Origin of the sequence: Thiothrix eikelboomii (genome assembly GCF_900167255.1) — a bacterium.
Classification (GTDB): Bacteria; Pseudomonadota; Gammaproteobacteria; order Thiotrichales; family Thiotrichaceae; genus Thiolinea; species Thiolinea eikelboomii.
Genome location: NZ_FUYB01000003.1, coordinates 115344 through 173014 on the forward strand (window position 1 = coordinate 115344; position 57671 = coordinate 173014).

Sequence of the window (57671 nt, forward strand, 5' to 3'; positions counted from 1 at the left end):
AAGCCAACAAGGGCGACTCGCCGATCCGTCTCCAGCGCATCATTCTGGATGCTCCCACGGCAGACGACAAAAAGATCAGCGTTGAAGTCAAACCCAACTACGCAACGATGCTGGGTAAAGAAACCCCTCCTAACCTCCCCTTATCAGGGGAGGAACAAGAAGGTGGCACCTCCAGTTCTCCCCCTGATAAGGGGGAGTTAGAGGGGGTTTCTTCTGCCGAACAAGAAACAATGTGGATAGTCGCCGAAGTCGCCGCCAACTATGCCGCCAACCGCGAATTCGTCCCCACCAGCAATGCCCTGCTCAAAGCCGACGTCCAACAAGCCATTGCCGCCGAAGTCCGCGAACGCCTGACACCCCAACAAGGCACACTCTTCACCGCTGACCATGCCGCCGACCTTGCCGCGATTGTTGCCAAAACCACCACCGTCATGGTGCAACAAACCATCGACATCCCGCGCATCCTAGTCAATCCAACGGGCGAAGTCGAAACCGGCTTCCACCCCTTCAAACTGGATGTGAGCGGCTTGCACCTGCAACCGGGCGAGCGCGAACTGGTCGGGCAGATGCTACGCACCCACGAACAATTCCACCTCAAAGCCGCCGCTGGCAAACAGGAAGAACGGCTGGAAGATTACATCGTATTCGCTCTGCTGGATTACGACGACATTGATTACTTCAGCCAGAAAGAAATCCTCTACGACCTCGCAGGGCAAATGGTGCAGCACCTGCGCTCTTACCTGTCCGAAGACGAAGCCCATAATGTGCTGAACAAAGACCGCAAACTGATTGCCCGCGAAATCCACGCGCAAATGCTCAAGCATTTCTGGGAAAAAGCCAGCGGTTATGAAGTGCAAGTCAGTCGTGGTTTCACCCCACTAAAAGCCTGCAACTTCACCGCCAATGCCAACCAGCCGCCGCGTTCCTACCGTGAAACCGTAACGGAAACGGGCAAGATCAAGCAACTGCTGTTTGGTGGTTTTGAGAAATGTTTGTACCCTTTACAGAAATTTGATTCCGACACGGAACGCCGTTTTGCGGTGCTACTGGAGCGTGACGCGCAAAAGTGGTTCAAGCCCGCCAAAGGGCAATTTCAGATTTACTACAAGTTGGGGACAGAACAGCCAGAATACGTGCCGGATTTTGTCGCTGAAACGGATAACGTGATTTTCATGGTGGAAACCAAGGCCAAAACCGATATGGAAGCACCTGACGTGCAAGCCAAGGCGGATGCGGCAAGACGCTGGTGCAGCCATGCCTCAGATTATGCGCGAGAGCAAGGCACGAAACCGTGGCGTTATTTGCTGATTCCGCACGATGAAGTACGTGAAGACCGCCAGCTAACCGACTTCCGACGGTTTCAGTAACGGTCATGCAAAAGTCAGGTATTTGGCGGCATTACACCGTCAAATACCGCTGAATCAGCCCATCATCCAGCCTGTGCATCTCCCCCTCCGCCACGCGCCGCCCGCGATCCAGAATACAAAACCGATCGCCCACTTTCCGCGCAAACGGCAGTTTCTGTTCCACCAGCAACACCGTCAGCCCAATGTCTTTGTTGAGCTTGCGGATAATGTCGCCGATTTCCGCCACAATATTCGGCTGAATGCCTTCGGTCGGTTCGTCGAGAATCAGCAATTTCGGGTCAAGCACCAACGCTCGCCCAATCGCCAACTGCTGTTGCTGCCCGCCGGACAAATCACCACCACGCCGCCCCAACATTTCCTTCAACACCGGAAACAGCTCGAAAATAAACGGCGGAATGCTGCGTACCTTGTCACGCCGCGCGGGTAAACCAATCAGCAAATTCTCTTCCACCGTCAGCAGCGGGAAAATCTGCCGCCCTTGTGGCACATAACCAATGCCGAGATTGGCACGTTTTTCCGCATCCACCCCCAGCAGGTTTTGCCTCTGATACTGCATCACGCCATCCCGCGCTTTGATCAAGCCCATAATGCACTGGAGCAAGGTGGTTTTGCCCACGCCATTGCGCCCCATCAGCACGGTGCATTGCCCCTCCGGGACGTGCATGTCCAGATCCCACAGCGTGTGGCTTTCGCCGTAATACTGGTTGAGTTGTTCGACTTTGAGCATTTATTCCCCCAGATACACTTCGATCACGCGCTGATCGTTTTGCACTTCATCCATTGTGCCTTCGGCTAACACGCTGCCTTGGTGCAGCACCGTGACTTTGTTGGCGATGGAACGCACAAAATCCATGTCGTGTTCTACCACTACGACCGAATGCTTGCCCGCGAGTGAGGTGAGCAATTCGGCAGTACGTTCCATTTCCTGATGCGTCATCCCCGCAACGGGTTCGTCAACCAGCAGCAAATACGGTTTTTGTACCAGCAACATACCGATTTCTAGCCATTGCTTTTGCCCGTGCGATAACGCGCCTGCTTGCTGGTGATAATGGTCGGTCAAGCCAATGGTGTGCAAGGTCTCATCAATCAAGGCGTGCTGTTCGCCGCTCAAACGGGCGCGGAGGCTGTACCACACGCTTTTATTGCCGTGCATGGCGAGTTCCAGATTTTCGGCGACGCTGTGCGACTCGAACACGGTGGGTTTCTGGAATTTGCGCCCGATACCCGCATTGGCAATTTCGGGTTCAGAGAGTTTCAGTAAATCCACGGTTTGACCGAACCACGCCTGTCCGCTGTTGGGGCGGGTTTTGCCGGTGATAATGTCCATCATGGTGGTTTTGCCTGCGCCGTTGGGGCCGATGATGCAACGCAATTCGCCGGAATCAATGTACAGCGTCAGGTTGTTAATCGCCTTGAAACCGTCGAAGCTAACGTTCAAATCTTCCAGATACAGAATCGCCTTGTGGCTGGCATCCGGTTGCCCCGCCTCAGTCTGGCGTAAATGTGCGCCTTCGCTCATGCTTGCGCCCTCCTGCTAAAATTTTGCAACCAGCGGTTTTCCTTGAGGTTTTTCACCAGCCCCGCCAAGCCTTGCGGCAAATACAGCGTGACCAGCACGAATAACGCACCCAACATGAAAATCCACGATTCCGGCATCAGCCCCGTGAACACCGTTTTGGCGTAATTGACCAGAATCGCGCCCAGCACCGCGCCGTAGAGCGTGGCACGCCCGCCAATCGCCACCCAAATCACGATTTCAATCGAGTTGAGCGGGGAAAATTCGCCGGGGTTAATAATGCCCACTTGCGGTACGTACAACGCCCCCGCAATCCCCGCCAGCATTGCCGACACGGTAAACACCCACACCTTGTAATGCTCGACACGGTAGCCAACAAAGCGCGTGCGGCTTTCTGCATCCCGAATAGCCACCACCACACGCCCCAGCTTGGAATTAATAATGTAACGGCACAGCAAATAGCCACCCGCCAACGCCAGACCGGACAGCACAAATAAGGTCACCCGCGTGCCATCGGCTTGCAAGCTGAAACCCAAAATATCCTTGAAATCAGTCAGACCGTTATTGCCACCAAACCCCATTTCATTGCGGAAAAATGCTAGCATCAAAGCGTAAGTCAGCGCTTGGGTAATGATCGACAAATACACCCCCGTCACCCGCGAACGGAATGCCAACCAGCCAAACACAAACGCCAGCAGCCCCGGCACGAGCAACACCATCAGCATGGCAAACCAGAACATATCAAAGCCCTGCCAAAACCACGGCAGTTCTTTCCAGCTCAAGAACACCATGAAATCCGGCAATTCCGGGTTGCCATACACGCCACGATCACCGATTTGGCGCATCAAATACATGCCCATCGCGTAACCACCGAGGGCAAAGAATGCCCCGTGTCCGAGGCTGAGGATTCCCAAATACCCCCACACCAAATCCACCGCCACGGCTAACAGGGCGTAGGTCAAATACTTGCCGAGCAACGTCACAAGGTAAGTCGGCATGTGCAGGAAACTACCTTCCGGCACGAGCAAATTCAGTACAGGGACAAGCACCAACACCAGCGCGAGTACCGCCAGCATGATTTGCCCGCCCCGATCATTTTGCAGAATACGTGTGATGAACATGACTTAATCCCCCGCTGCCCGACCTTTTTGCGGGAATAGCCCACGCGGTCGTTTCTGGATGAACAAAATAATGAAAACCAGCACTAGAATTTTGGCAAGCACTGCCCCCGCCCAAGGTTCAAGCACCTTGTTGACCACGCCCAGCGACAAACCTGCCACCAGCGTTCCCCACAAATTGCCGACCCCGCCGAACACCACCACCATGAACGAATCAATGATGTAAGCCTGCCCCAGATTCGGCCCCACGTTGGTCAACTGGCTGAGCGCCACACCTGCGACACCCGCAATGCCCGACCCCAAGCCGAAGGTGAGTGCATCGACCCGCGCCGAACGCACCCCCATTGCCCGCGCCATTGCCCGATTCTGTGACACCGCACGCACTTGCAACCCCAGATTGGTTTTACGCAATACAAAATACAGCAGCGCAAACACCATCAGGCAAAATAGCACGATATAAAGGCGGTTGTAGGTCAACGACAGTACGCTATTGATTTCCAGTGAACCTGACATCCACGACGGGTTGGAAACCGGCACGTTTTGCGGCGAAATCACCGTGCGCACCAGTTGTTGCAGAATCAGACTAATCCCAAACGTCGCCAGCAAAGTTTCCAGCGGTCGCCCGTACAAATGACGAATCACCGTTCGTTCGATCAAAATCCCCATTGCGCCCGACACAATAAACGCCGCAGGCACTGCCACAAACAGCGAGTAATCAATAAAGTTGGGCATGAGCTGCTGCACGATGTAAGTGGTATACGCCCCCAACATGATCAGCTCGCCGTGCGCCATATTGATCACGCCCATCACCCCAAAAGTAATCGCTAGGCCAATCGCCGCCAGTACCAGCACCGAACCCAGACTCAAGCCGAAAAACAGCGTTTCGACATGACCGTATAACGCTGCGGTATCTTCAATGGTTTTCAGCGCCGCTTGTGCGGCTTTGGCAACCTCGGCATCGCTATCGGTGGTCATGGTGGTCAAGCGATTGCGCACACCGGGGTGCAGGTTGCCTGCCAGTGATTCAATCGCTGTTAGCCGCACCGCTTTATCGGCAGCATTCAAATCCGCCATTGCCAAACCGAGTGACAGGGCTTCTTTAACGGCTGGATCAGTTTCCTTATCCAGCAAGCCGCGTAATTGTTCTGCCATTTCCGGCGTAACGGTTTCCAGCAAACCGTTGGCGGACTTGAGGCGTACTGCGGCATCGGGGTGGCTTAAACTGAGTTGCCCAATTGCGCCGCGCACGTATTTGCGCAAACTGTTGTTGGTGGGAATTTTGCGCAACTCATCGCCCGTGTTTCCGTCTTTAGCTATGACCAGCGTTCCTTGTACTTTGTCTTGATAGAGCTTGCCATCCAGCAAGGCTTGCAAATACGTCACAACGTCAGCATCACTGCTGGCAGCAAGCAAATCCACGGCTTCACGGGTTTTGTTGAAATCAGCCGCCTGAAACAAGGTGGCGGCTTGGGTGAGCGTTGCGCTTTGCTGCTCAGCGTGTAGCGGTGGGCAAAGCCACAACAACACGCTCAATAGCAACAGGTGGGTGAAATCATACGTTTTCAGCATACATGTACCTGAATACTGCTAAGAAACCCCTCCCCAACCCTCCCCTTATCAGGGAAGGGAGCAAAGAAGGGGTCATATCCCTCTTGTTCCTCCCCTGACAAGGGGAGGTTAGGAGGGGTTTCTTCATCTCTACTTATTCGTATTTCTGCCCAGAACACTTCTTGGTTTCGGTATTGAAGTTGCCGCACGGTTTGCCGTCGGTTTCTTTACCTGTCCAATCCGCGACGATGTTTTTGGAATCCGGCAGGAAGTCAGACCAAGCGTCGCCTGCGACTTCAGGGGTTTTGGAAACGACTTCAAACTGACCGTTTTCTTGGATTTCGCCAATCAGCACCGGTTTGGTCAAGTGGTGGTTAGGCAGCATTTTCGCCGTACCGCCAGTGAGGTTAGGCACTTCCTGACCGATCATGGCTTCAGCCACTTTGTCGGTGTCGGTGGATTTGGCTTGTTCAACCGCTTTTACCCACATTTTGAAGCCGATGACGTGCGCTTCCATTGGGTCGTTGGTGACGCGCTTGTCGTTCTTGGTGTATTCCTTCCACTGCTTGATGAAGTCTTTATTGCCGTCGTTTTCGACGCTCATGAAGTAGTTCCACGCCGCCAAGTGACCGACCAGTGGCTTGGTGTCGATACCGGAAAGTTCTTCTTCACCAACCGAGAACGCCACGACGGGGATGTCTTCCGCAGAAATGCCTTGGTTGCCCAGTTCTTTGTAGAACGGCACGTTAGCATCGCCATTGATGGTGGAAACCACGGCGGTTTTCTTGCCTTCGCCGCCGAATTTCTTGATGTCAGCGACGATGGACTGCCAGTCGGAATGACCGAATGGGGTGTAGTTGATCATGATGTCTTTTTCGTCGACACCTTTGGATTTCAAATACGCTTCCAGAATCTTGTTGGTGGTGCGCGGGTAAACGTAGTCCGTGCCTGCCAAGACCCAGCGTTTCACTTCGCCTTCTTTCATCAGGTAATCAACCGCAGGGATCGCTTGCTGGTTCGGCGCTGCACCGGTATAGAACACGTTTTTGGAAGATTCTTCACCTTCGTATTGCACCGGGTAGAACAATAAGCTGTTTTTTTCTTCAAACACTGGCAACACGGATTTGCGGGAAACCGATGTCCAGCAACCGAAGGTCGCGGCTACTTTGTCTTTTTCGATCAGGTCACGCGCTTTTTCCGCAAACAAAGGCCAGTTGGAAGCAGGGTCAACCACAACGGCTTCGAGTTGCTTGCCTAGTACGCCGCCTTTTTTGTTTTGCTCGTCGATCAGCATCAGCATGGTGTCTTTCAGCGTGGTTTCGCTGATCGCCATGGTGCCGGAGAGGGAATGCAGTACGCCTACTTTGATGGTGTCATCGGCAGCTACCACTAAATTAGATCCCCCTAAAGCAGCCAATAGACTCAGACTCAACAGTGTTTTATTCAGCACCTTAGGTAATGACATCGCTTATCTCCTAAAAATAAAAGTGATTTAACTCTGTCATTCAATAAGGCAAAAACTGTGCCAGCCGCTGATTGCAGCAAGTTGTCTTGTTTTGTTAAGAATTCAAGGATGTTTTATAGAGGTTTTACTGATTTTGGCGAGTTAACGGCAAGATAGTTAGGCAACTTAAGCACAGAGCTGCACCAAGATAGCGATCACCCGCTTTTAAATGGTGAATTCACCAGCATGAGGATTCATCAGCAGGGCTAGGACAAATAATCGGCACTTACGCAACAACCAGTAGCCACTGCGTAAGTGCTTGGCAAGTGACTAGACTAAGCTAGACTAAGACCTCCAGATCAGCTCCGGCACATAACTCACGCAAATTCTTATACCCTAATTTCGCATAAGTTAAAGGATGTGCCACGGCAGGATCTTGCTCAGCCTCGACGACTAACCAACCTGAATAATCAGCGGCTTTCAAACCTTGGAAAATCTTAGGATAATCGACACAACCATCCCCCGGTACCGTAAACACACCCGCTAACACTGAGTTCAAGAAACTACTATCCCGATTCAACATCTCATCTAAGACAGCACGGCGAATATCTTTACAATGCACATGATTAATCCGCTTCGCATGACGCTGTTGCACAGCAACAGGATCACCCCCTGCATAAGTTAAATGCCCAGTATCCAGCAATAAACCCACAGCCTCATGCGTATTCGCCATTAAATGATCAATATCAGCTTCAGTCTGTACCACCGTTCCCATGTGATGGTGATAAGCGATTTTTACACCCTGCGCTAGCGTATACTCAGCCACTTGATTCAATTTAGCACCCAACTCAGCCCATTGCTCAGCCGCTAACACCGGGCGTTTAGAAACCGGTGTATCCCGCTCACCATGCACACAGCCTGTCACCTCACAATAAACCATCGCGGTTGCACCTAAACTTTTCAACAAAGTTAAATGCCCTTGAATCGCCTCGATTTCCGCCTCTACACTACGCTCTAACAAGCGACCACTAAACCAACCTGATACCAACCGCAAACCTTGTGCCTCTAAAATCGGCCCCAACACCGCTGGATCACGCGGGAATTTATTGCCCAATTCAAACCCAGCATAACCCGCCTCTTTGCCCTCACTCAAACAAGTGTCCAACGAAGTCTCTGCCCCCAATTCAGGCATATCATCATTCGTCCAAGTCAGCGGATTAATCCCAATTCTTACGCTCATCTCATTAATTTCCTGAAAATTTTATTTAAAATATCTGATCGTCGCTGGCGGGTTTGTGGGAGTTTTCATAGAGCCACAGCCGCCTCAGTAAGGTTGCTTACGCTTAGCCTCAACATACTGCTGATGAGCAGCCTGCACTTGCTCACGCGGCGATACCTCCGGTACAGCCACATCCCACCAGCACCCACCCGCTGAAGTCATAAACGGATCAGTATCGAGGGCAATCACATACGACTGCACTGACTCACGCGCCCGCCCTAAAGCAGCCTCTAACTCACTAATACCCACGACCGACTCAGCCCTTGCCCCCAAAGCCCGAGCATGCGCCGCAAAATCAATCTTCGGTGCACCCGCCTCAACAGCTACACAATGCTCCAACAAATTATTAAACCCTGCACTGCCTGTCGCCTGCTGCAAACGATTAATACAGCCATAACCCCGATTATCCAACACCACTACGATCAATTTGCAGCCAAGCATCACACTGGTCGCCAGCTCAGAATTAAGCATCAAATACGAACCATCACCGACCACGACAATCACTTCGCGCTCTGGCTGTGCCATCTTCACCCCTAACCCCCCCGCAATCTCATAACCCATGCAGGAGAAACCATATTCAAGGTGATAACCATTCGCTTGATCAGTACGCCATAACTTATGCAATTCACCGGGTAAACCACCCGCTGCACAGACAACAATATCCGAAGCCTGCCCAGTACGCTTCACCGCCCCCAAGACTTGCGCATCAGAAGGTAACCCCGTGCGAGTGGGCGTGGATAACTCAGCAGCAGTGACTTGCTCATAATAAGCATTCCACTCTGCGATTGCGCTCTGCCCTTGAGCCAACCAAGTAGGATTTGCTTGCCAACCACTCAAACCCTCACTCAACTGCTGCAAACCGACCTTCGCATCTGCAATCAAACTGAGTGCGTTATGCTTAATCGCATCAAATTTAGCCACATTGAGCTGAATTAACTTTAACTCTGGATGAGCAAACACCGTGCGGGAGGCCGTGGTAAAATCTTGCAACCGTGTACCCATCGCCAATACCAGATCAGCCTCTTGTGCCAACTGATTGGCAGCACTACTACCTGTTACACCGATTGAGCCTACATAATTCGGATGATTCCAAGCCAAAGAGCCTTTCCCTGCTTGAGTTTCAGCGACCGGAAGATGATGAGCCTCCACAAAACTTTTCAGTTCAGTGGTGGCTTGTGCATACAAAATTCCACCACCGGCAATCACTAAAGGTCGCTTGGCTTGTTGGATTGCAGCGAGGGCTGCCTGCAATTCACGCGCATCAGCCGGTGGACGGCGTGGATAATGTACCCGTTCAGCCAACCAGCTCAGTGGATAATCATAGGCTTCAGCTTGTACATCTTGCGGCAAAGCCAAAGTCACAGGACCACAGTTTTCTGCATCGACTAGGGTTTGCATCGCAACTGGCAAACTCGTTATCAACTGCTCAGGGCGCGAGATACGATCAAAATAACGACTCACGGGGCGAAAGCAATCATTCGCACTGATCGTCGGATCACTAAAACATTCAATTTGTTGCAAGACAGGATCAGGGGTGCGATTTGCAAAAATATCCCCGGGCAACAGCAAGACTGGCAAACGATTTACATGCGCTAAAGCGGCGGCCGTCACCATATTAGTCGCACCAGGGCCAATCGACGTGGTACAAGCCATCATTCGCTGGCGGTTATTAGCTTTAGCATAGGCAATAGCTGCATGCGCCATGCCTTGCTCATTGTGAGCGCGCAAAGTCGGTAAAGTCGCGCGGTATTGATAGAGTGCCTCCCCCATACCCGCGACATTCCCATGCCCAAAAATCGCAAATACTCCTGCAAATAAAGGCAATTTTTGCCCATCGACCTCAGTATATTGCACACTTAAATACCGCACTAAAGCTTGTGCCATCGTTAAACGAAGGGTGCTCATGCTGCTAACTCCTGTGATGCAATCTGGGATGCACGACTCGCACGCCAAGCTGCAATCAATTGCACATAATTCTCGCCCACGCTTTGAATCAGTGCTTGGTCATCCAGTTGCTTCGCTAACCATGCATGGCTTGGCTCAGCAAATAAACTGCGCCCGACCGTAAAACCTTTGCAAATCGAATATTGGGCTGCGATTTGGAAGGAAGCGATTAAACTCTCAATACTCGCCCCCAAACCCAACATCACCACCCCATGACAATAGGGATCACGGGCAGGGATTAATTGGCTCAGTTTCTCCCAACTAGCAGCCGATTGGGGTGGCAATTTCCACCAATCAGGAAACACCTCAAGATTATATAAGCGCTCTAAAGCGAGCACTGCTAACTCATCATTTGGCGTACTCGACAGCGGCGGAATCAGCTCTAATAACAATTCATGCCCACTGGTTTGGCAGGCCGCGAATAACTCTTGAATTTGGCGTTCTTGCTGTAAGCGTAAACCTAGTTCATCATCGGTGTGATAAAACACCAAGCACTTCACAATATGCTCTAAAGGCCAGTTGATTAAGCGTGAACCAATCGAGCGCCCACCTTCCAATTCAATAGGGCGTGACGCGGGTAATTCGACTGGCCGCCCAATCCACCAATTGCGCCCCGTGACATCATTGAGTGCATCTTGTCCATAGGTATCATCAATCAACACCCCCCCGGATTGTGCGGCTAACTGTGTCTTTTGCATGGCATATTCGACCGACTTCACTAATAAGCGCTTGAGGGTTTTAATTCGGGCAGGGTCAGCCCCCACCGATACCGCCGCCTCATAGAGTTGCTTACGATGATCAAAGGCCAAGACACAAATATCGGGGCGGGAGGCGGGTTTGCGGGTCGTGACCCTATGTAATTGATTGAGTTTTCTGTCTTGATCCGGGTGTGGAATCGAAGCAGAATTTTTTAGGTAGTAAAATAACTCTGCTTCACTGGGAATAGCGGGTGCACAACCATGCCGCGACACCACCAAAGCCCCACAAGCATTCGCATAGGCGGTACAAGTTTCATACGACTCACCGCGTAGCCAACCGCGTAAAAAGCCCGACATAAAAGCATCACCTGCACCCAAGACATTGAGCACGTCAACACGCACCCCTTGATAGAGCTTAAACTGTTCACTGCTATTTGGAATTTCGCCATCAAGTACCGTACAACCGAGAGGGCCGAGTTTCAAAACCAGAGTGGCCTTGCTCAAAGCACGAATCTGTTTCAAGGCGGTAATAGTATCCGTACTACCACCAGCAATATGGATTTCCTCTTCCGTGCCGACAATCAAATCACAATCAGAAAGAAGCGTCTGGAGGTGTTGCGTCACGCCCAAGGAGGAGATAAAACGTGTCTCACCATCCCCCAGACTAGTTAAGCCCCAAAGCACGGGGCGATAGTCGATATCCACAATAATCTTAGTGCCTGCGGCTTTGGCGTATTCCATCGCAGTCTTACTTGCGCGATAGGTGGATTCGGTAGAGAAATGCGTACCTGTAATCAAGAGCGCTTGGCTGGATGCAATGAAAGCAGGATCAATATCCTCCGCACTCAATGCCATATCCGCACAATCGCTCCGGTAAAAAATCAGTGGGAAGGTTTCACGGTCTTTAATCCCTAAAATAACCAGACCCGTTAGGCGCTGTTTATCAGTAACCACTTGGGAAACATCCACACCTACACGGGCTAATTCTTCACGGACAAAGCGCCCCATGTGTTCATCGCCCACACGGGTAAGCATAGCCGAATTTAAGCCCAAGCGAGCGCAACCATAAGCAATATTCGCTGAAGATCCGCCTAAATACTTAGCAAAACTCCCCATATCTTCTAAACGGCTACCAATTTGCTGACCGTATAAATCGACGGCTGCACGGCCTAAACAAATCACATCGCGGATTTTCGTCGGTGTATTCATGGGTGCAGCATCCATTCATGAGCTGGGTGATTCTTAAAAACCCAGCGGCGCGTCGGACCCGCCATTACATTCAAATAATACGAATCATAACCATGCGCTGCTGCCACCGGATGATAACCACGCGGCACCAACACTACACAACGATCTTCCACCGCCATCGTTTCATCGAGATCTAGCTCATCGGTAAACACCCGTTGAAAGCAAAAACCTTGTGATGGGTTAAGCCGATGATAATAGGTTTCCTCTAAGAAGCTTTCGTGTGGAAGATTATCTGCATCATGCTTATGTGGCGGATAGCTGGACCAATTTCCGGCTGGAGTTTTGACCTCGACCACTAATAAGCTATCGGCTGGTTGATCTTGTGGCAGAATATTGCAGACATAGCGTGTATTACTGCCCTGCCCACGTTGCTCACGGCTCATAGTTTCGGGCTTAAGCCAGCGGGTGGGATGGTTGCCAAAACCCGGCGCGCTACAAACGGCCAACTCCACATCGGTATTGGCTTTCACCTGTACTGCTTCACCGTTTTTCACATACACTGCATGTGGGGCGAGATCTTCAAACACATCCATGCGCTCGCCCACCGTGTTAAACTGCTGCTCGCCTGCTTGAATATCGGCAAGCCCAGCTAATAGCACTAAACATAATTCTTGATCGGATGCGGGCAGGTCTAAGGTCTGCCCGGCTTGCAGGTCATAAGCAGCAAAACCCACATAGCGCCACTGCGCATTGTCAGGGGTAATATGCTGATAACGACCCGTCGCATCCGGTTGTGGGCGGCGTAATAGGCTCATGACTCAAACTCCTTAGAGATCGACAGGCTGACCTGTTTTTAAGGATTGCACAGCGGCATCGGCTAAACGCAAAGCCGCTAAACCATCTTCCTCACTGGTCGCTGGCTTAGAGCCTTGTTGCAGGGCTGCCACAAAATGTGTTAACTCAATACGATAGGCATCGGCATAACGCTCAAGGAAAAAGAATTGTGGCTTCGCACCCATGACCCCCTCCGCACCTGCAAACTTCACGGTGTTTTCAAGCTGATTGCCTGCTTGCAACATACCTTTTTCACCGAAAGCTTCAATGCGTTGGTCATAACCATAAGTGGCACGACGGCTATTAGTAATAATCGCAATCGCCCCACTCTGAGTGCTTAAAGTAACACTGGCCGTATCGACATCACCCGCCTCACCAATCGCGGGGTCGACTAATACGCTCCCAGTCGCATACAAGCGAGTGGGCTCTTCGCCGAGTAACCAGCGTGCCATATCAAAATCATGGATCATCATATCGCGGAACAAGCCACCCGATACTTTGATGTATTCAGCAGGGGGCGGTGAAGGATCGCGGCTAGTAATAATCAGGGTTTCGAGCTTGCCAATCACCCCTGCTTCCATTTGCTTTTTCAGATAAGCGAATTGGGGGTCAAAGCGGCGATTGAAACCGAGCATACAGGTAATGCCAGATGCTTGCACCGCAGCACTACAGGCCTCTGCACGCGCATAACTTAAGTCAATCGGCTTTTCGCAGAAGACAGGTTTGCCCACCGCTGCACAGCGTTCTAATAAAGGAGCGTGGGTATCTGTCGAACTAGCAATAATAAAAGCATCTACATTGGAGCTTGCAAACATCTCATCCAAACTAACGACTTTAGCAGCGAATTTATCGGCAATTTTTTCAGCCGCAGCGGGCAACACATCGACCACTTCAGTAATCCGTGCACCGGGGACGGCTTGTACCGCTAAAGCATGTACTTGCCCAATACGGCCTGCACCAATCAAACCAAAACGAACCTCTGCCATAACATCTCCTCTAAATTTTAGTGTTGGATATGGCAGAAGTATAAGCCAAAATAGAATAATTATTCCAGTTATTTTAAATTAAGAAATAAATTTTCTATTTTAGTCGTTAGCCAGCTTAGCCAGAGGTTTAGAACATCCTTTGCCTTGAGTTTGAGCGCTTACTATCAAGCTCCGCTGTACAAAAACAATGCACGATGGTACTAAATGGCTGATCAGGCTTCAGTAAACGTTTGAATTGCAGTACGTCGGCCTGCAGGGTGCTGAATTCAGCGGGCAACTGACTAGGAGCTAGCCATTCGGGTAAATAAGCCTGAATGTCGCTGAACAATTGTGCACCCCATAGTTTCTCAAGCAACCAACTGTATTCACTCTCGTCCGATTCGATATAACGAGCGGGCGTTTTTTCATCTAAATTAGCTAACTGCTTAGCGGTTGAGAGAGCGGCTTGCAACCCGCCTAAAGCATCTACTAAGCCACGATCGAGGGCTTGCCTTCCTGTCCAAACTCGCCCTTGTGCCACGGCATTCACTGCCTCTACACTCATATTGCGGGCTTGGCTGACATGCCCCAGAAAGTTTTTATAAGTAGCTTGGATATTAGCGGCCAACAGCCTTTCAAAACGTGGATCGAGTGGCTTGAGGGGATCACCGGCTGTTTTTAACCAAGTGGTCGCATAGCCCCCTTGATGCACCCCCAATTTATCCATCAAACCTTCGAGAGTTGGAAATAAGGTAATCACACCAATGGAACCAGTAATGGTTGCTGCATCGGCATAAATTTTGTCAGAGGCGGTCGCAATCCAATAGCCTCCTGAAGCGGCAACATCCCCCATCGACACGACAACAGGCTTCCCCGCCTCACGGGCAGCCGCTAATTCACGACGAATTAATTCTGAGCCAAATACTGCACCACCGGGGGAGTTAACTCGCAAGACAATCGCTTTAATCGTCTCATCTAAGCGCGCCTTGCGCACCAAAGCGGCTGTTGATTCACCACCGATCGTCTGGCGTGGTGCTGTACCATCAATAATCTCACCCTCAGCAACAATAATACCGACACCTGCGCCACTATTGATGGGTTGAGCGACATTGGCTAGATAAGCCTCATAATTAACTTGGCGGAAAGTGTGGTTGTCAGTATCTTCAGCCCCAGCTTGAATAAACTCATCGCGGACTTGTTGAATATCTTTTAAGCCTGTGACTAAGCCTTGATCTAAGGCCATTTTGGCCAAATCCCCACCTGCTGCTTCTAAAGGCTCGGGTAAGGCATTGATCAATTGCATGATTTTGCCCTTGGGTAGCTCACGCGCCGCTTCCAGCTCGCTGGTCACTAATGACCATAGATCATCCAATAAATAAGCCGAAGCCTCCAAGGTAGCCGTAGAAGGCGCTTTATCGGTAAATTGCTCCGCCATATTTTTATACGGGCCGGTACGCACCACATGCACCTTGACACCCGCTTTTTCTAGAGCTTCAGCATAGTAACTACTCTCCCCCCCCAAACCATCTAGCATCACGACACCTGCTGGATCAAGTAAGACTTCATTCGCTTGTGCTGCCAAGAAATATTGTGCTTGCGAATAGTGACTCCCCCAAGCAATCACGGGTTTGCCTGAGGCTTTGAACCCCTGCAAACCGGCAGCCACATCACGTAAAGAAGCCAAACCGCCGCCCGCAAAATCATCAAGCTTGAGTAAAATACGGGTAATATTCGGGTCGTCGGCCGCTGCTTTCAAAACCGCTAAAACATCACGTAATTGGACTTCGCTAGTCAATTCACCACTCGTTGCCAATGACAACAGTGAATCATCTGGGGTACTTTTTTCTTCGACCAGCTGACCTTTTAAGTCCAGAACTAAGGCAGTTTTATCCTTAAGGACTACCTGATCACTCGTGCAGGCTCTCAGCAATACAGATACGAGTGCCATTAAAACCACTAAAGTGAGTAGATTAAAGACCCACCGACGAATAGTAGTCAACCAACGCCCTAAACCACTAAAAAAACGCCCAAGTAACCCTTGGCGAGGGGGCTGCTCTATCTGAACCTGCATCTTTGGTTGTCCATCCATTGAAATAAACTTGGATTCTAGCCTAGCTTTAAGCCAGAAGCTCAGCAGATTTCGTTTATTTTTCGTCAAAATTTCAGGACAAAATGGTGCGATCCACGGAAACTAAGGGTCATGAAACCTCAATCCCTAGCCAGTTTGCGAGCGTTTGGGTGATTAGGTTAAGTGAAACAACGAGTGTCGTCAGTTCGGAGGGAAGCGATGAACATCTTGATCAAACTACCGATAATTGCTTTATTATTGATACCTTCAATAGGAGCCGCTGACCGCTTTATTCATCAAGCTTTGCCTGAGTTAATAGTCGATAGCCAGTATAGTGCTGAATATTATGCGGATAATAGTTGCAAGGCCAATAAAAAACCCAGATCCATCGGTTGCAAATTTACCTGCAAGCCCTGCCTTATTCCAGTTTGCAATAATGGTGTCTGGGAATTAGAACCACAAGACCCTCCTGATTCCTGCAATCCGCCTCGCATTCCAGTTCCTACCGAGAATATGACTTGCAAAATTAAAACCTATGAATTTTGCCCACCCTCATGTCATAGCTGCACACGTGAATAATCATTCAGAGGTTTAAATGGCCCACCCAAGCTTAAGAAATTTTATCCATAAGGAATTTATTATGAAAGCTCAATTATTATTGATTAGCTTGCTACTCAGTGGGTGTGAATTAGCTTTAGCCGAAAGCTATGTCAATCATCCTTTGCCGCTAGGTGGTCAATGGAATAAGGGTGCTGAACTCATCATCCAAAATGGCACTAACCTAACCGTTTATATTGATCATAAAAAACGCGGCCCATTTAATGGCTCTTATTATAAATATCATAATGGTGAACATTTAATTTCTGTAGATTTTACAGATGCACCGGGTTGTTGTACAGGTCGGATTGATATGAATGGGCGAATCATTCAATGGAGTAATAACTCTCAATGGACGAAGGATGAATTTAAACCTGATCCAGTTGTGCCACCACCGAGTTCCTCTAGAACTCCGCCTTCAAAAAGAACTTATCATGATGACAGGATTCAACTAAATGGCTATCGCTTGGATTGGTGCTTGCATCGTGGTACTCAATGTGGCAAACCGGCGGCTGACTCTTGGTGTGCAGCCATAAAAGGCATCTATCAATGGCGATCCGTTCAGTTTACACAAGCGCCGGATATAGGAAGAATCGCCCCTACTTATATTTTAGGCGATAAAACCCTTTGCCAAGCCCCTTCTTGTGACGGTTTTGCATCTATTACTTGTGAACCTGTTCCGGGGGTTTTCATTCATGACAATTAGTTTGATTAGTTTCCATTAAACTTGAAGAGGCTATTAATAATAAATAACCTATCTTCTATAAAAAATTTCCGAATAACTTTCTAATTTTTTTGGGAGCTTATTAATGTTTATTTCAAAATTTAAAAATAACCATTACTGGTTATTCTCTATACTAATTCTGTTATTTATCCTTGCAAGCAAGCCGAGTTTAGCTGCGACCACTGCCAGTAGTCAGTCATTATTTACGCTCAGCTCGACTCCTGATCTTAAGTCGACTGCTAAAGACCTTAGCACTATTCAAGCCGTGCCGATCAGTTTAAATACTCAGTTTTTAGCACAGTTTCCCTCAACAATGGCAGCTGTTAGTGCTAATAAACTCAGCAACTCACAATTAGCCGCCTTGGATTTTCAACTTAATCTATTTGGGCAAGTCTTGCCTGTTTCGGTGACGCGGCTCGAACCCGCTTCGGTAGGAAGTTTAGCTATTATTGGTAAGATCAAGGATGATCCTTTAAGTAGTGTTGTTTTGATTAAGCGTGGTGATATTTTACAAGGCAATATAATTTACAAACTAAGAACTTTCCAAATTCGCAGTTTGCCAAAAAAATTACAACGCACTATAGAGGGTAAGCAATTTAATCATATTTTACAAGAAACTGATCCTAGCAAACTCCCACCCGATCATCTTCCGGGTGAAATCCCAGACGAGTCTAGAGCGATTGATCATTTAAATGATAACCACGAATCCGCATTAAAAACAGCGAGCGATGATGGTTCTATTATTGATGTCCTAGTCATGTATACCAAAGCAGCGCGTGAAGAACTCGGCGAGGTCAATGATATGGAAGCCTTGATTGACCTTGCAATTATTGAAACCAATGAGGGTTATGCTAACTCGGATGTTAAGCATCGTTTACGCTTAATCCATCGGGCGGAAATTGATTATACCGTGGTGGATCGCACCTTAAGTAAGCCACTCAAAGAATTGGCTCGGACGAATGATGGCATTATGGATAATGTCCATAAACTCCGTGATGAATACAGAGCAGATTTAGTGACCTTATTAGTACGAGTCCCCCCTACACCAACTACCCAAAAAGCCGTCTGTGGACGCGGCTATCTTAACGTAGAGGCAAGCAAAGGTTTTTCAGTAACTGATTATCGCTGTGCCACCGGCCCTGGTAAATACACCTTTGCTCATGAGCTTGGGCATAACTTTGGCGCACAACATGATCGTGCCCAAATCATTAAGGGCGGTAACAATCCAGGGGCAGGCTATAACTTTGGCTATATTAATACCACAGAGGGCTGGCGTACTATGATGGCCTATAACGACAACATCAATTGCCCTTTGAAACTTTGTACACGACTCAATTATTGGTCTAACCCTAATATTCTTCACGATGATCAACCGATGGGTGTAGCTGATATTAATAATGGTGCTGATAATCATCGTCAACTTAATACCACTGCTCAACGGATAGCTAACTACCGAGTTTCACGCCCTGCCCCAACCTTAATCGCGCCTAAAGGCAATATTGCCAGCACCACACCGACTTATCAGTGGCAAGCTGTGCATTATGCCAATTGGTATCAATTAATTGTTAATGATCGTAGTGGCAAACGAATTGAAGCTTGGTATACCGCTACTAGTTTAGGTTGTGCTGAAGGCCAAGGTATTTGCAAGGTTACACCTAATATTAGCGTAGCTGGCTTTGGAACTTGGTGGGTAGAGGCGAATAACAATATCAATGGCTACTCCGCTTTAAGTGAGCCATTATCGTTTAATCTCGTAAGTCTACCCGAAGTCGTATCGCTATTAGCACCGGAAGGCGATTTAGGTTTAAATCGACCTAATTATCGTTGGCAAGCCTTAACTGATGTGGATAGTTATGAACTCAGTGTTAAAAATGCTTTAGGTCAAGTGTTAACACAGCGTTATAGCCCTGAGCAAGCTGCTTGCCTTGATAGCTTATTAGTTTGCTCAGTCACCCCTAATCTCACCCTAGCTAGTGCTAATTACTCTTGGAGTATTCGAGCAATTAATGCGGCGGGTATAGGAGCTTGGAGTCCGGCTAAGAACTTTACTGCATCTACACCAAGACCACCCCTTGCCGCTAATTTGCTAGCACCTATAGGTATAATTGCTAATAATAAGCCAGTTTTCACTTGGAAAACGGTAAAAGCAGCAACCCATTACCGTCTTAAAGTCGGTAATATTATTGATACCACCTTGTCGTTTGAAGCAGCAGGCTGCCCTCCAGAAAATACGACTCAAATCTGTCAATACACTAGCCCCTTTGCTATTCAAGATACCAATACGATTACTTGGTCGGTTCAAGCCTCGAATAGTGCGGGTGCAGGTGCACTTGCCAGTCAGACCTTCAAAATCCTAGGCGCTGGTAGTCCACCGACTGCACCACAATTAATCTGGCCAATTGGTGCTGTTGAAGCGAATTCATTTGAATGGTCGGATGTCAGTAATGCGGAACAATATAAACTTTGGGTTGCCAAAAAATCCACAGGTACAGTTCTCCTTGAAACCACTTATGATAAAAATCAATTAACCCATCATGCCAGTAGGAACTCATGGAGTATACCAAGTAGTGTAAGCTTCACTGAAGGCGAGGAATACCTTTGGAAAATGCAAGCTATTAACGCTAATGGAGCGAGTCCTTGGAGTCAGACAGCTAGCTTTAGCTTTGCACGTATTGAGTAAATCCAATCAACTATTTTATTAATTACTTAGTCGAGAATGGAGCGGACTGCGATCGAAGAGAACCACCTAGGCTCAACACTATTGGGCTATCGTTTCAGCGAGCATGGTATTGAATATCGTCTCAAGCTTAGACACCAAGCCCAAATTTCTTTGCAAAACCAGCTCATGCGCGCCCAAGCCTTGTTGAATACGTTGTTTCGCAGCAGTCAACAAGGCTGGGTACTCTGCAAATGCTTGTAACTTCAAACACTTGGCTAGGTTTTCAGCGACTACTATACACTGCCAAGCCAAGTTTAATTGCCCCTGCGCGGCTTTCGCTACCCCGATCCCTAACATAACCGCAATCTGCCCTTCCCGATCCCCCAAATGCAAATAATCAGTCATGCTGCTTTGTAATAACTCCAAAGCCGGCGCTATCTTTCCCTCATTTAACTCTAACCAACCTAAGGCACAAAGAGCCTGAGCACGATACAATAACACCCCTAATTGCTCAGTGAGTTGCACACTTTGCTGGAGATAAGCACGCGCGGCTGGCAGCTGTTGCAATTGAGCATTCACTCGCCCTAGATTAATCAGTGCATAAGGCATACTTAAGGTCAAACCCAGTTTTTGATTTAAACTAATGCACTCTTCAAATAAAGGAATCGCCTCATCATAGCGCCCAAGTTTGAATAAAGCATGCCCAACATTCACTAAATTAATCTGATAGCCCCCCTCATCACCCGCATCCATAAACAACCGCATACTCTGCTGACCGCAATCGACTGACTCTAAATAGCGCCCTTGTAAACGCCGCAAGATACTTAAGACAAATAAGCTTCTAGCAATTTCTACTTTTCCACCAAACTGAGCCGCTAATTGAGAGCCGATACTTAGATAGTGATCCGCCACGCTGTGCTTATCGAGCACCGCTGAAATACCCCCTGCCGCTAATAAAGCCATACCTTGCGCTAAACAAGGTGGAGTCTGCTGATGAAGGGCTAAAAAGCGCGCTAACCAGTGATCACCTTCCTGCCAATGATTGGCTAAAAACCAAAACATCCCCAAAGTACCCACCAGCTTTAAACCCAAATGGAGCAATTGAGGCGCTGATTGCTGTTTAGCCTCAGCACATAAGCGCAAACACTCCCTTAGATTATCGTGCTCTTGGGCTAATTGCTGGATACTCGCAAATTGTTGCCCCCCTAAAATAACCGCATCGGCCACCGTGGCTTTCGCAAGATAATATTCAACAAACCGTTGGGTTGTCGTTAAATGGCTGGCTTCAGCAAGATAGGAGTGACTGGCATAATGGCGCATCACTTCATGCAAAACATAGTGTCCGTTTGGCTGGCGATTCAAGATTGACTTATCAATCAAGCTGCCATAATCGGCTAAACCAGCACCCGTTAAAGCAGAGGCTGTCTCTCGGGTAAAGCCGCCCCGAAACAAAGCTAACATTTGCATAATCTGCTGCTCACGGGTACTGAGCATTTGCCAAGTTTGCTCCACCACTTGACTTAAGGCACTCACTGGAGTGGCAGCTGCTGAAGGATTCACTGCTTGTAAATGCTGAGTTAACTCCCTTAACACTTCCGCACAGGATAAATGCTTCAGCCAACTTGCCGCGATTTCAATCCCCAAGGGCATCCCATTGACTAAACGACAAATCTCCAAGATAAGGGCTTGATCGTCAACCGTCGGTGAAAACTGATAATGCACTCGCCGTGCTGCCTGCATAAATAAGGCAAACGCCGCACACCGAGGAGCAGCGGCTAATTGCTGAGCGACTTTTAAACCCTGCAAACGATATAACCACTCACCATACACTTGCAGTGGCTGGCGAGAAGTTGTCAGGATTTTTAACCCCGAACAACTCGCTAATAAGCACTCACACACGGCCGCTTCAGGCAATAAGTGTTCGATATTGTCTAAGACTAATAACACCCGCTTGCCTGCCAAAAAACGCTGTAATTGCTCAAGCGGTGGACGCTGCCCTTGCAAACTCACCTTAAGGACGTTAGCAATGGCACCAGGGATCAAGTCAGCACATTGCACAGCAGCTAATTCAATAAAATAACAGCCCTCAGGAAACTGCTGGACAACCGAGTTGACCACAGCCTTGGTTAATCTGGATTTTCCGACCCCACCTAAGCCGAGCAGGGTGATTAACCGACAACTAGGATCAAGGAGCATATGCTCCAAATCTTGTAATTCTTGAGCGCGCCCTAGCAGCGGTAATAGCCCCTCACTCGGCGACTGGGGAGCTTTAGCCTGCAGTGTCGAAGTGAGTAAGCTATACCCTCGCCGTGGCCAGGTTTTTAAAATCTGGTGCTTACTGTCCTGTAAGGCCTGACGAATCTCGGCAATACACTGCACTAACGAATCATCGGTGACATTTAATCCACGCCAAATCGAAGCAAATAACTCAGCCTTGGTCACCACTTGGTTAGCGTGCAAAGCAAGATAATGTAAAACCTTGAGTGATTGATGGCGTAAAGCACAGGTATTTCCCTGTGAATCCATCAAAATTTGTTGAGTTAAATCATAATGATAACAGCCGAGATCCAGCCTAGTAGAGTGTAAGCCTTCTACCATAAGTTCACCAAAAACACACCAATGCTTAGAGCATAGACTATGCCTAGAGGCCACTGCTAATTTTTAGTAGCTGTTTACTCGCCCGCTCATTTTGTGCTATAGGCCAGTCAGGTGTCTGGTTACAATCACGACTGCGAGCATGATCTCCAGCTATCTCTAACTTTGACCGCGACCAGGCGGAGCCTTATCTATGAAAAAACCAACCATTGCGCTCACTCTCACCCGCTACGGCTTAACAATTGCGATAGTCCTCGGCTTGGTGACTGGCTCGATCCAAATTATTCGGGATTATTCCGATGAAAAACTACGTAATGACAGTTTTATCCAAAAAATGCTGGTGCTAGCCTCTGCTGGAGCAGTACAAGCCGCTTTTCAAATTGACAAAACGCTAGCGGAAGAAGCCGCCCAGCCTCTGTTGGTCTATGATTTTATTACGGCAGTCACCATTATAGATGATCGGGGCATCCATATTGCCGACCTAGCACGCAAGCCACCCCCCAAAGCGATTGACCAGTTAACTGGGCTATTCACCGAATCCTACAAACTCTATGAAATCAAATTAATAGAATCAAAGACGGGTATTTATGTTGGCAAGCTCAGTGTTGAGGTGCGTAGCGGTATCCTGCTGGATGATTTCTATGACCGCTCCATTCATGTCATTATCACCGGTATTCTCAAAAACCTATTCTTGACAATCCTGCTGCTGTATCTATTCCATCTAGTATTATCCTTACCTTTAAGTATGTTGACTAAACGTCTAAATACGGTCGACCCACGCAAGCCAGAACCCTTCCGTTTGCCGCAGCGCATTGCACGCGCTAATAACGAAATCACCGAAGTAGCCTTATCCGCTAACCATATTTTGCGAGCTAGCCAAGACTATTTGCATGAATTGGAGAACTCACAAGCCTTGACTAAAAAAATGACCAATCAATTACGTCATTCAGAACGTTTATCGGCGATTAGCCAGTTAGTCGGTGGGGTTGCTCATGATTTCAATAATATTCTGGCAATCATCTTAGGGAGTTTAGAGTTATTGGAAAATCAAGCTTTAGATGAACGTGGCAAGCGACTGCTGACGATGGCACGTGATGCCACTGACAAAGGCAGTAAGTTGACTTCGCAATTACTGGCCTATTCGCGGAATCAACCGTTAGAACCCACCCCTATTCTGGCTAGCGAACTACTACCAAACATGGAGCAATTATTGCGGCGGGCTTTGGGTGAGCAATATGCCTTAGAATTTATTACGAGCAGCGGATTATGGCATTGCTTTGCCGACTCCCAACAATTGGAAACCGTCCTACTCAACCTAACCTTGAACGCCCGTGATGCGATGCCAAACGGCGGGAATCTAACCATTGAGGTACGTAATACTTGGCTCGATGTTGAGTATTGCGCCCAAGAAGGTGAGGTTGAGCCGGGGCAATATGTCTGTTTTGCAATCAGTGATAATGGGACGGGTATGAGCAAAAAAGTTATCGCCCATGCATTTGAACCCTATTTTTCGACCAAACCCGTCGGCAAAGGCTCAGGCTTGGGCTTGGCAATGGCTTATGGTTTTGTCAAACAGTCAGGCGGGCATATCAAAATCTATAGTGAAGAGGGTCAAGGTACGACGGTCAAACTCTATCTACCACGCTATAGTCAACTCGTTAAACCCAGCACCTTTTCTGAACCGACTGTGGTTCTTGTCCCCGACTTTGCGGGCTACTGTATTTTGGTGGTTGAAGATGACCCCTTAGTGTTGGAGGTCGTCAAAGCTCAACTGATGGAGATGCAGATTGAGGTGATCACCGCCACCGATGCTAAAACGGCGCTGACGGCGTTTCACCATACCCAAAAGCTAGATGCCGCCCTGATCGACATTGTGTTACCGGGTCATTTAAATGGCCGCCAGCTAGCCAATTTATTGGAAGCTGAACGCCCTCATTTTAGAATTGCCTTCATGTCCGGCTATACGGAGAATGCCATTATCCATAATGCGCGCTTAGATGAAGGTGTGATATTGTTACAGAAGCCATTTTCACGCAAAAATTTGGCTCTGGTTCTTAACCGCTTGTTGAAGAGAGGCAATGCTGACCTAGAACAGGTTCAAGCGGTACTGGATAAAAACTGAGGGACTTTACCGATGGAATCCTGTGTCCGCCTTCTTTTGGCTGTTGTAGTTATTTCATTAACTTGGGTCACCGCCTTAGTGCCTGTGGCAGCCGAAAGTCCTGCCCGCCCGCCCGATCCAAGCAAGTCTCAAGCACCCACCACTGAACCTCTGCAGGTACGCCTCACCCGCACCGAGGGTACAGATCTAGACAATGTGATCTATTTTGCTCTGTTAAAGCTAGCTTTAGAAAAAAGCCAACGACCTTTTGAGATTAAGATTACCGAAGTCCCGACCTCAACCCCCGCTATCCGCATGATTACTAACCCAGAATTGATCAATGTGGTTTGGATGGGTACAGCCCAAAAATTTGAAGAGCAATTATGGCCGGTGCGCATTCCGCTGTTACGTGGGCTAGTCGGATACAAGGTATTATTGATCAGAAAAGACATGCAGCCTCAATTCGATCGCATCAAAACCGTCCAAGACTTGGCGAGTTTAAAAGCTTTAGTTGGTTTAAGTTGGGTAGACACTGATATTTTTACCCACCACAAGCTACCCTATGTGACAGGGGAATATTCCAGCTTGATGCCGATGTTGACTTCAGAGCGTGGTGATTATTATCCACGCAGTATCTTTGAATTCAACCAAGAACTTGATCCAGAAAAATATCCAGCGATTACGCTTGAATCTAGCCTACTCCTGCACTATCCCTTAGCAATTTATTTCTTTGTCGCCCCCGGCAATCAAGCTTTGCATGAGGCTTTACAGGAGGGCTTAGAAAGAGCGCTGGCAGACTCCTCCTATAACCAATTGCTGGCTAGCCATCCGGTGACCCGTGACGTGTTCCAGACTTTGCAGTTGCGCAATCGCCGTTTGCTGACCTTGGAGCATCCTTTTCTAACCGACGAAACCCGTGCTGTGCTTGCCAAATACGGTCTCAACCCGCAAAATATTTCTAATATCAATGATCTAGGTACTAGCCATCATGCGCACTAAATCATTTCAATGGTTGCCCTTGCTGGTCGTTATCTCTGCCATTCTGTGGATAATGTGCTCAGCACGGGTGATGGCGAAGCGACCACCTGTACCTACTAACACCCTGCCCCAGCAACCGACTTTACAGGTAAGGGTCACTCAAGCTCAAGGTGTTGACCTAGATAAGATCATCTATTTTGCTTTACTGAAACTAGCCTTAGAAAAAAGTGGGCGCAGTTATGAGCTTAAGGCCATCTATGTCCCAGAAATACGCCCTGTCATGCGTATGCATACTAACCCTGATCTTATTAATGTGTTCTGGAAAGGCACCTCACCCGCATTTGAACAGGAGTTTTTGCCAGTTAGAATTCCCTTATTGCATGGTTTATTGGGTTATCGCGTGTTTCTAATCCGCAAAGACAGCCAAGCTCAGTTTGATCAGGTCAAGACGATCGCTGATCTTGCTCATTTCCACGCCTTACTCGGTCGAGATTGGATAGATACTGAGATCTACCGTGCCAACCATTTACCTGTGGTCGCCAGCTTCTACCCTAATCTCATCCCGATGTTGGCCGCTGGGCGGGGCGATTATTTTTCACGCAGCATCCTCGAAATCAATCAAGAATTGAATACCGATCAATACCCTGAAATTAGCATTGAACAATCACTCTTACTGTATTACCCCTTAGCGATGTATTTTTTTGTCGCCCCCGACAATCAGGCGCTACACGATGCTTTATACCAAGGTTTGGAAAAAGCTATCGCTGATGGTTCTTATGACAATCTACTGGCCACTCATCCCTCGACCCGTGACCTATTCAAGACGCTACATTTGAGCGAGCGGCGTTTACTCATGATTGAAAACCCACTCCTGAGTGAGGAAACCCGTGCTGTACTGGCGAAATACGTGAGTAATCCACAGGATATTTCCAGCCTACCGGGGATTGGAAATAATCATTAACTTAAGCGTAAAGGCCTCAAGCTAAGCTTGCTGATCACTATGAATGATAATTTTATTTTGCAGCCCGTCAAACCGCATCTGGGGCAAGTCAAGGTCTTAGCGGTCGATGATGAAAAAACCATTTTGCTGTTTCTGGAAACTATCCTGCACAGTGCAGGCTATCAAGTGATTTGTTGCAGTGACAGTTTAAAATGCCTTGAGCTGGCTCAACAAGAACGCCCTGATCTGATCCTATTGGATGTGATGATGCCCGATATGGATGGTTTTGAAGTCTGTAAACGACTTAAAGAGTTACCGACGATTAGTAAAATCCCCGTTATTTTCATTACCATCAAAGGTGAAGCGCAAGACAAGATTGCAGGCTTTAAATCCGGCGGTGTGGATTATATCACCAAACCTTTTGAAGCCGAGGTCTTGTTAGCACGTTTGCAAAAGCATATGGACATGTATTGGCTCAGATGTGCACTAGAGCAAGCCATTAAGTTGCAAACTGAAAAACTGAATAACATCAAACAAACTTTGTATGAGGCGAATAATTTCTTAATTGAGGATAAAGCACCTGGTGTTTTGAGTAATCTAGAAGAGGGTAGTATCCGGCTCAACCTCACTGGCATGTGCTTACAGATTAACGCAACCGCCTTACGGTTATTGGGTTATAGTCAGGATGATAATTTATTGGGCAATCACCTCAATCTTGATCCGCCTGATCTAGAACACGGTACGCTGGACTTATTGGGTAATCGTATCTCAACCCAGGAGGAGATTCTGCTACTAGATACGGTGTGGCATGATCGCAACGGTCAAGATTTTCCGGTCGAATTTCGGTCTAAGCTGCTGCTCAATAAGCGCGGTGAAACCAGTGTTCTCATCAATTTTAGTGACATCAGTCAGCGCAAACGCATCGAATCTAGACTCCATGCACTGGCTTATAAAGACTCCATGACTGGCCTTTCCAATCGCACACTGTTCATGATGCTTTTGCAACGGGAATTGGCGCAGCTCCATGCATCCAATCAGGCATTTGCCTTGCTGTTACTGGATGTTGACTATTTTAAACAAGTCAACGACGGTTATGGGCATATGATCGGCGATGAGTTACTGATCATGATGGCCAAACGTCTACTCACCACTGCGATTCCCAATGACAAAATTGCCCGCTTAGGGGGCGATGAATTTAGCCTGATTATTAATGGTTTCAAGGATAAAGAAGAACTCTTGACCTTAGTCGCTCAGCTTGCCAAAACACTCAATGAAACTTATTACTTCGAATCAGGTATCCATTTAAATGTGACCATCAGCATCGGGATAGGTATTTGCGATGACCGTACCCTCAGCGTCGAAGATCTGCTCGGTCGCACCGATCTTGCCTTGTATAAAGCCAAAGAAGATCGAGTCGGCCATTATTATCTGTATGATACAACGCTCTCACAAATACAAGGGCTAGAACTCGAACTCAAACAAAAATTTCCTGCCTTACTGGCGAATAATAGCCTGTTTGTGGAATATCAACCGCAATTCTCCACCCTGACCCAAGCCTACAACGGTGCTGAGGCCTTAATTCGCTGGAATCATCAAGGTCGAGGTAAATTACAAGCTGAAGTGTTTTTTGAAAGTGCCAAAAAGAAAGGCTTTATTCGGGAAATGTCTTATTTTGTCTTGCATAAGGTCTGTGAGCAAATCAGCCAATGGCTAAAACAAGAAGTCGATTTTAAAGCGATCTCCGTGAATATTTGTGCTGAACAAATTATGCAAGAAGATTTTGCACAAAAAATTCTAGCACCCATCAAAAAACACCACATACCTTTTGATAAAATTATTCTAGAGGTTACCGAGAATTCTCTGGTTAATATTTCACCTCATAGTCTCCAAGCCTTAGAGTATTTGCATCAATTAGGTATCCGGTTTGCAATTGATGATTTTGGTGTTGGTTTTTCTTCGATCAAACTACTCAAAAGCTTTCATTTTGATATTTTAAAAATAGATAAGTTATTTATTGCAGAAATACTCCATGATGCAAAAAATGATCAAATCGTCAAATCTTTAATTTCACTAGCAGCTAATTTAAAGCTTCAAGTCGTTGCCGAAGGGGTAGAAACTCAAGAACAATTGCTATTTCTGCGCGACCATCATTGTGACTGTGTTCAAGGATTTTATTTTAGCCCTTCACTCAGTGGTGCCAAACTAGCTCATTATTTTACACCTAAACCTCAGAAGAAAATTTATGATAACAAATATTGAACCGATGGATGGTGTGAATCTTGAGCAAGGCTTGAGGAATACGGGTGATTCGGTCAAGGTTTATACGCGCTTATTAGCGAATTTTTTTATATCTTGCCCCGATTACCATCAACAACTTCAAGCCGCCATTCAGGAAAACAAACCTGAACAAATAAGAAGAGTTATTCATAAATTGTACGGAGTGAGTGAGTTATTAGGTGTAGAATTAATTGCCCGAGATTGCAGCTTTTTATTATCCAACCCACAAACCCAAGCAGAAAACCAATTATTAATGGAGTCTAAGTTGAGCAATTTATTATTGCATTTAGATAGGATATATATGCAAAATCAAGACAAGATTCAGATATGGAACAAGCGCTGATTATTCTATTGGTTGAAGATGAAACCACCTATGCACAACTCTTAGAGCTGTTTTTACTCGACTATGGTCATCAAATTCACAAAGCGCATAATCTAGCCGATGCACAACAACTGTTAGAGAATAAATTTGATTTATTAATAACTGATATGAATTTACCGGATGGTGATGGCAATCAATTAGTGCAGCTAGCACGAGAAAAATGGCCTGATTTAGCTGTTATTTTTATGACCGGATATATGAATAATGTCAAAATCTCAAATAAAATTGATCAAGAAAATAAAACTTTTTTTTTCAAAAAGCCGTTTTCTTTAAAGCAATTATTAGAAGGTATCAGCCTAATTACTCAACAACCCCATTGCGAGTGATTTTCGTCGAAATTTCGTCTAAGTTTCGTTTAAATTTCAGGACTTTCCTTCCTTTCAAAGCGATAATCTAATTTACTCTAGTATCAAGCTTGATGAGGATTTTTAAATGAAATTTCAATATTTACTCTTATTGAGTCTTAGTTGTGGACTTTATACCACAACCACACAGGCCTTAGTTGCCCCCACTAATATGGTTTGCTCAGCCGACAAAACACCGATTCGGTTTAATGTGAGTTTTAATGCCCTTTATGAAAATGCGATCATCATCAAGCATGCTAAAACTCGAAAAAATATGATGACTTTTAATAACTATTACCAAAGAGGTGCAGGTGATAGTTGGAAATCGGGTGCAGGAAGTTGGGTGGCTGAGCAAGGCGGGTGCTATATCATCATGGGTTATCATAAAAAGGGTAAACCCGATGCCAGTAAGCCCTTTCAGCAAAGTAAAATACGCCGAGAAGGTAGTCGTATCGGTTTCGAAGATGCCACGGATAATGATTTTCAAGATGCTTTAGTCGAGTTTATACAGCTCGCACCGCCAGCTTCATCGACACGGAACTAGCGAAATTCATTTCAGAAATGAGCAAGATCCTAACTCTTGGTATTGCGTTAAATAAAAACCCCAAAATAGTCACTAATTTAAAAGGTAAGAAGTTAAACTATGAAGCGTCAGTACTTGCTGCCTGTAATCGCACTATTAGCTACCTATGCTAGCCCCTCACTCGTGAAGGCAGCATTACAACCTTCTGAATTTGAAAAGTATTGCTCACCCACTAATTCTGCTGAAAATCGAATTTTTATTCGAGACAGTTTATCTGCCTCGATTTATCTATTTAAAGATGCAGTCACTCAACCAAACACTACTGTTTGTCTCTTAGAGGTCCGCTTAGATTTTTCAAATGCAGATATGGATTTCCCTATTAAGGTTGCTAATAATGTAAAAATACTAGGCACAAGAACTGCAAATAACTCTGGTTCTAGTTTATTTTCAAAGAATCGTGATTATTCAAGACGTATAGGAGATAATATTATCTATTACAAGGATTTATTAGAGCTAGATGGAGATAATATAACTATTAATGGTCTAGGAATTTTTGGTGGAAATTATACACCAAGCAAAAATCACTCTAATGGAATCGTTATAAATAGCAAAATAGGCATCAATATTGGCAATGTTGAAATGGCAGGCTGGGGAACAGCTGCAATCAGCATTAGAGATAACATGGGTGATCGCCTTAACAAAGAAAACCCCGAGTCCGGCGTTTATATTCATGACTCCTTCCTTCACCATAATCAAAATACTAGTTTAGGATATGGCATTGTCTTACATGATTCTGCCTATGCCTTAATCGAGCATAATGTCTTTGATTTTAATCGTCATGCGATTGCAGGAGATGGTAGCAAAGGAAGTGGTTATTATGCTTATCGCAATTTAATTCTAAAAGGCGGCGGTGATAATGGTTTAAATCATACACATCAGCTTGACATGCATGGAACAGACTCTGGTATTCTTCATCGCGGGGGTGATGCCGGTGAATATATGGAGATCGGTGAAAATAGTATGCAATACAAAGAAGGTGTTGGCTTCTTTTTAAGAGGTAAGCCTGCTATTCAATCCTATTTATATAAAAATTTCTTTGCACATCCGGTATTAATTGATAAAGTTTTGTCGAGGGATGGAGCAATTAAATATTACTATAGCAATACCACTCGACGCTATGAAAACACCATTAAATACGATACTTATGGTTCTTATTCCGTTTGCGACATAGATGGTGATGGCAAAGATGATCTCGTTCAACCTGCAGGAGCTAGTTGGTGGTACAGCGGACAAGGTAAATACCCGTGGACTTTCTTAGAAAGATCTTACACAACACTCGCTGAGGTCACAACCTTCACTGATTTTAATCAAGATGGTTATTGTGATGTCGTCAGGCTTGATCCCTATAGTGTCATTGAAGCCAGTGGTTTTTCTAAAGATACCTCAGCTTATAAAGCTGTCATTTACAGCCCATTAAAAAAAGAGACTCTTAATTTTGATGATCTTTATTTTAATAGCAAAAATCTAAGTATTGGAGATTTTGATGGAGATGGATTTAATGATTTCTTCACTACGGCAGATAATACTTGGTTGATGTACTCTACACAAACTAAAGCTTGGCATACTCTCAATACCTCTAGCTATCCATTAGCTAATTTAGCTTTTGGCGATTTTAATGGTGATAAAAAAACCGATGTTTTAGGTATTTCTGATAGCAAAAACGGTTGGGTTGTCTCTTGGTCAGGAACATCCGCGTGGCAGAAAATCAATAGTAAACTATCTAGCAAGATTAAAAGCTTTAAAATTACGGACGTCAATGGAGATGGCAAGGATGATGTCGTTTTAGTGGAGGCCAAACTGGTCTCTAGTAGCAACCCCGCTCAAGGCTATTATATTTACACTAATATTTCTTTATCTGGACAAACTAACTGGATTAAAAAAAGACATCATATGCCTTATAAAAATGGTTGGGAAGGATCACAACCTTTAAAATATTTCATCGGTAAATTTGATAATCAGGCGGGGGCTGATTTATTAGTAGTCGATACCCTACGTAATGGCTATCTTTCCAGTAGCTTCAACACTAATTTGCAAAAGCACAGCGTTGAATTTTTTAATTACTAAACTGACACCAACCTAGATTTGCAATACTCGGGTAGAACTACAATCGTTTTACCCTATTGCCGCGCATAACCTAAAGCCACACAGAGAGTTTGTACCAAGCATAAAGTCGAATTCAGTGACCGAAACCCTCGCACATCGGCTTCACGCACAATGAGCACATGATCAGCGACTTGAGTGTGGGGACATAACTCGCTGTCGGTGATCAGAATAATTTTCGCACCTTTATCGCGGGCAAAATGTACCGCTTCGGTGGTGGTGTTGGCATAAGGATTGAAGGTAATAGCGACTAATACTGAATCAGCACTGATCCATTTCATTTGCTCCGGTGCCATTGAACCTTGCCCATCCACCACATGGCAGCGCACATCAATTTGACTCAAGGTATAGTCCATATACACCGCCGCAGGATACATACGGCGCACACCACAAATAAATACCTCAGTGGCGGTCGCTAAGGCTTGCACCGCTTGATTGAGCACCTCAGGTTTAATCTGCTGTTGCAATAAACCCAAAGCTAAACTATTCCCCTCCGCAAAATCATGTAAGAGTAAAGTCGGTGTAACCTCACCCTTACCCTCGACCTTTTTTAATTGGCTAATACGCTCACGATAATTACTCGGGTGGTCAATGATTTGGTTCTTATACAGGCGTTGCACCTCCGAAAAACCATCAAACCCAAAATAATTAGCAAAACGCACCAAGGTTGAAGCATGTACCCCCGCTTTTTCAGCGATTTCAGCGAGGGTATTGAAAGCAATTTGTTGCGGATGTTCGACCAAATACACTGCCACTAATTTGAGGCGTGCACTTAAATTTGGCTGCTGTGCGACGATTAAAGCATGCAAAGCCTCCACCGTCTGTGGCAAAGCAGGTGGCTCGAGAGTTTGGGTCGAGGACAAGGCGGAACTCATATTAATCATCCTTAGTTAATGCAACTCGTTACCTCTTTGCCCTCTCTCCTAACGCTGAGGGTTAGGAGGGAAACGCAAACTGCACTTGCTCACGCACCGCTGAAGAGGGCCAGCGTTGGGTAATGGTTTTGCGGCGGGTATAAAAACGTACACTGTCAGGGCCATAAGCCGATAAATCACCAAATAACGAACGCTTCCACCCACCAAAACTATGATAAGCAACCGGTACAGGCAGGGGTACATTAATCCCTACCATCCCGACCTGAATATGATCAGAAAAATAACGTGCGGCCTCACCGTCACGAGTGAAGATGCAAGTGCCATTGCCATACTCATGCTCATTAATTAGCTGCATCGCGGCTTCCATACTCTGGGCACGCACCACTTGTAGTACTGGCCCGAAGATTTCTTCCTTGTATGACAACATACTCGGTTTGACATGATCAATCAGCGTTGCCCCGACATAGAAACCTTGCTCATAACCAGCCACTTGAACTTGGCGACCATCGACGATAATGCTAGCGCCGTCTTGCTCAGCACTATCAATATAGCCTTTCACTTTTTCCTGATGCGCTCGAGTAATCAAAGGGCCAAAATCATTGCTGCTATCTGAATAAGGCCCTGTACGGAGCGCTTGCATCGCGGCCGTCATTTTCTCAACCAATTGATTCGCCGCCTTATCACCGACCGCTACCACCACTGATAAAGCCATACAACGCTCACCGGAAGAACCAAAGGCTGCACCGACTAATTGCGCGACTGCATTATCCATATCCGCATCTTCGAGGACAATAGCATGGTTTTTTGCTCCACCTAAAGCTTGGCAGCGCTTACCGTTTTTGGTCGCCGTTGAATAAATATATTCAGCAATCGGGGTAGAACCGACAAAGCTGACGGCTTGTACACGCGGATCATGTAATAGGGTATCGACCGCCTCTTTATCACCATTCACGACATTCAACACCCCCGGCGGTAAGCCCGCTTCTTGTGCCAATTGCGCAATCAATAGCGTAGAACTCGGGTCACGCTCAGACGGCTTCAAGACAAAGGTATTGCCACAGATAATCGCCGCAGGATACATCCACAAAGGTACCATCGCCGGGAAATTAAATGGGGTAATGCCTGCCACCACACCCAAGGGTTGGAATTCACTCCATGAATCAATGCCAGGCCCTGTATTCCGGCTATGTTCGCCCTTTAAGAGTTCAGGGGCATAGCAAGCGTATTCAACATTTTCAATCCCACGTTGCAATTCGCCACCTGCATCATGGGAAATTTTGCCATGCTCCTCGCCAATCAGTTGGTTAATCGCTTTGGCATTCTGCTCGAGCAATTCTTTGAAACGGAACATAATGCGTGCACGTTTCGCGGGCGGTGTATCACGCCAAGCCGGAAAAGCAGCCTGAGCCGCAGCAATGGCAGACTCCACTGTTGCTTTTGAGGCTAAGGCTACTTGTTTACTCACCTCACCGGTGGACGGGTTATACACTGGCTGAGTACGGCCGGTGTCTTCACGTAATTCGCCATTAATCAAATGCCCAACCGTTTTCATCCTTAAATCCTCAGATAATGCTGTACAACCACAAATAGAATATTTATTACAAAATAATAATAAATTAGAATAAAAATTGCAAATTTCAACTGACTGTTTATAGTAGCAGAGCACTCATTGAATGTGAAAATCTACACTAATGACATTGATACTGAATAGCTGGCTATCTCAGACTTAACTACCTAGCTGAAGCCCATTAACCTAAACCCATTAGCCTAATTTAACTTAAATCGTCCCGCCTAAAGACGCCGATAAATCAGCCAATTCGCGCCCACCCGCCATCAAGTCTTGTAACTCATCGGCACGAATTTCACCCTTCAATGCGGTACCTAAAGTGCGCCCCCGATTCAACACAGTAAAGCGATCCCCCACGGCCAGCGCATGACGCACATTATGAGTAATGAACACGACACCAATACCCGATTTGCGGACCTTATCAATGGTGGCAAGGACATTGGAGGTTTGCCGCACGCCTAAAGCAGAAGTTGGTTCGTCCAGAATCAAAACCTTAGCGCCAAAGTAAACAGCACGGGCAATCGCTACGGTTTGACGCTCCCCGCCTGAGAGCGTACCCACTGCTTGATTAGGCTCACGTAAATTAATGCCCATTTTGGACATTTCCGTCATCGTGACTGCATTCGCTTTATCAAAATCTAAACTTTTAAATGGCCAAATACCTTTGCGTGGCTCACGTCCCATCCAGAAATTACGGGTCACTGACATTAAAGGAATCATCGCAAGGTCTTGATACACTGTCGCAATCCCTGCTTCCATCGCATCGCGGGGGCTTTGGAAGGTCACCTCTTTACCACTGATCAGCATCTTGCCTTTAGTCGGTTTATGTACTCCCGACATGGTTTTAATAAAAGTTGACTTACCCGCACCATTATCACCCAACAAGCAATGGCATTCGCCGGGGTAAACTGCAATCGACACACCTGCTAAGGCAATCACGGCACCGAAATGCTTTTCAATCTCCACCATTTCGAGGATGGCGGGTGTACTTGTACTCATGGTGCACTCCTTAACGTGAAGACATGGCTTGGCGACGTACCCAATTATTGAGTAGCACAGCGATTAACAAAATCGCCCCCATAAACACTTGAAACCAATCTTGGTTAATATTGGTGTAGGTAATGCCAATCTGCACCATACCGAAAATCACTGCACCGATCATTGCACCAATCGCTGAACCATAACCACCCGTGAGTAAGCAACCGCCAATAACCGCTGCAATAATCGCATGGAATTCTTTTAATAAACCACGGCTGGCATCGGCCGTACCAAACTGCAACACCGTAATAATGGCGACTAAAGTGGCTGCCATTGCGGTAAAAATAAAGAGCATAATTTTCACGCGGGCGACCGGAACACCCACATTGCGCGCTGCATTAGGATCACCCCCAGCGGCAAAAATCCAGTTACCAAAGCGCGTTTTATTCAGTAACCAAGAAGCAGCTATCGCCAAAATCACAAACCAAATAATCTCAACTGGAACGCCTTGAACTTTAGGTGCTCCATTTTTAAAGGTTTCAATTAAGCCCATACTGGCTAACCATGCAAATAAACCTTCAAAAGCATTACCCGAGAAAATCTCCACTAGCCAACTATCCCCAGCCGCTTCGGGAATACCACGTAATTGCGTAGTACCTGTGGCTAATTTCAAACTGACTAAGGTCAAACCACGCAAAATAAACAAGAAGGCTAAAGTGACAATAAAAGAAGGCAAGCCCGAACGCAGTACAATAAAACCATTGATCGCGCCAAAGGCTATCGACACAGCAAAGGCAAAAAGAATACTGACCCCCAACGGCCAACCCCACAAAACCAGTGGAATACCTAAGGCAATGCCTGCAAAGGCAATCATCGAACCGATGGATAAATCAAATTCGCCACCCACCATCAATAAAGCTGCAGCCACAGCTAAAATACCAAGCTGGGCGGCAGGCTGCATAAAGTTCATGAACCCGGCTAGGGAGAACATGCTCGCATCGGCATAAATAGCGAAAAACAAGACAATCGCAATGAGGCCTGCAATCGCACCCACCTCAGGGCGTTGTAAAATGGATTTGAAAAAACTGACTTTTGCAATACGTTCGTCAGTTGCAGACGCCGAAGGTGGCGGAGAAGCTTGGGGCGTACTCATAGGCTTAGACCTCGCACATCCTGCTCAGGCCTAGGCCGAGCAGGACGGGTGATACTGGTTAAAACGCTTACCTTAAGCAAGCAAACACGATTAGCGAATACCTTTAGCCGACAGCTCAACGACTTGAGCCGCTTTGTCTTTGGTGACTAGATTCGGGCCAGAAGGTACATTGCCACCGGGCATTAAACCAAAACGGGCATAATTGGCAAGGAAGGTCACTGGCAAATAGCCTTGTAGATATTGCTGCTGATCAATACAGAACGCTGCTTTACCTTCCGCCACCGCTTTCAGGAAATTAGCCGACATATCGAAAGTACCAACATGAATCTTGCCTGTTTTCCCGACCTCTTCAATCGCTGCTAAAGTTGGCTCACCTGCCGTACTTGCACCTAAAGCTAGAATCGTATCGACATCGGTTGCTTTTTCTAAAGCAGCCCGCACCTTTGCTTTAACATCAGCGGGGTCATTGCTGGTTGGAATGACTTCTACCTCACCAAAGCCTTCTTTAAAACCTTGGCAACGTTGGTCTAATGCGACATTACCCACTTCTTGGTTAACACATAAACCTTTTTTGCCGCCCATTTCCTTGAGCTTTTCACCCGCTTTTCTACCTGCCACTAACTCTTCTTGACCCACATGCAATAAAGCCCCGAGCTTAGCCGAGGCCTCCACACCGGAGTTCATCGAAATTACCGGAATCCCCGCTTTCACGGCCTTTTCAATCGAAGCCCCTAAGGCTTGAGCATCTGGGATAGAAACAATTAAGCCCGCTGGCTCTTGATTCACCGCTGCATCAATCAGTGCGGACATTTCTACCATATTAAAGGTTTCAGGGGCGCGATAATCCACCTTGACACTCATATCCTTGCCCGCAGCTTCTACCCCATTTTTTACGACTGTCCAGAAAGGGTCATTGGCCTGACCGTGTGAGACCACAATGATATTAATATCATCGGCTGCCATCACCGTTGGTGAGGCAATAGCCAGTACTAACGCGATAGATTTAAATAAACTTCTCATTAATTTCTCCTCCAAAATTTAGAGCGATGCCCGCCATGTAGATGAGGCAATGCATTGAGTTCAGCCCATCTGATCTCAGAATATGTTTTCTATATTTTTATGTCAATGAAATATTCATTCCAAATTTAAGAAAAATGACGTAACCCCACCGAAAAATTGCCTCAACAATTTATCAAGGATCACTAAATGATAGTTTGCTTGCACTCAAGTCTAGACTTAACTTGGAATTTGCCCTTAAAGAAGTGACTCAAACCCAATCGGCACTTATACAGCACCACGCTGCTGATAGGATAAGTTCAGATGCAAACAAAACCCTTCAGCTAATTTTCTGAGGTGATTTTTATAAAATCTTTGCTCGCTAATTTTGTTGACTGAAGTCTCGTGAAGTATTGACACGCAGGTCTTGCATAGGTGATTCGGAAGGAATCTTCCGAAGAACCAATCGAGTACTCTCTAAAAAACTTTAAGCGTCCTTGCGCTGCTCAAACTTATAGATATATTCCCAATAACAATAAGCCGCCGCGCCCGTGGCAATCATTGCCCAAAAAGTATTTTGCCCATACCACTCAAAAGCAGCCCAAGCAGTACAAAATGCTGTAATAGCAACCCGTCGCCATTTGGGTTGGAAAAAGTCGCGGTCACGTTCGCTAATCATAGTTGAATGAGTTCCTGCCTAAAAAGTTTGAGGTTAAATCTAAGATACTACATTTCGATCTACCAGACATTTGATTTGGTTTTATTCATTTAAGAGCAAACTAGACCTCTTGCGAAAATAATTATCCCCCAATCATCCGATTAACAAGAGCGGCGATCAACCGTAAGCGTAGCTCAAACCGCTGTCGCCGTCCTCGGTAAACCCCCTTCAGAATCCGAAAAATTTTCAGTGCGCGAATCCGATGCTCCACCTTGACCCGAACCTTGGCCAACCGCTGATTGAACTCCATTTGCTCCGGCTCTAAGTCTCGACCCAGCGGCTTTTTGAACGGCATAACCACAGAGCATCCCTCGACCCTGAACCCCACATAGCCCAGATCCACCGCACAGACGCTACCCGCCGGAAGATGATGAGCGTGGCGGCGAGCTAAGCAGAGGTCATGTTCTTGCTCTGCCGAGGTCGCCACCTCTAGAATGCATCCCTGCTGTTCCTCGATCAAAAGCTGAAATTTCAGTGTATGGGTGTGCTTCTTTCCACGGTAGTGAGCCGCTTGTTTTTTTGGGGACGTTCAATCGGTACTTCACTCGCATCCAATAGCACACCCCGTACTCCTTCCCTAGAGGCCGTTTGGGCTAAGCTTAACACCCCCGACGCTTCCAAGCGGGTTTCAACCCGCTTCACGATGCGCTGGGCAGTCGATTCATGGACCTGATAGCTCAAACCTAAGTGGAACAACGTGCGGTACTCTCGCCAGTAACCTAGGGTCAATAATAGTTGATCCTCTAGGCTTAACGGGCTGGGGCGACCGGACTTCTTCTTCGTCAACTCGCCTGCTTTGAGCACCTCCAGCAGTTCGTGAAAGAGCGGCAGGGGGATTCCTACTCCGCGTTTGAACGCCGAGGGGGATAGGGTTTTCAGGGTTAGGTAGTTCATGCTTAACCTTATAGGCGAGAATGGCTACTTTCGCAAGAGGTCTATTATTTCAATTAGTTATAAAAGGGCATTAGGGAAAACATGTGATTTCACTGAGTAACTGTGTGAAATCACGCAACTCCTATCATAATTTTTGATAGACCCAACTCTTCACACATCCCGCGTCCTGAACTCGCTATAACCCTCATAGAAATAGCTAACATCAATACCCTTCATAAACAACTCACGATCATTAATTTTATCGGTCAAAGCCGCTTTCAACAGCACTTTAATCTCTACATCCTTCACCACGCTACGCTCCATCGCCGACAGATACTCCCCCTTATCCACCGCATTCCAGTCAATAACCTGCTTAATACCTGCCTTCAACATCAAATCCAGCCAAATCCGCGTAGCACGCCCATTCCCTTCCCGAAACGGATGCGCCACATTCATCTCTACATATTTTTCGATAATCGCATCAAAATGGTCATGCGGCATACGGCTGATGTATTGCAGCGATTGTTCCAGATACATCAGCGGCGCAAAGCGGAAGTTGCCCTTGGCAATGTTCACATCACGCAACTTGCCCGCAAACTCATAAATGTCACCAAACAAATAGGCGTGAATCTGCGCCAACCCCTGGAATGTGCCCACCTCAATCTGGTTGATCTCACCGCTATCAAAAAGCTGTTTGGCTTTTTGCTTGCTGATTTTTTCTTCCGTTTTGTTCAGTTCAATCTGGTCGGTAATACCCAGTTTGTTGGCTAACAGCATGTTATATAATCCTTGCTCTTACGTGTTTAAGCCGGAAACACCCCCGTCGAAATATACCGGTCCCCACGATCACAGATAATCGTCACTATGGTAGCCTGCTCTAATTCTTGAGATAAGCGCAAAGCTGCCGCCATCGCGCCCCCGGAAGAGACTCCGCAGAAAATACCTTCTTCCACTGCTAAACGCCGCATCATGGTTTCCGCTTCGACTTGAGTGACATCCATTTCTAGATCAACACGCTGAGCCTCAAAGATTTCAGGTAAATATTCCGCTGACCAGCGCCGAATTCCCGGAATCGCATCTTGCTGAGTGGCAGGGCGCACTCCTACAATTTGAACGTTTGGATTTTGTGATTTTAAATAGCTACCCGTCCCCATGATAGTTCCCGTTGTCCCCATCGCACTGACAAAATGTGTAAGGCTACCTTGAGTCGCCTGCCAAATTTCTGGCCCAGTACTGAGCAGATGCGCAGCAGGATTGTCAGCATTCGCAAACTGATTTAAGACCTTGCCTTTACCCTCGCGCTCTAATTGCAAAGCTAAATCGCGTGCCCCCTCCATGCCACCTTGCTCTTTACTAACTAACAATAACTCAGCGCCATAAGCCTTCATGGAGGCACGCCGCTCCATACTCAGATTGTCGGGCATCAGCAAGATCATTTTATAGCCCTTAATCGCGGCTACCATCGCTAAAGCAATGCCGGTATTACCGCTGGTGGCTTCAATTAAAGTATCCCCCGGTTGAATCTCTCCGCGTCGCTCAGCTTGCAGAATCATATTTAAAGCCGGGCGATCCTTAACCGAACCGGCTGGATTATTTCCCTCTAATTTGGCCAATAAAATATTGGTGGTCTGACCGGGTAAGCGCTGTAAGCGTACCAAAGGGGTATTACCAATAAATTCTTCGATGGTGGGGTAAAGCATGATGATTATCCTAGTAAAATCACGAAAGCGACCGCATATTCGCGCTCATCTGCAATTGAGACTTGAATGCTGGTTACGCCTAATTGCTTGGCGGTGGCTAAGCTGGTCCCGTGTAAATGGATGATTGGCTGGCCTAACTCAGTATGACGGGTTTCAATCTCCACAAAACTAGCAGCCTGACCTATCCCTGTACCTAAGGCCTTAGCGACCGCTTCTTTGGTGGCAAAGCGCTTAGCTAGCCAAGCCGCTGGTTGATGAATCTGAGCCAAGTAGGCGAGTTCATGGGGATGCAAAATCCGCTCAATAAACCGCTCAGCTTGGCGCTCTAATAAACGGTCAATCCGCGCTATTTCGACAATATCCGTGCCAATTCCTAGAATCCGCATGACTCTGCTATCACTCTATTTCAACTCACTCAATAATTGGCGAGCATATAAGGTTTTACCTTTCAATAATACTCGCCAACAGCGATCTAAAACCCTGCGTAGTTCACGCCAAGCCGGTAAAGCCATCTGCTCTGGCGCACGTAAAGCTAGCAGTAGAGTGCCGGAAATCAGTGTATCATGCGGCTCAGCCACTAACGTATGAGCCGCCACTAAGCCTAAATCAGGGCGGAAGCAATAGCTCAGCGCGGCTTGAATCTCCAGTCCAGTTTGATCATCCTGCCAAAGATTGAAGCTATAACCACAGTGCACTAATAACTCTAGTTCTAACAGCATCACGGCAGGTAGATTTTCACCCGCTTGTAGGGTGGATAAAACTTCACGATAGCGCTGGAAAAGCTCAGGTAGGGCTTGCTGAGTTTGGAAGTTGCGTAAGAATAATTCATTCAGATATAAGCCTTGTATCAAAGCCCCTTGCTGCAAACGATAACGGCCTTTTTCCTCAGTCTGAGTGAGTGTGAAAACCTCACCACGCCCGACCCAGCTCGCATCAAGTAAGCGAAATGGCTCTAACATACCTTTAATGCGGGCTGCCTGTTTTTTAGAGTAGCGGGCGACTGCGCTAATGCGTCCTTCATCTTGCGTGAATAAATCGAGCAACAGGCTATTATCGCGAAAATTATTCCGCCGCAAGACGAAAGCAGGCTTCACAGCCCCACTCCGCTTAAAGCGAGGATACCTAAAATAGCGAAAATGGCAGCCGCAACGCCGTGAATCAGTTTGATCGGTAAGCGATGTGCTAACTGATCACCGATAAAGACCGCTGGCACATTGGCAAGCATCATCCCTAAAGTAGTACCTGCTACGACTGCGACTAAAGCTTGGTATTGAGCGGCTAAAGCCACCGTCGCCACTTGGGTTTTATCGCCCATTTCAGCAAAAAAGAAAGCGATCAAAGTAGTCACAAACACACCAAAACGCGAGGCTTTCACATTCGCATCTTCTTCATCCAACTTATCTGGAATGAGCATCCAGACTGCCATTGCCAAAAAACCCAAGCCCAAAATCCAACGCAAGGCATTCGGTCCTAAGACTGAAGTCAACCAAGCCCCGACTGCACCAGCCAACGCATGATTGAGTAAAGTCGCCAACAAAATCCCTAAAATAATCGGCCAAGGCTTACGAAACTTAGCGGCCAATACCAGCGATAATAACTGGGTTTTATCCCCCATTTCAGCCAGTGCAACAATTCCTGTTGAAATTAAAAAAGCTTCCAAATTAGACACTCCCTATTCACCAGCCCGAGTGTACTGACTAGTAGGCTGAATGCCAATCGTGTTTAAACACAGATTTAGACACTGATTTTTTGAACACTCATTGGAGCATCTATGACGGGTGACTTAGTTGGCTGTTGGAGCTTTTCTGGAAATAACCGCTTGACTACCAGAAAAAATAACGGCGCAAAGAAAATACCGAAAATAGTCGCTGCGATCATGCCACCCAATACGCCCGTGCCGACAGCATGCCGACTACCCGCCCCCGCACCACTACTAAATACTAACGGCAATACCCCTAAAATAAAGGCAAACGAGGTCATTAAAATCGGCCGTAACCGAATCCGCACTGCTTCTAAAGTCGCTGGAATTAAAGCATAACCTTGCAGCAGTAAATTACGCGCAAATTCAACAATCATAATCGCATTCTTAGCCGCCAGACCGATGGTGGTTAATAAACCCACTTGGAAATACACATCATTATTTAAGCCTCGTAGCTCAGTCGCCATGACAGCGCCCAAGATACCAAGGGGTACAACTAAAATTACCGCAAATGGAATCGACCAACTTTCATACAATGCAGCCAACGCTAAAAACACCACGAGAACCGATAAGGCATATAATAAGGGCGCTTGCGCTCCCGATTTGGCCTCTTGATAGGATAAACCGGTCCATTCAAAACCAATCCCCTCCGGTAGTTGGCCAACTAGCTCCGCCACAATCTGCATGGCTGTCCCTGAGCTTACCCCCTCAACCGGTGCACCAGTGACCTCCACAGCACTAATCCCATTGAAGCGCTCTAATAGTGGAGGCCCTTTAGTCCATTGTCCTTTCGAGAAACTAGAAAAAGGCACCATATCGCCCGCTGCATTGCGCACAAACCAACGGTCCAAATCTTCAGGCATCATCCGGCTTGCCGCCTCGCCTTGCAGATAAACCTTTTTCACCCGCCCACGATCAATAAAATTACTCACATAAGAACCACCCCACGCTGTCGATAAGGTATCGTTAATGGTATTAATCGAGATTCCCATCGCACTGGCTTGCAACACATCAATGTCCACCTGATATTGACTGCTATCATCCATGCCATTCGCACGTACCGCCGTTAAGCGCGGATCTTGCGAAGCCGCTTTAAGAAACTGATCTCTTGCTTGCATTAAAGCTTCATGCCCTAAACCTGCTCGATCTTGAATCTCCACCGAGAAACCCGCCGAATTCCCTAAGCCACGTACAGCCGGTGGCGCGTTCACCACCACTCGCGCCTCTTGAATGGTACGGAGTTTACCCGAGGCACGCTTAGCTATCGCTTGAGCCGTCTGATCAGGGCGTTTACGCTGATCCCAATCGACTAACCGCACAAACAACCGCGCTACATTTTGCGCATTGCCTGCTGTCCCGACACCCCCAACGGCCATGACCGCTTTGAGTACATCCTTTTCATTTTCTAAAAAATACTTCTCTACTTTAGCCACCACTTTTAAGGTATTTTCTTGGGTAGAACCGGGCGGCAACCGTACTTGCACAAACAAAGTACCTTGATCTTCATCGGGTAAAAACGAGGTCGGTAAGCGCACAAATAAATAACTCATCAAACCGATGATTAATACGTAAATCAGTAAATAACGTGCTGGCTTATTTAACATACCACCGACCATGCGCTGATAACGCTGACTGCTACGGCTAAAGCCACGATTAAACCAGCCAGCCCAACCTTTTTTGTCCTGAGCATCGCTCGCTTTTAATAAGGAGGCACACAGGGCGGGGGTGAGAATCAAGGCAACTCCTACTGATAAGGTGATGGCTGACACCAAGGTGATTGAAAACTGTCGATAGATCACCCCAGTTGAACCACCAAAGAAGGCCATCGGTACAAACACCGCTGCCAGCACGAGGGCAATACCAATTAAAGCCCCAGTAATTTGCTGCATCGACTTACGGGTCGCCTCACGCGGGGATAAATGCTCGTCATGCATTAAACGCTCGACATTTTCGACCACGACGATCGCATCATCTACCAATAAGCCAATTGCCAAGACCATCGCAAACAAAGTCAGGGTATTAATCGAATAGCCAAAAATATTCAAGATTGCCAGCGTACCCAACAGCACAATCGGCACGGTAATCGCCGGAATTAAGGTGGCACGAAAACTTTGGAGAAAAATAAACATAACGATGAAGACTAAAACCATCGCTTCGGCTAAGGTAACAAGTACACCTTGAATAGAAATTTTAATAAAAGGTGAAGCATCATACGTAATAATTGCAGTTAAACCGGGTGGGAAATAAGCTTCAAGCTCCTTGAGCTTCGCTTTAACGGCCTCGGCTGTGGTCAGTGCATTCGCACCACTGGCTAACGTCACCGATAACCCCCCCGATGCTTGGCCACCGATTCTTGATACCACATCATAACTTTCGCTGCCCAGCTCCACCCGCGCAAGATCCGCAAGGCGCACTACTCCGCCCGTGGTATTAGCCTTGACCGTAATCGCATTGAATTGCTCTGCGGTTTGCAAGGTGGATTGAGCCGTGACCGTGACATTCATCGGTTGATTGGGCAGTGCAGGCGTGCCACCTAATTGCCCCGCTGAAATTTGGGTATTTTGTGCTTGAATCGCCGCTTTCACCTCCGTAGTGGTGACTTTATACATACTCATTTTTAAGGGATCGAGCCAAATACGCATGGCATAGGGCGCCCCAAAAATTTGGGTATTGCCTACCCCCTCGACCCGACTAATCGGATCTTGAATCTGAGTGGTAATATAATCGGCAATCTCCGTTTGGCTCATCTGCCCGTTCGTCGAGGTGAAGCCAATAATCTGTAAAAAGCCACTCGAGCTTTTACTGACTCGCGTCCCTTGTTGTTGGACAGCAGCCGGTAACTGCGGTAAGGCTAACTGCAGTTTATTTTGCACCTCCACTTGAGCTAAATCAGGATCAGTATCCGCTGAAAAGCTCAAATCCACCCGTGCACTCCCTGAGGAGCTACTGGTTGAGCTGATATATTGCAGACCATCCAGCCCTGTCATTTTTTGTTCAATAATCTGTGTGACTGAATCCTCTACTGTTTTTGCCGAAGCCCCGGGATAAGACGCCGACACCGAAATAGTCGGGGGTGCAATATCAGGATATTGAGCAACCGGCAGTTGGGGAATGGATAAGACCCCGGCTAGCATGACAATAATCGCCAGCACCCAAGCAAATATTGGTCGGTCAATAAAGAATAAAGACATCTTAGCCTGCTACCCAGAATCTATAATCAAGATAGTGTAAGACTTTGCGTCACAGTGCTCAAACAGCAGCTATTTTCCTAAGGCATGGAGTAAAACCTGCAGATTATTTCTTAGCCCTAGGTTGCCCCTCACCGCATTTGTGCCTAATATCCAGCATGGCAACCTAACTAGGACTCATCATAATGGCAACTAGCTATCCCACTCCGACTGTGAAAGAGCGTTGGGCTTGGGCTTTTTATGATTGGGCTAATTCGGCGTTTATTACTACCGTCATGGTTGCTTTTTTCCCGATTTTTTTTCGTAACTATTGGGCCAGCGAACTCCCCTCTGAAGAAGTCACCCTACATTTAGGTACAGCCAATGCCTTAGCCAGTTTATCGGTGATGCTTTTAGCACCGTTTTTAGGCGCAATCGCCGACCGAGGGGGCATTAAAAAACCGCTGATGGCGGTCTTTGTGGTTTTAGGTGTCTGTGCCACCTTACTGTTGACCGTGATTGGGCAAAATCAATGGCAATGGGCGATGTTTGCCTTCGTACTCGCGGTAGTGGGCTTTTTGGGAGCGAATATTTTTTATGATTCGCTGCTAGTCGATGTGGCTGAGGAAAAAGATTTTAATCGCGTGTCTGCTTTAGGCTATGGTTTAGGCTATCTAGGGGGAGGCCTCCTCTTTTCGCTCTGTGTGCTCATGAGTTTACACCCTGAATGGTTTGGTTTAGCCGATAGCAGCAGTGCAGTACGTTGGTCTTTTGGCGTGACCGCTGTCTGGTGGGCAGGATTTTCGATTCCACTGTGGCTGCTGGTTCATCAAAAGTCCGGCAACAGCGCACTTCCCCGACCCGCCTTAGGTCGTTTACTGGTTGAGGGCTGGCAAGATTTTATGGATACCTTCCGGCATATTCGCCAGCTCAAGTCGGTTGGTTTATTCTTACTGGCTTATTGGTTCTATATTGATGGGGTGGATACCATCATCGTCATGTCGGTGGACTATGGACAAACCTTAGGTTTACCCGAAACTAGCTTAATTACCGCCTTATTAATTACCCAATTTATCGCCTTTCCAGCGGCCATCTTGTTTGGTTTTTTAGGGAATAAAATTGGTGCTAAACGTGGGATTTTAGTCGGCCTAGCCGCTTATATGGTTATTACCTTGGGTGCTTCGCAGATCGTATCGGTGAACGGCTTTTATGCCCTAGCACTCTGTGTAGGCTTAGTGCAAGGGGGAGTACAAGCACTCAGCCGCTCTTTATATGCCAGCCTCATTCCTGCTGAGCAAGCCGCTAAGTTCTTTGGCTTTTATAATATGCTTGGCAAATTCGCCGCAGTCTTAGGGCCTTTATTAGTCGGCTGGTTTGGTGTTTTAACGGGATCATCACGCTTAGGTCTATTAGCTGTGCTAATCTTATTTATTATAGGTGGCATTTTATTATGGCGGGTGCCGCTACCTAAGCGATCCTAAACCAGCACTAAAAACTAAAATTCAGCCATCACTACTTAAAATTATTTATTAAAAAAATGAAATTGACGGAGATCACTAATGATTCAATTTGAATTAATTCAAGCGTGGGAAAGTGTTGAGCGGATGTTTGCAGTCGTGACCTTTGATCCCCAAGGTCATATTCTCGACCTGAATCCATTATTTCTTAGCACGATGGGTTATAGCAGTAAAGAAGAATTAGTCGGCCAACACCATCGTATGTTCTGTTCACAGGCTTATGCCGCCTCTCAAGATTATTTAGTCTTCTGGACGAAACTCGCCGCTGGTGAGCGAGTGAGTGGAGCTTTCCGGCGCGTTCTCAAAGACGGTAATGAGATCTTTCTGTATGCCGAATATGCGCCTATCCGCGATGAGTCGGGTCAGGTTATCAAAGTCCTGAAAGTAGCACAGAATGTGTCTCGAATCGCTGAAGGGATGGCCCGACAGTTAGGCATCAACCCTAAACTGGCAGATCGTTTAATGAGTATGGAACTACAAAAAAACCCGACCGCCTTGGGGAGTGGACAGAATGCGGGACTAAATTAATGCTATTTTTAGCGGAAGGCTGGTATGATTCTTATCTAAATCCAAGTCTAACCCATCACTCATCACCGCTATGAAACAAACTATTCAACGCTTTTTAGCTTTAGAATCAGCCAGTGGCATTCTATTAGTCATTGCTGCTGTATTAGCTATGCTTGTGGTTAATTCACCGTTGAAAGACTGGTATGAACTCCTGCTCAATACCCCAGTTGCCGTACAAATTGGCGCTTTAAAAATCGCCAAGCCGTTGTTGCTTTGGGTAAATGATGGCCTGATGGCTTTATTCTTTCTAACCGTTGGCTTAGAAATTAAACGCGAAGTAGTCGACGGTGAACTCTCTGATTTATCCAAGGCGGCTTTACCCGTGATCGCAGCCATTGGCGGTATGCTGGCACCTGCCTTGGTTTATGCTCTGATCAATTATGACGATTCGCAAGCCATGCGTGGCTGGGCGGTACCCACTGCTACTGATATTGCCTTTGCTTTAGGCGTTTTATCGCTGTTAGGAAAACAAGTACCGGCAAGTTTGAAACTATTTTTGCTAACCCTCGCCATTGTTGATGACTTAGGCGCCATTGTGATTATTGCCGTGTTCTATACCACCCAGCTTTCGGCTTTATCTTTAAGTGTGGCCGCAGGTGCTTTGCTGGTCTTATTCATCTTAAATCGCCGAGGTGTCTTATCGCTGACACCGTATTTATTAGTGGGTCTGGTAATGTGGATTGCTGTTTTAAAATCGGGGGTACATGCCACCTTAGCGGGGGTATTACTGGCCTTTTTTATTCCACTACGTGCTCCTGAAGACAGCGAGCATACCTTGGCTGAGCGTTTAGAGCATGATTTACATGGATCCGTCGTTTATGTCATTTTGCCACTGTTTGCTTTTATGAACACAGGTGTTTCTTTAGCCGGACTTTCCTTCCATTCTATCTTAGAACCCATTCCTTTAGGCATTGCCGCAGGCTTATTTATAGGTAAGCAATTAGGTATTTTTGGTGCTTGCTGGTTAGCAATTAAACTCAAGCTAGCTCAGTTACCGACTGGGGTAGGATTTTGGGAATTATACGGTGTCGCTATTTTAGGTGGCATCGGTTTTACGATGAGCTTGTTTATTAGCTCACTGGCCTTTCAGCAAGAAGGTGAAGCTTTGGTCACGAATGATCGCTTAGGAATTTTAGTCGGCTCTATTTTATCGGCAGTGATCGGTTATCTCGTATTAAAATGGCGGCTGACACGCCACCCTTAAGTCACTGATTAAGCTAATATAACACGCAACCCCGCAGCCCAATACATCAATCACTCAAGGCTGCGTGGTTAGCGAGTCAATTAATTTAATTAATTTGAGGTAAATGCATTCGCTAAAGTTTGAAACTCTTGGTCAGCCCGCGAATTATACTCTTGGAACTGCCGATATTTTTTATAGGCAGCATTTAAATTTTCTAAGGCACTTAAGCGTAAGGCTTGTAAAATAACCAAATCCAATTCGCTACGCATGGCAGTTAATAATTGTGGCAAATTTTGCCGATCAGTTTCCACTGCGGCTTGCATTTGCTGCAACTTAGCCAATAAAGACTCATGATGAGAGCCTTGGAGCAGCTCTTTTAATTCTGCAAATTCGGTTGCAAGCTGAGCTTCATCAGCGGGGACAGCGATAGGATTCGCCTGTTGTGCAGCTAGTTGCGTTAATATCTCTTGCAACTCTTGCTGCGCCACCCCAATGGCATGTTTATGTAGATTCAGCTTGCTACGTAATTCTTGTTGTGCCTGTTTGGCGCGCATAATCGACGCGGCCAATACCTGATAAGAATAGCCTAACCGTTTTAATAATTGCAGCTCCTCATCCTCAGGCAAGGCCACTGCTTGCACCAGCTCAGCCGCATTAGAGTGAGAGTTAGAATTAGAATGATGGGAAGTTTCATTAACCCAGCCCGGATTAGGCGGTGAATACAGTTCAGATGCAGTCATTGTTTAGCCCTTGATATAATAATTATGACATGACAAGTTATAAATTTAATTTATCTTAAAAGGTTTTGAGTTCAGGTGCAAATCTTAAGGTTGAACGACTCAGCCGAATTCAATCACCCGTTTCAAATCCTCCTTTTTAACCCTATCCGCTGAGCTTAAAGCGTACTGGCAATTGCACGATGGAAGGTATCGGCTTGCCGTCTCGCTGAGCTGGCATAAATGACCAGCTACGAACGGCTTTGAGCGCTGCTGCATCTAGACTGGCATTACCAAGGATTGATAGAGGCGCACCGCCGACACTCCCAGCAAAGTAAGAAGGCGACCACAGTGAGTCTGATTTTTTGCATATCCAGTGCTCACGGATAGAGCCAAATTCTTGTTTCAATTTTCAGCTAGACTCATTGAATACGTTGCCCCGATATTTAGTGATAAAAATTAAATGGGCGTGCAGCATGATGCTTTGAATTTAAGCTTATTAGGCCGCTATAACCAAGCAGCCTTGATTATCATGGATAAAGTGGGCTGGAAATAAACTATAAATCCAGCATTAATTTCAAGGGTTTACGCATACCCGCCACTTTACAGGCTTGCTGTGCATAACCCCTTGGAAACAAAGTATATAAATACTTGCGAGTCGCCTTTTCTGCGCCCCACTGTTCTTTCATAAACTTCAGCACTTTACGTGCTTCGGGGACACTGGCATGTTGCTCAAAATAATCGCGCACAAACCAAACAATTTCGCGTGGCTCACCCAGCAATTCGACTTCAGCCTCAGCGGCTAAGACTTCGGCAAGGGCTTCTGACCAATCCTCAGGATTGAGCAGATAGCCTTCATTATCGCGGGGGATGGAAGTGATAGAGTTGGGTCTAAGGTTTAGATCTTGCATGACTAGCTCCTAGTACACTCTGAAGCTTTCAGCATACTCAGCCCTTAACTCCAGCTATATCTTCCTCAAGAGATAGAGAGCTTGCCTGCTTTTGCTTTAGGAGCACCAAATACCGATGCAGCATTTCCGTCGCCAAGCCATGCAATACCAACCGAAACCCAGCTTTTAAAGTGGAGTGTGGGACTAAAGGATGACGATTATTCACCAACATCACCGGCAAAGGATCATTGAGAATTTTCCCCACATACAGCGCCATCGTTTCATCCAGTTGCAAAGAATTCACTGAGCGCCAAAAATCATTATCCGTTAAGAAGAGCTGAAAAATGGGTGTATATAACTCAATCGCGGTTTGAATATCCAGCTTATTAAATGCTGTCGTCGGTATCTCCCGAATCGGGAAAGCACCCTCGGTAATCGCCGAGAAATTCAACCGCTTAGGAGCAATAATCTCGCGCCCTTGTACTTTCAAAGCTAGATTCAACTGGGTAATAAAATTAAATAAGTTTAAATCATGCTTTAAAAAAGCCTCATCACTGAGTTCGTCTAAGGTCTGAAAGCGCATAAAATGTAGGGGAGGAATTTCAATCCCGGGCAAATTGTCCAAGATAAAGCGCTGAATCTCACTACCCAAGGTAAAATGGCGCAAGATAAAAGTATTGGCTTGAGGACTGACGAAGTTTTTTAACCCCCAAACAATCGTTTTATGTAAAGCCACAGACTGCCGCCATTGTGGTAACAGCGTTTTAAGCAATTGATTAAAAATAATCATAGCTCGTGCAAGGGGACGCACTATCGGCAACAGATATTGACGACTTTTGCGGCTACTATCTATTAACCAAGCTTGTTTAACTTCAGGTGACAACGGGGTGAGCGTATCGACATACAAGGTATACCAAGGGTTAGGGTCATCGGGATTATCCTGCCAGTTTGACCAATCAGAGGGCGCTTTCACAAAATATGCTCCATTTGTAATTGATATAACCGGGCGACATCGCTAGCAGTACGGATAATTTCCCGTTGAGTGGCTGCACCCCCCACCTCTAACGCCAATTGCAGCGCCAACAACCAACGCGCTAAATGCTGCTCATCATTTTCACCATGATATTTTAAAAACCGATAGCAACGCTCTGGTAAGTTAAGCTGCTGTTTTACCAAGGGTAATAACCACGGTACTATCCGCTGCCCTGTGCCTTCAATAATATAAATCCCACCAAGCAAACCCAAGGGATTCGAGTTTTTTGCTTGGCGATACATATAACTATTTAGCGCCTCACCGCCAGCATTACGCTGCAATTGATCCAGTGTTTGCGCCTTTCCCCCTGCAGCTTGGTAATCCTCAAACAGGATCTGGAAATCAAATTGCTCATCATTGGCATGCTCAGTGATGAGTTCTGCCAAACCTTGATACGGCTCATCCAAATGCGCTATCGCTTCCCGCATCCACAAACTGCCTTCGCGTACTTGCGGAATCCATTGCGCCATCCACGCCACATAATCGCTGGGTGTGAGTTGCCCTGCATTAATTCTTTCCACTAAGGGAGTACGCCAGATTTGCGAGCGGAAATGATGCCAAATCGCCGCTAATGCTAATAAAGTACTCTGAACTTGCGGATTCATGCCTGCGGTTAGCGTGGCAGGGGGTGGCGGTAAACTGTGATTAGGAATGGGAATGGATCGGGTAGCACTAGTAATCGTTTTTAAATCCACCACTTCCAGCAGGAAATAGCTCACCGTAAACCGCCCTGATTCAGGCACAAAAGCAAAAATTTTCTGCCCCAGTTTGGGCGTTTGCGTCGCTAACCACTCCGATAGCATAATAAAAATCGAGGCAGCTCCGGTATTACCACAGGTTTTGAGATTACTAAACCATTTTTCGCGGGCGATGCCTAAACCCGCTTGCTCCATCATCGACTCACAGGTCTTACCCAAAGCTTCTGAAGAGTAATGACATAAAAACACATCCACTTCAGTCGGCTTGACCCAACCACCTTGCACTAGGCCCGCATACTCATGTACCGCGACCTCAAATAGATTCGGCAATAAACGCAAATTCTGGCGCAAAGCAAAATGCCCCGCCGCTTCAGCTTCCGCGAGGGAGGGAAAATCCAAATAGGAAGCTTGTGCACTATACTCGCTAGTCACATCCTGCTCTTTGGCACGATGGCTGCCCTGCCCTAATTGCATACACACTGGATAATCGCCAGAAAAGGATTTCGTATGTATCCACTGGAGCTTTAAGGCTAAACCGCCTTGTGCTAGAGCATTTTTTGCAGCCTGCGTTAAGACTTGTGCACCCTTAGCAAGCAATACCGCACCTGCACCATCCGATAGCATCCAACGCAAAAACTGTGACTCAAAATCAACCTGCGTTTGACGAGCAAAGCGTGAACGCTTAAAGATGCGTGAGGGCATCTCCGCTGCCACCACCACAGCCATACCTCGCTCGGGGTTTTGCGCTAGCGACTGCGCCGCATCTTTCAACGCCAAAACACTGGATGCACACACGCCTTGATGACTATGCACCTCCATTGGCGGGGCATGCAAAGCCCCCTGAATCATATTCCCCAACCCCGGTATGCTCACATCCCCCCCCGAACTTGCCGCGATTAATACATCAATCGCCTGCAAGCTTACTTGCGCTTGCTGCAAACAGGCTTGGATGGATTGACAGGCTAAATCCGTGTGGCTCATCGTCGTTTGCCCGTCTTGATCAATGGCGTAATAGCGGGTTTGAATCCCATTTTCGCCCAAGACGCGCTGCTTAATCCGGCGTGAATACTGATCCAGTGGTGCGACATAAGCGTCGATTTGCTGATTATTAATTGGCTCACCGGGTAGGTAATGACCCGCTGTTAATAGATAAATATCATCAAATAAGGTGGGAGCAATCATGGCTTTAGGATTCTAGTTATGTGAAGCAACTTAGAGTAAACAAGTGCGGTAAAGACAACAAGAATGCAATCAAGAAGTTGCATGGCGTAAGACTGAGCGTAGCATTCAATGATTCAATCAATCATTGATTCAACAGTTATCGCTGCATTAGACCCAAGACCCTGTAACGACAGCACTACCGTTCCTCTCTTCCTCGAAAGCTACCGTACATCGCCTGTACACCCGTTTGATAGTCATCTGAACGCACCCAGCTCAATAGCCTGCCGAGCAACGCTTTAAGCTGCTCCACTTCCGCAGGCTCGAGGGGTTGTAGCAGTAAAGCTTCGGCTGCATCGGATAGCTCCCGTCCGAGTTGGCGGCAAGTTTTGCCCGTATCCGTGGTAAACAAACCATAACGACGTGCATCCTCGGTGTTATTCACCCGCAAAATCAAAGTTTTTTCTAATAAACTACGAATCAAACGCGAGACTAAGCTGCGATCTAAGCCTGATATACGCATGATTTCATTAAACTCGATCCCCGGATGATCATCAATCAGGCGCAGTATCCGCATTTCACGAATATTGCAGCCTAGTTTTTCTACAAACAGCGGATCATTCGCACTGATCGCATTATTCGCTAGCGTCTCCAGTCGGTAGGTTAAACGGCTATTTTTGAATACTTTGTCCTTGTCGATTGTCATCATCACGCATCATGCCTTGCCAAAATTTTTATTGAATATAGCAATTTGTTAGAGTAACTGACTAGACAAATTAGTTTCAATTTGAGATTATCTCTAAATGAGAATTTATTGAAGCACTTGGAGGCGGAGGCATTATGGACACAACTCATCCGATACAGGCATGGCTTGCTGAGCAGCGCCCCCAATGGGAAACTTGGCTTCATACCATTCATCAACGCCCCGAAACAGGCTTTGAGGAAAATCATACTGCCCAGTTTGTTGCCGCGTGCTTGCATGAGCTGAAGATCGAATGCATTACTGGCATTGGTAAAACTGGTGTGGTGGGTATCTTACCCGGAACAGCAGGTACTGGGCGTAGGATTGCCTTTCGGGCGGAATTAGATGCCCTACCCATGCAAGAATGTTCCGGTGTGCATTACCATTCACGCATTGCAGGCAAATTTCATGGCTGTGGACATGATGGTCATACCACGACCCTATTGGCTGCTGCCGCGTATTTAGCTGCTCATCGCGACTTTGCAGGAACAGCGATTTTTATTTTCCAGCCTGCTGAAGAATTGCTAAGCGGTGCGCAAGCTATGCTCGCCGAGGGTCTATTCGAACGCTGTCCTTGTGATGAAATCTATGCTCTGCACAATCTACCCGGTTTGGGTAAAGGCAAAGTAGGCATTCCCGCAGCAGGTGCTTTGGCCTCTGCTGATCATGTTGAAGTGCTGATTAAGGCTAAAGGCACTCATGGCTCTGCCCCGCATACGGGGCAAGATGCGATTCTTGCCTCCGCACATTTTCTTACCAGCTTGCAACAAAGTTTGACGCGGATTTTAGATAGCCGTGATAGCGGTGTCATTTCATTTGGCAGTATTCATGCAGGGCAGGCAAATAATATTCTGCCAGAAGAATTGCTGATGACCGGCACCATCCGCACCCATTCTGAAACAGTGCGCGCTCGCCTTCATGCACAATTACAACAAGCCGCTGACAGCACCGCTTTACTCTATGGCGTGCGCGTTGCCATTCATTATCCCCATCAAGCCCCTGTCACCCTGAATCACCCACAGGCGGTCGAGGCTGTGCAAGCGGTGGCAACTCGGCTTGCAGGTGCAGAACAGGTGATTATGAACGCCCGCCCACTGATGGCTTCAGAAGACTTTTCTTATTTCTTACAGCAAATACCCGGAGCGTATTTCTTTATGGGACAAGATGGGCCGTATTGCCATCATCCGCAATTTATCTTTGATACCGACATTATTCCCTTGGGTGCTAGCCTGATTGCTGAACTGATCCGTCAGCAAGCTGCCCGCCCTACGACCCAATAAATACCTGACTGGCTTTAATCTTTTTCTGGAGGAGCAATACCATGAAACCAACCTGCCTTAAGCTGAGTTTATTCGCGCTAGCCATGAGCAGCAGCTTATTTGCCAACACCCTCTATGCCGATACCTTAAAAATGTCGAGCTGGGTACCAACCACTCACTTCGTGCATACCCAAATCCTTGAGCCTTGGAGCAAAGCAGTCGAAAAAGTCACTGAAGGCCGCGTTAAAGTCGAAATTCTTCCTAAAGCCCTCGGTACACCGCCCCAACATTGGGAGTTGGCACGTAAAGGCGTAGCTGATATTACTTGGGGTAATTTCACTTATGAGCCAGATCGCTTTAAATCCATCTGGTTTGCAGAACTGCCCTTTGCTGGCAGCGATGCGAAAGCACAATCAGTCGCACTATGGAAAAGCTATAACCAACATCTGCAAGCTGATCCTGCGTATGCTGGCATTAAACTACTCAGTGTCGGCATGTTTGGCGCTGGGATTTTTAATCATGGCTCTAAACCGTTAGCAAATCTGGCGGATCTTGCAGGACAAAAGATTCGAATGGGTGGGCCGATTCAACAGGCGATTATTGAAGGCTTGGGGGCAGTTCCTGTGTCTGCACCGGCCACTAAAGCGTATGAAATGCTAGAAAGCAAAGTATTAGATGGCTCTTTGCATACGATTGAATCGGTGGTGAATTTTCGCCTCACCGAAAAATTGCCTTATCACACGATTATTGACAAGGGCTTATATGGCGCGACCTTTTTCTTGACCATGAATGAGAAAAAATGGAAGGCTTTAAGTGACGCGGATCGAGCCGCGATTGAAGGAATTTCTGGCGAGGCCTTTGCCAGCCAATGGGGCGAAGTCTTTAATCAACAAAATAGTAGTGCTGAAAAAACCCTACGGGATGCCGGCCATACCTTTAGCACGCCTGATCCTGAACTCCTCAGCAAAATTGCTGAAATCCGTACCAAAATGCTGGCTGATTGGGAAACTGCCGCAAAAACTGCAGGAATTGCTGATCCCAAAGCCCTGCTGAATGATTTTGAAACCGACTATCAAGCGCTCGCTGGAAAATAAATTCGCAGCACAGCCTCAAGCCAAACTTGGGGCTGGGTCACCGACTGGACGACTGGAGGCTTGTATGGATCGAGTTATTACCCACATCAGACAGATGATTGAATATCTGTTGATGTTTAGCCTGTTGATGATGGTGGTGATTAATTTCGCCGATGTCACTGGACGGCATTTATTCAACCATCCCATTTTTGGCATCCAAGATTTGACGGAGCATTTAATGGCTGTGGTGGTGTTTTGTGGTTTACCGCTGGTGACGATGGCGGGTACTCATCTGACAGTGGACTTATTCGATAAACTTACCCAGTCATCAGGCATGCGGTGGTGGAAACAAGTGATCACTTTACTGATGACCGTGATTTTATGTTTGATTAGCTGGACTTTTCTCCAATCCGCGCTAGAAGCGCATTCTATTGCGGATGTTAGCCCTGAATTACGTCTGCCACGTGCACCCTTATATCTTTTAATGGCCTGCTCGGCGGTTTTGAGTGCCTTAGGTTTGCTGTATATCAGTTACTACCCCTCAGCTAAAGCTCAAGCCAATTTACCTAGCTCGAGCGGAGGTGAACTATGACCATCGGCATCTTGGCGATTATCGCGGTATTAATTCTCTCATTTTTGCGCGTACCCTTAGGTTTTTCATTACTAACCGTCGGCTTAGTGGGCATTGCACTGTTAATGGACACCTCCGTTGCCCTCACCTTGCTACCGATGACTATTTCAGAGGCTGTCTTATCCTATGAATTAGCCGTAGTACCGATGTTCATTTTAATGGGTAATGTCATTTCGCGGACGGGTATCTCCGAGGATTTATTCAAAGCCGCCAATGCATTTTTTGGACA

General features: G+C 46.8%; 50 protein-coding genes (2 of these 50 cut by a window edge). 18 read left to right on the forward strand and 32 right to left on the reverse strand.

Going from position 1 to position 57671, the window contains the following annotated elements:
• Positions 1 to 1367, forward strand: the 3' portion of a protein-coding gene (locus B5D50_RS04415) for a DEAD/DEAH box helicase family protein (RefSeq protein WP_078921372.1). Its footprint begins 1366 nt before the window's first position; 1367 of the gene's 2733 nt are visible here — the last part of the coding sequence; its start codon lies beyond the left edge, outside the window; its stop codon occupies positions 1365 to 1367.
• 31 nt (positions 1368 to 1398) lie between these two features.
• On the opposite strand, the gene urtE is transcribed toward B5D50_RS04415, so the two are convergent.
• The 11 genes from urtE to sppA form a co-directional block, all read right to left on the reverse strand.
• Entirely contained in the window at positions 1399 to 2094 is a 696-nt protein-coding gene (urtE, locus tag B5D50_RS04420) for an urea ABC transporter ATP-binding subunit UrtE (RefSeq protein ID WP_078921373.1), read from the reverse strand.
• Positions 2095 to 2886 (reverse strand): urea ABC transporter ATP-binding protein UrtD, encoded by a 792-nt coding sequence (gene urtD / locus B5D50_RS04425; RefSeq protein WP_078921374.1) that lies wholly within the window; start codon positions 2884 to 2886, stop codon positions 2095 to 2097. It abuts the gene before it with no gap.
• Complete coding sequence (urtC, locus tag B5D50_RS04430) at positions 2883 to 4004, reverse strand: urea ABC transporter permease subunit UrtC (protein WP_078921375.1); 1122 nt, start codon at positions 4002 to 4004, stop codon at positions 2883 to 2885. Before urtC ends, urtD begins: the two co-directional genes overlap by 4 nt.
• A 3-nt stretch (positions 4005 to 4007) precedes the next feature.
• Complete coding sequence (gene urtB / locus B5D50_RS04435) at positions 4008 to 5570, reverse strand: urea ABC transporter permease subunit UrtB (protein WP_078921376.1); 1563 nt, start codon at positions 5568 to 5570, stop codon at positions 4008 to 4010.
• A 133-nt stretch (positions 5571 to 5703) separates the two neighbouring features.
• Positions 5704 to 7014, reverse strand: coding sequence for an urea ABC transporter substrate-binding protein (gene urtA, locus B5D50_RS04440; protein WP_078921377.1), 1311 nt, complete (start codon positions 7012 to 7014; stop codon positions 5704 to 5706).
• Between the two features lie 319 nt (positions 7015 to 7333).
• A complete protein-coding gene (gene iolE / locus B5D50_RS04445; protein WP_078921378.1) occupies positions 7334 to 8233 on the reverse strand; it encodes a myo-inosose-2 dehydratase in 900 nt (299 codons plus the stop codon).
• A gap of 84 nt (positions 8234 to 8317) precedes the next feature.
• Entirely contained in the window at positions 8318 to 10177 is a 1860-nt protein-coding gene (iolD, locus tag B5D50_RS04450; protein ID WP_078921379.1) for a 3D-(3,5/4)-trihydroxycyclohexane-1,2-dione acylhydrolase (decyclizing), read from the reverse strand.
• Positions 10174 to 12123 carry a bifunctional 5-dehydro-2-deoxygluconokinase/5-dehydro-2-deoxyphosphogluconate aldolase gene (locus B5D50_RS04455; RefSeq protein ID WP_078921380.1) on the reverse strand — a complete coding sequence of 650 codons (1950 nt, stop codon included), beginning with the start codon at positions 12121 to 12123 and terminating at the stop codon, positions 10174 to 10176. Before B5D50_RS04455 ends, iolD begins: the two co-directional genes overlap by 4 nt.
• Positions 12120 to 12917, reverse strand: a complete 798-nt coding sequence (iolB, locus tag B5D50_RS04460; protein ID WP_078921381.1) for a 5-deoxy-glucuronate isomerase — start codon at positions 12915 to 12917, stop codon at positions 12120 to 12122. Before iolB ends, B5D50_RS04455 begins: the two co-directional genes overlap by 4 nt.
• Positions 12918 to 12929: 12 nt before the next feature.
• Positions 12930 to 13922: an inositol 2-dehydrogenase gene (gene iolG / locus B5D50_RS04465; RefSeq protein WP_078921382.1), complete on the reverse strand. Its 993-nt coding sequence runs from the start codon at positions 13920 to 13922 to the stop codon at positions 12930 to 12932.
• Between the two features lie 127 nt (positions 13923 to 14049).
• Positions 14050 to 15972: a signal peptide peptidase SppA gene (gene sppA, locus B5D50_RS04470; RefSeq protein WP_159448569.1), complete on the reverse strand. Its 1923-nt coding sequence runs from the start codon at positions 15970 to 15972 to the stop codon at positions 14050 to 14052.
• Between the two features lie 637 nt (positions 15973 to 16609).
• Between sppA and B5D50_RS04480 the strand changes: the two genes are divergently transcribed.
• Positions 16610 to 17272 carry a hypothetical protein gene (locus B5D50_RS04480; RefSeq protein ID WP_078921385.1) on the forward strand — a complete coding sequence of 221 codons (663 nt, stop codon included), beginning with the start codon at positions 16610 to 16612 and terminating at the stop codon, positions 17270 to 17272.
• 103 nt (positions 17273 to 17375) lie between these two features.
• On the forward strand, positions 17376 to 19970 hold the full coding sequence (locus tag B5D50_RS04485) for a M12 family metallo-peptidase (protein ID WP_078921386.1): 2595 nt from the start codon (positions 17376 to 17378) through the stop codon (positions 19968 to 19970).
• A 78-nt stretch (positions 19971 to 20048) separates the two neighbouring features.
• On the opposite strand, the gene B5D50_RS04490 is transcribed toward B5D50_RS04485, so the two are convergent.
• Entirely contained in the window at positions 20049 to 22475 is a 2427-nt protein-coding gene (locus B5D50_RS04490) for an ATP-binding protein (RefSeq protein WP_234975799.1), read from the reverse strand.
• A 262-nt stretch (positions 22476 to 22737) separates the two neighbouring features.
• Here B5D50_RS04490 and B5D50_RS04495 point away from each other — a divergent pair, with 262 nt between their 5' ends.
• The 8 genes from B5D50_RS04495 (at position 22738) to B5D50_RS04530 (ending at position 32213) form a co-directional block, all read left to right on the forward strand.
• Complete coding sequence (locus B5D50_RS04495; RefSeq protein WP_078921388.1) at positions 22738 to 24666, forward strand: ATP-binding protein; 1929 nt, start codon at positions 22738 to 22740, stop codon at positions 24664 to 24666.
• A 12-nt stretch (positions 24667 to 24678) separates the two neighbouring features.
• On the forward strand, positions 24679 to 25644 hold the full coding sequence (locus B5D50_RS04500; RefSeq protein WP_078921389.1) for a type 2 periplasmic-binding domain-containing protein: 966 nt from the start codon (positions 24679 to 24681) through the stop codon (positions 25642 to 25644).
• A complete protein-coding gene (locus tag B5D50_RS04505) occupies positions 25634 to 26584 on the forward strand; it encodes a type 2 periplasmic-binding domain-containing protein (RefSeq protein ID WP_078921390.1) in 951 nt (316 codons plus the stop codon). The genes B5D50_RS04500 and B5D50_RS04505 overlap by 11 nt, the downstream gene beginning before the upstream one ends.
• 39 nt (positions 26585 to 26623) lie before the next feature.
• Entirely contained in the window at positions 26624 to 28822 is a 2199-nt protein-coding gene (locus B5D50_RS04510; RefSeq protein ID WP_078921391.1) for a two-component system response regulator, read from the forward strand.
• Entirely contained in the window at positions 28806 to 29183 is a 378-nt protein-coding gene (locus B5D50_RS04515) for an Hpt domain-containing protein (protein WP_078921392.1), read from the forward strand. Before B5D50_RS04510 ends, B5D50_RS04515 begins: the two co-directional genes overlap by 17 nt.
• Entirely contained in the window at positions 29168 to 29548 is a 381-nt protein-coding gene (locus tag B5D50_RS04520; RefSeq protein WP_078921393.1) for a response regulator, read from the forward strand. Before B5D50_RS04515 ends, B5D50_RS04520 begins: the two co-directional genes overlap by 16 nt.
• A gap of 106 nt (positions 29549 to 29654) precedes the next feature.
• Positions 29655 to 30110, forward strand: coding sequence for a hypothetical protein (locus B5D50_RS04525; RefSeq protein ID WP_078921394.1), 456 nt, complete (start codon positions 29655 to 29657; stop codon positions 30108 to 30110).
• A gap of 99 nt (positions 30111 to 30209) precedes the next feature.
• Positions 30210 to 32213: an FG-GAP repeat domain-containing protein gene (locus B5D50_RS04530; RefSeq protein ID WP_078921395.1), complete on the forward strand. Its 2004-nt coding sequence runs from the start codon at positions 30210 to 30212 to the stop codon at positions 32211 to 32213.
• Positions 32214 to 32266: 53 nt separating this feature from the next.
• On the opposite strand, the gene B5D50_RS04535 is transcribed toward B5D50_RS04530, so the two are convergent.
• From B5D50_RS04535 to B5D50_RS04600, 14 genes are all read right to left on the reverse strand, one after another.
• Positions 32267 to 33124 (reverse strand): MurR/RpiR family transcriptional regulator, encoded by an 858-nt coding sequence (locus B5D50_RS04535; protein ID WP_159448570.1) that lies wholly within the window; start codon positions 33122 to 33124, stop codon positions 32267 to 32269.
• Between the two features lie 61 nt (positions 33125 to 33185).
• Positions 33186 to 34676 (reverse strand): CoA-acylating methylmalonate-semialdehyde dehydrogenase, encoded by a 1491-nt coding sequence (locus B5D50_RS04540; RefSeq protein ID WP_078921397.1) that lies wholly within the window; start codon positions 34674 to 34676, stop codon positions 33186 to 33188.
• A 225-nt stretch (positions 34677 to 34901) separates the two neighbouring features.
• A complete protein-coding gene (locus B5D50_RS04545; RefSeq protein WP_078921398.1) occupies positions 34902 to 35690 on the reverse strand; it encodes an ATP-binding cassette domain-containing protein in 789 nt (262 codons plus the stop codon).
• Between the two features lie 10 nt (positions 35691 to 35700).
• Positions 35701 to 36822 (reverse strand): ABC transporter permease, encoded by a 1122-nt coding sequence (locus tag B5D50_RS04550; RefSeq protein WP_078921399.1) that lies wholly within the window; start codon positions 36820 to 36822, stop codon positions 35701 to 35703.
• A gap of 90 nt (positions 36823 to 36912) precedes the next feature.
• On the reverse strand, positions 36913 to 37842 hold the full coding sequence (locus tag B5D50_RS04555; protein ID WP_078921400.1) for a sugar ABC transporter substrate-binding protein: 930 nt from the start codon (positions 37840 to 37842) through the stop codon (positions 36913 to 36915).
• Between the two features lie 463 nt (positions 37843 to 38305).
• Positions 38306 to 38497, reverse strand: coding sequence for a hypothetical protein (locus B5D50_RS04560; RefSeq protein ID WP_078921401.1), 192 nt, complete (start codon positions 38495 to 38497; stop codon positions 38306 to 38308).
• A 121-nt stretch (positions 38498 to 38618) separates the two neighbouring features.
• Positions 38619 to 39011: a transposase family protein gene (locus tag B5D50_RS04565; protein ID WP_078921402.1), complete on the reverse strand. Its 393-nt coding sequence runs from the start codon at positions 39009 to 39011 to the stop codon at positions 38619 to 38621.
• The gene (locus tag B5D50_RS04570) at positions 39008 to 39430 is read right to left on the reverse strand and encodes a transposase family protein (protein ID WP_078921403.1); all 423 of its coding nucleotides are present in this window, start codon (positions 39428 to 39430) and stop codon (positions 39008 to 39010) included. The genes B5D50_RS04565 and B5D50_RS04570 overlap by 4 nt, the downstream gene beginning before the upstream one ends.
• 150 nt (positions 39431 to 39580) lie before the next feature.
• The gene (gene fic, locus B5D50_RS04575) at positions 39581 to 40186 is read right to left on the reverse strand and encodes a protein adenylyltransferase Fic (RefSeq protein WP_078921404.1); all 606 of its coding nucleotides are present in this window, start codon (positions 40184 to 40186) and stop codon (positions 39581 to 39583) included.
• 26 nt (positions 40187 to 40212) lie between these two features.
• Complete coding sequence (gene cysM / locus B5D50_RS04580; protein ID WP_078921405.1) at positions 40213 to 41109, reverse strand: cysteine synthase CysM; 897 nt, start codon at positions 41107 to 41109, stop codon at positions 40213 to 40215.
• A 5-nt stretch (positions 41110 to 41114) separates the two neighbouring features.
• Positions 41115 to 41495, reverse strand: coding sequence for a holo-ACP synthase (acpS, locus tag B5D50_RS04585; protein ID WP_078921406.1), 381 nt, complete (start codon positions 41493 to 41495; stop codon positions 41115 to 41117).
• A 15-nt stretch (positions 41496 to 41510) separates the two neighbouring features.
• On the reverse strand, positions 41511 to 42203 hold the full coding sequence (gene recO / locus B5D50_RS04590) for a DNA repair protein RecO (RefSeq protein ID WP_078921407.1): 693 nt from the start codon (positions 42201 to 42203) through the stop codon (positions 41511 to 41513).
• Positions 42200 to 42769 (reverse strand): TMEM165/GDT1 family protein, encoded by a 570-nt coding sequence (locus B5D50_RS04595; protein ID WP_078921643.1) that lies wholly within the window; start codon positions 42767 to 42769, stop codon positions 42200 to 42202. Before B5D50_RS04595 ends, recO begins: the two co-directional genes overlap by 4 nt.
• Before the next feature lie 74 nt (positions 42770 to 42843).
• The gene (locus tag B5D50_RS04600) at positions 42844 to 45999 is read right to left on the reverse strand and encodes an efflux RND transporter permease subunit (RefSeq protein ID WP_078921408.1); all 3156 of its coding nucleotides are present in this window, start codon (positions 45997 to 45999) and stop codon (positions 42844 to 42846) included.
• Positions 46000 to 46181: 182 nt separating this feature from the next.
• Here B5D50_RS04600 and B5D50_RS04605 point away from each other — a divergent pair, with 182 nt between their 5' ends.
• The 3 genes from B5D50_RS04605 (at position 46182) to nhaA (ending at position 49263) form a co-directional block, all read left to right on the forward strand.
• Positions 46182 to 47456, forward strand: coding sequence for an MFS transporter (locus B5D50_RS04605; RefSeq protein ID WP_078921409.1), 1275 nt, complete (start codon positions 46182 to 46184; stop codon positions 47454 to 47456).
• Positions 47457 to 47534: 78 nt separating this feature from the next.
• Positions 47535 to 48020, forward strand: coding sequence for a PAS domain-containing protein (locus B5D50_RS04610; RefSeq protein WP_078921410.1), 486 nt, complete (start codon positions 47535 to 47537; stop codon positions 48018 to 48020).
• A 70-nt stretch (positions 48021 to 48090) separates the two neighbouring features.
• Complete coding sequence (gene nhaA / locus B5D50_RS04615) at positions 48091 to 49263, forward strand: Na+/H+ antiporter NhaA (protein WP_078921411.1); 1173 nt, start codon at positions 48091 to 48093, stop codon at positions 49261 to 49263.
• Between the two features lie 89 nt (positions 49264 to 49352).
• On the opposite strand, the gene B5D50_RS04620 is transcribed toward nhaA, so the two are convergent.
• From B5D50_RS04620 to B5D50_RS04645, 6 genes are all read right to left on the reverse strand, one after another.
• On the reverse strand, positions 49353 to 49982 hold the full coding sequence (locus tag B5D50_RS04620; protein WP_078921412.1) for a hypothetical protein: 630 nt from the start codon (positions 49980 to 49982) through the stop codon (positions 49353 to 49355).
• Between the two features lie 142 nt (positions 49983 to 50124).
• The gene (locus tag B5D50_RS20460; RefSeq protein WP_078921413.1) at positions 50125 to 50367 is read right to left on the reverse strand and encodes a TonB family protein; all 243 of its coding nucleotides are present in this window, start codon (positions 50365 to 50367) and stop codon (positions 50125 to 50127) included.
• A gap of 148 nt (positions 50368 to 50515) precedes the next feature.
• On the reverse strand, positions 50516 to 50869 hold the full coding sequence (locus tag B5D50_RS04630; protein WP_078921414.1) for a TusE/DsrC/DsvC family sulfur relay protein: 354 nt from the start codon (positions 50867 to 50869) through the stop codon (positions 50516 to 50518).
• A gap of 37 nt (positions 50870 to 50906) precedes the next feature.
• Complete coding sequence (locus B5D50_RS04635; protein WP_078921415.1) at positions 50907 to 51821, reverse strand: DUF6999 family protein; 915 nt, start codon at positions 51819 to 51821, stop codon at positions 50907 to 50909.
• Positions 51818 to 53761 (reverse strand): 3-oxoacyl-[acyl-carrier-protein] synthase III C-terminal domain-containing protein, encoded by a 1944-nt coding sequence (locus B5D50_RS04640; protein ID WP_078921416.1) that lies wholly within the window; start codon positions 53759 to 53761, stop codon positions 51818 to 51820. The genes B5D50_RS04635 and B5D50_RS04640 overlap by 4 nt, the downstream gene beginning before the upstream one ends.
• Positions 53762 to 53936: 175 nt before the next feature.
• Positions 53937 to 54446 carry a MarR family winged helix-turn-helix transcriptional regulator gene (locus B5D50_RS04645; protein ID WP_078921417.1) on the reverse strand — a complete coding sequence of 170 codons (510 nt, stop codon included), beginning with the start codon at positions 54444 to 54446 and terminating at the stop codon, positions 53937 to 53939.
• Between the two features lie 131 nt (positions 54447 to 54577).
• On the opposite strand from B5D50_RS04645, the gene B5D50_RS04650 reads away from it, so the two are divergent.
• The 4 genes in view from B5D50_RS04650 to B5D50_RS04665 are tightly spaced (at most 41 nt apart) and all read left to right on the forward strand, a layout consistent with a single transcriptional unit that may run on beyond the window.
• On the forward strand, positions 54578 to 55759 hold the full coding sequence (locus B5D50_RS04650) for an amidohydrolase (protein ID WP_078921418.1): 1182 nt from the start codon (positions 54578 to 54580) through the stop codon (positions 55757 to 55759).
• A 41-nt stretch (positions 55760 to 55800) separates the two neighbouring features.
• On the forward strand, positions 55801 to 56832 hold the full coding sequence (locus B5D50_RS04655; RefSeq protein ID WP_078921419.1) for a TRAP transporter substrate-binding protein: 1032 nt from the start codon (positions 55801 to 55803) through the stop codon (positions 56830 to 56832).
• The gene (locus tag B5D50_RS04660; RefSeq protein WP_200807030.1) at positions 56792 to 57403 is read left to right on the forward strand and encodes a TRAP transporter small permease; all 612 of its coding nucleotides are present in this window, start codon (positions 56792 to 56794) and stop codon (positions 57401 to 57403) included. The genes B5D50_RS04655 and B5D50_RS04660 overlap by 41 nt, the downstream gene beginning before the upstream one ends.
• A protein-coding gene (locus B5D50_RS04665; RefSeq protein ID WP_078921420.1) for a TRAP transporter large permease crosses the window boundary here: on the forward strand, positions 57400 to 57671 show its 5' end (the start). 1021 nt of this gene lie beyond the right edge of the window; the window shows 272 of its 1293 coding nt (coding positions 1-272); the start codon lies at positions 57400 to 57402; the stop codon falls past the right edge of the window. Before B5D50_RS04660 ends, B5D50_RS04665 begins: the two co-directional genes overlap by 4 nt.

Coding starts and splice junctions, on each gene's coding strand:
- urtE (WP_078921373.1), bottom strand. CDS start 2,094: ATGCTCAAAGTCGAACAACTCAACCAGTATTACGGCGAAAGCCACACG.
- urtD (WP_078921374.1), bottom strand. CDS start 2,886: ATGAGCGAAGGCGCACATTTACGCCAGACTGAGGCGGGGCAACCGGAT.
- urtC (WP_078921375.1), bottom strand. CDS start 4,004: ATGTTCATCACACGTATTCTGCAAAATGATCGGGGCGGGCAAATCATG.
- urtB (WP_078921376.1), bottom strand. CDS start 5,570: ATGCTGAAAACGTATGATTTCACCCACCTGTTGCTATTGAGCGTGTTG.
- urtA (WP_078921377.1), bottom strand. CDS start 7,014: ATGTCATTACCTAAGGTGCTGAATAAAACACTGTTGAGTCTGAGTCTA.
- iolE (WP_078921378.1), bottom strand. CDS start 8,233: ATGAGCGTAAGAATTGGGATTAATCCGCTGACTTGGACGAATGATGAT.
- iolD (WP_078921379.1), bottom strand. CDS start 10,177: ATGAGCACCCTTCGTTTAACGATGGCACAAGCTTTAGTGCGGTATTTA.
- B5D50_RS04455 (WP_078921380.1), bottom strand. CDS start 12,123: ATGAATACACCGACGAAAATCCGCGATGTGATTTGTTTAGGCCGTGCA.
- iolB (WP_078921381.1), bottom strand. CDS start 12,917: ATGAGCCTATTACGCCGCCCACAACCGGATGCGACGGGTCGTTATCAG.
- iolG (WP_078921382.1), bottom strand. CDS start 13,922: ATGGCAGAGGTTCGTTTTGGTTTGATTGGTGCAGGCCGTATTGGGCAA.
- sppA (WP_159448569.1), bottom strand. CDS start 15,972: ATGCAGGTTCAGATAGAGCAGCCCCCTCGCCAAGGGTTACTTGGGCGT.
- B5D50_RS04480 (WP_078921385.1), top strand. CDS start 16,610: ATGAAAGCTCAATTATTATTGATTAGCTTGCTACTCAGTGGGTGTGAA.
- B5D50_RS04485 (WP_078921386.1), top strand. CDS start 17,376: ATGTTTATTTCAAAATTTAAAAATAACCATTACTGGTTATTCTCTATA.
- B5D50_RS04490 (WP_234975799.1), bottom strand. CDS start 22,475: ATGGATTCACAGGGAAATACCTGTGCTTTACGCCATCAATCACTCAAG.
- B5D50_RS04495 (WP_078921388.1), top strand. CDS start 22,738: ATGAAAAAACCAACCATTGCGCTCACTCTCACCCGCTACGGCTTAACA.
- B5D50_RS04500 (WP_078921389.1), top strand. CDS start 24,679: ATGGAATCCTGTGTCCGCCTTCTTTTGGCTGTTGTAGTTATTTCATTA.
- B5D50_RS04505 (WP_078921390.1), top strand. CDS start 25,634: ATGCGCACTAAATCATTTCAATGGTTGCCCTTGCTGGTCGTTATCTCT.
- B5D50_RS04510 (WP_078921391.1), top strand. CDS start 26,624: ATGAATGATAATTTTATTTTGCAGCCCGTCAAACCGCATCTGGGGCAA.
- B5D50_RS04515 (WP_078921392.1), top strand. CDS start 28,806: ATGATAACAAATATTGAACCGATGGATGGTGTGAATCTTGAGCAAGGC.
- B5D50_RS04520 (WP_078921393.1), top strand. CDS start 29,168: ATGGAACAAGCGCTGATTATTCTATTGGTTGAAGATGAAACCACCTAT.
- B5D50_RS04525 (WP_078921394.1), top strand. CDS start 29,655: ATGAAATTTCAATATTTACTCTTATTGAGTCTTAGTTGTGGACTTTAT.
- B5D50_RS04530 (WP_078921395.1), top strand. CDS start 30,210: ATGAAGCGTCAGTACTTGCTGCCTGTAATCGCACTATTAGCTACCTAT.
- B5D50_RS04535 (WP_159448570.1), bottom strand. CDS start 33,124: ATGAGTTCCGCCTTGTCCTCGACCCAAACTCTCGAGCCACCTGCTTTG.
- B5D50_RS04540 (WP_078921397.1), bottom strand. CDS start 34,676: ATGAAAACGGTTGGGCATTTGATTAATGGCGAATTACGTGAAGACACC.
- B5D50_RS04545 (WP_078921398.1), bottom strand. CDS start 35,690: ATGAGTACAAGTACACCCGCCATCCTCGAAATGGTGGAGATTGAAAAG.
- B5D50_RS04550 (WP_078921399.1), bottom strand. CDS start 36,822: ATGAGTACGCCCCAAGCTTCTCCGCCACCTTCGGCGTCTGCAACTGAC.
- B5D50_RS04555 (WP_078921400.1), bottom strand. CDS start 37,842: ATGAGAAGTTTATTTAAATCTATCGCGTTAGTACTGGCTATTGCCTCA.
- B5D50_RS04560 (WP_078921401.1), bottom strand. CDS start 38,497: ATGATTAGCGAACGTGACCGCGACTTTTTCCAACCCAAATGGCGACGG.
- B5D50_RS04570 (WP_078921403.1), bottom strand. CDS start 39,430: ATGAACTACCTAACCCTGAAAACCCTATCCCCCTCGGCGTTCAAACGC.
- fic (WP_078921404.1), bottom strand. CDS start 40,186: ATGCTGTTAGCCAACAAACTGGGTATTACCGACCAGATTGAACTGAAC.
- cysM (WP_078921405.1), bottom strand. CDS start 41,109: ATGCTTTACCCCACCATCGAAGAATTTATTGGTAATACCCCTTTGGTA.
- acpS (WP_078921406.1), bottom strand. CDS start 41,495: ATGCGGATTCTAGGAATTGGCACGGATATTGTCGAAATAGCGCGGATT.
- B5D50_RS04600 (WP_078921408.1), bottom strand. CDS start 45,999: ATGTCTTTATTCTTTATTGACCGACCAATATTTGCTTGGGTGCTGGCG.
- B5D50_RS04605 (WP_078921409.1), top strand. CDS start 46,182: ATGGCAACTAGCTATCCCACTCCGACTGTGAAAGAGCGTTGGGCTTGG.
- B5D50_RS04610 (WP_078921410.1), top strand. CDS start 47,535: ATGATTCAATTTGAATTAATTCAAGCGTGGGAAAGTGTTGAGCGGATG.
- nhaA (WP_078921411.1), top strand. CDS start 48,091: ATGAAACAAACTATTCAACGCTTTTTAGCTTTAGAATCAGCCAGTGGC.
- B5D50_RS04620 (WP_078921412.1), bottom strand. CDS start 49,982: ATGACTGCATCTGAACTGTATTCACCGCCTAATCCGGGCTGGGTTAAT.
- B5D50_RS04630 (WP_078921414.1), bottom strand. CDS start 50,869: ATGCAAGATCTAAACCTTAGACCCAACTCTATCACTTCCATCCCCCGC.
- B5D50_RS04640 (WP_078921416.1), bottom strand. CDS start 53,761: ATGATTGCTCCCACCTTATTTGATGATATTTATCTATTAACAGCGGGT.
- B5D50_RS04645 (WP_078921417.1), bottom strand. CDS start 54,446: ATGATGACAATCGACAAGGACAAAGTATTCAAAAATAGCCGTTTAACC.
- B5D50_RS04650 (WP_078921418.1), top strand. CDS start 54,578: ATGGACACAACTCATCCGATACAGGCATGGCTTGCTGAGCAGCGCCCC.
- B5D50_RS04655 (WP_078921419.1), top strand. CDS start 55,801: ATGAAACCAACCTGCCTTAAGCTGAGTTTATTCGCGCTAGCCATGAGC.
- B5D50_RS04660 (WP_200807030.1), top strand. CDS start 56,792: ATGATTTTGAAACCGACTATCAAGCGCTCGCTGGAAAATAAATTCGCA.